Here is a 57,671-nt window from a genome sequence, read left to right as displayed (position 1 = left end):
TTATCACCTTCCAGGAAGTACTTCAAAATGCATCGGGATTCGCTCACGATCTGAAAACACACTGCGATATGGATATTTCTGACGTCAACGGAAAATCCAAAATTGAAGTGCCCTATGCGGCGCCTCCTGTAATGCCCTAGTTAGTCGGACGACCGGGCAAGCCCGCACGGCGACGTGCGGGCTTTTTTTGTTTTCACGAAAACACATTCAGCCAACTCAAACATGCCTGTCATCACCTCACGTTTGGCTGTGATGGTTGATCAAAACTTCCTAAGCGAGAACCGGTCAATGATATTGCCCTCACCATCAATCGCCCGGTACTTGAGCGACCCCGATAGCGGGTCGACGTCGATCACCTGATAAGTGCGGGTATTTACCGCGCCAAAGGCGGCAAATTCGGGCAACGCCTGCTCGTACATTTTGGTACCGGAAACCGCTACCAGGTATACAGTCCCTTGCTCCCCTTCCACTGCGGGCTCATTGCCTCGCATAGGCACCGTGCGCATATATGCATGGTCGTGACCCTGGAAAGCGATATCCACGTTGTGCTTGTCAAAAATCGGTCCCCAGGCATCCCGAATCGACTTGTTGTCCCGTCCTTCACGGGAGGCGTAGAACGGGTGGTGATAGATCACTACTTTCCAGCGCGCGGTACTTTCACCCAGCACACGATCCAGCCAGTCCACCTGTAACTCGGGCTCAACCAAGTGGTAATTGGAATCCATCACTACCACCAGCAGATCCTGGTAAGTAACGTGATAGGTGCGGCCGGGATCCAGCTTGCTGCTGCCATTTTCCGGCAACGCAAATTGCTTCAGGTATAAGGCGGGATACCCACCGTGGCTGTCGTGATTTCCCAGCGCCGGTACCACCATGGAACGGTCGAATACCGAGCTGCCCTCGTGGAAGAACTGGTCCCAGTTGTCCTGCTCCTGACCATGATCGATCAGGTCTCCGGCAATCATGTAAAAGCGCGCATTGGGAAATTCAAAGTCGGCCTGTCGAATCAGCTGGCCCCAGCGGTCCAGGCCATTTTGCGGGTCTCCCAGATACACGAAGGAAAACGGCTCGGAGGGCGAACTCGCGGCGGTGCGAAACTCGCGCGGAGCCGACCAGCTCTCGCCGTTGTCCGCGCTGACCGCGTACAGGTAGTCCGTTGCCGGCGACAGATTCTCAAGAGACACCCGGTGCAGGCGCACAACGGGATCGTTGACTACCTGCAGGCTGCGCAATTCGGTATAGGTAGCTTTCTTCCGCTGCACGGCTTTGCGGCCCGCAGTGAAAAACTGGTCCCTGGGGGCAAACCACAGAAGCCCGTTGTCGACACTGTCATCTGTGCGCCACTGCACGGTGGCAGAAGTCGCGGGATTACCCTGCCAGGTCAGCTGTAAGTGGTCGGGCTGTGCCGAAGAGGGGTAGCGGGTTTCACGAAAATACCCGACAAAGCGCGACACCAGCTCCCAGCTCTCGAAGCTGCGCAACACCGGCAGGCCGACAAGCGCCTGCGGCAGGGTATTGAAGTAATCGTTGTCGTCGATAAACGGCAGGCCGCCTACTTTCGCGACCGCCACATCCACACCGGAAACCAGCGGTGTTATCTCGATTGCCCGCCCACCGTCTACAGGCGCCGCAAATACCAGATAGGGCTTCAACTCGCCGGAAAGGCTGGGCACACCCAGGTCGACCTCCCCTGCGCCCACGCGCTTTGACCAGACATGGTAAGAATCTTCTTCATCCACAATAAAATCGAGGGCGCTGGACCGGGTAAAACCCTGGTCGCCTAGCCAGAATGGCGTCTCACCGTATGAGGAATCAAATGCGACATGAATGACCGAGGGCCGGTCTACACGGAAGCGGGAAAACGCGGTACCGAGATATTCGCGCTCGTCCTGTGACAGGAATGCGGCAGCCGACTGCGGTGTGAGGGCAACACGCTCCTCCGGGGACAACTCCCGTGACATGCGCTGAATAATCTCGGTCACACGCTTTTCCAGCGCCCCATGCACACCTTCTGAAGTGTCCGCGGTGGCGAAAGGAATGGTACATACCAGCAGAGCGGCCAGTATCAGATTGGAAAATAGTCGCATAGAAACCCCCATATTTTGCGGGAGATTTTAACGACATAAATTTGTAGATGGCGTCAGGGAAATGAATTTTTGGTGACAGTTTGATGACGGCCGCTAATCTTTTCTGCCGTGCCAAAACCAGGGAATACAAAAAAGCCGGGCCAAAGCCCGGCGCAACATCCTGTGGTTTGCCGAATAATTCTGCTAATTCAACACACGGTAACCCCGACCTCGCAGACAGTTACGGGCGATGTAACTCTCTTCAGCGTGTGCACTGCCGACGCCACTCACGCCGCCGATCAATGCCCCGGCGCCGGCGGCTGCCGCTGCTGCACTACTGGTATCGCCGATGATCGCGCCCAGCGCACCACCCAGCAGCGCACCACCCGCAGCGCGGGTCACCCCGCGGCGCCCGGCATCGTTGCGCGCCGCCATGGACATGGTTTTGCAGTCCGCAAGATCCAGCTGGTATTGCCGCATGTTCACGCCGTAGGTATCAATCACGATATTGCCTGCGCCGTATACCTGTTCCTGCTGGTAGGCACATCCAAACAGGGTTGCTGCGCTTAGGCCCACAGCGGCCAGGATCTTGGATCTCATTGGCGCTCCTCACCACATTTGTCGCCTGTATCTACTTAGGTTTAGACGATTGTGGAGAAGCGCGCCAACCCATGTAGAAATATAACGGGATCGGCTAGGAACAGATTGTTTGGATGTACGCCTAGAGGTTCGCCCCGGACTCAACGATAGAAGTAGTCCAGCTGCAGGCGCTGTGGCTCGCCGGCCTTATCCAGCAGGTTGGTAACGCCGACAAAGCGCGTCAACCTCGCGGAACCGGGTTTGCCGTCTGTCCCGGCACTGTATTCAAGGTCGATTCCCCCTCCGGCAATCCAGCGCAAGAATGCCTGCGCCAGCTCAACACGCAGACAGAGATCCGACGCCTCTCGCGCACAGGGGATCGCCCTGGCTCTCAGCTTGATCGAGCGGCCGTGCACCGGGGAGGCAAACTGGAACTGCACAGTCTCCCCCGCCTCTAACCGATGCCAGTGCTGGCGGACGTACGGGTCGAAACCGGCATCGATCACATCCAGCTTATCCATGGGCAGGGTGTTTTCGGTAAACCCGGACTCCCGGTCTGCCCGGTAGCGCATGCGCCACCCGGTTTCGGATCGAGAAACCTCCCGGACTTCGCCGAGACGGAAATCTTCCTGGGCAATCTGTGGGCGGGTGGACAGTAGAACCCCGGTCTCATCGATAACACCAGTGATCCGCTTCTCAGCAACCTTGCTGCCTTCGCGTCCCTCCGGCGCGTAGTACACCACGCGAATATTACTGGCTTCCCCGCTGGTCTGAGGCCCACCCTGAGGCACCAGAAAGTACTCGCAATAGCGCACCTGTGCCGCGCTGCCTGCGGGCTCTACCAGCTGCGCCCGCCCTATCACGGCTGCCTGTGCGGTCACTGATTCAGGTGCGTTGCAACCGGACACCACTAGAGAAGCCGCCGCCAACCAGGTACCCATGACCACCTCCGGGGAAATTACTCAACGGGAAAATTCTTGAAAACACACAAAGGTTCGAGGTTTTATCGCCGAAACACCGGTGCCTTGGCGCACTGCATCACTACTGGCAGATAGACAGTCCAGAGTCCTGCAAGTATCGCCAGCGATAGCCCAAGCGGCTCAGCGAGGCTAACAGAGGCATTGATCTTCGCCCCGACCAGGTAACTTGCAGGTCCCCCGATTGCGCCAAACAAGGCCGCCACCCAGAACTTACGCTGTAGAAAGTGAAACGCAAACCTCAGTGCCAGGGCGAAATTCACCCACAGAAGTGACAGCCAGACAGGCAATAGCACGATCTGGCTCGATGTCTCGAAGAGCCCGAAGCGGAAGAGTAGCGAGTCCATCACACAGCCGGAGACGGTCACAACCGCTACCCATACCAAGGTACGCAGAGCCCCCCTGATACCACCAGCGCCAGGGCCAGTGAGATCAAAAAACCACAGGTGAAACAAGAGATTGCACAGCGTGACGATAGTCAACAGTGCAGTCCCTGGCGAGACCACACACAGAAACCACACCAGTTCAAACAGCAAGCCGCTGAGCAGTAGTTTACCGAAATTGCGCGATCGGGATTGCACGCTGGCTACAGAATCCATCAGCTTAATTCAGCGATGGCAATGTATTGCATCGGGGCTTGGCAAAGGTGAACTGCGCAGTGCTGATCACCCGCTCGAGGAAACCACCTTCGCAGTAGCAGAAATAGAAATCCCACATATTGATAAAGCGCTCGTCAAAACCCTGCTGACGCACTTCATCAATCCGTTCAAAGAAGGCTTTCCTCCACGATCGCAGCGTCATCGCATAGTCGAAAGTAATATCGTCCAGGCCGACAATCTGCATGTCCGTGTGATTGGCAATATTGTCGGCAACTACCTGGTTGGACGGCAGGCAGCCACCCGGGAAAATATACCGCTGGATAAAGTCGACACTGTTTTTGTACTGCTCGAAGCGCTGGTCCTGAATGGTGATGGCCTGCATGACCATCAATCCATGGGGCTTCAGCAGCGCACTGCAGCGAGAGAAAAAGTCGCGATAGTACTGATGCCCCACGGCCTCGACCATCTCGATGGAAACGAGTTTGTCGAACTGCCCCTCCAGTTCCCGATAATCCTTGAGCAACAGTGTTACCCGGTCCTCAAGCCCCTCGCGGGCGACCCAGGCTTTTGCATACTCGTACTGTTCTCTTGAAATGGTGGTGGTGGTTACCCGGCATCCATACTTCCTGGCCGCGTATACCGCCATTCCGCCCCACCCGGTGCCGATCTCCAGCAGATGATCCGTTTCCTTGAGCTGCAGCTTGCGACAGATACGAGCGAGCTTGAACTCCGACGCCTCGGCGAGACTCGCATCTTTGGACGGGAACACCGCCGATGAATAGAGCATGGTCGGGTCAAGAAACAAACCGAAGAAATCGTTGCCCAGGTCATAATGGGCAGAGATATTGCGACGAGAGCCATGCAATGAATTGCCATTCAGCGCATGTAGCGCCTTGAGGGCAATTTTATTCAGAAAATTCCATTTCGAATCGAGGCTTTCCAGCAACGCCATATTGGCAGTCATCAAGCGGATCACCTGGACGAGATCCGGTGAGCGCCAGGCGCCGTCCATGTACGCTTCGCCGGACCCGATCGATCCATTGAGCACCACCTGCGCATACAGGGTCGGATCTGTCACAACGATATGCGCCTCGATATCGGACGTGCCGGCGGGTTCGCCAAACACCAGTGCCCCCCTGCCCGCGGAATTATTCCCCTGACTCGCTGAAGTCAACGCATATTGCTCGTGCACGAACAATGTTCCCACGCGTACACTCTTCAGCTTCTCCAACAGCAACCAGCGGCAAAGACGCTCGAACCGGGATATCGGCGCTGCACGACGAGCACTGGGCAGGTTGTCCTGCTCGTTCGCCGCATCAAGCACAGCACCTGCCTTCATCCCCGCTTGCCCCGCGACGTTTTCTGAAAGTTTCCTGTTCGCTTCGGCGAGGAAATCTGCCCCGGTGGCAGGGGCGGACTTGTATCCAGACTTCATATCGATTGCTCTCCGGCTCTAACTTGATATTCGATTACGTCGCAGCTAGCGGGCACACTTGCAGCCCAACAATAGCAACTACAAAGGGCGCTTCTTTCCCGGATGGGTAAACAGGGGAATACGCTTCACCAGAAGCTTTAGCGCCTGCCAGTATATTGAGATGATGATTTTTACGGTGTGCAGCGGAAACTGGATCAGTTTCTTGCGCAGCGCCGCCCCACTGATTTCCTCGCGCTTCAGGGTCATACAAGCGTCAAACACCCGCTCCTGCCCCTGCACGGACTGGATGCGGATGGAAAGCCTGTCACCGGGCATCGTGCTTCGCCACAGATAGCGCTGGTCCAGTGGCATAAACGGGGATACATGCAGTTCCTTGCGGAATTCAGTCTTGTGCACCCGATCCTGGGACCGCACATCCAGAACGTAGCCATGCCGCTCGTTCCAGGGCGTGTTGTGCACATCTACCAGCAAGTATTCCACTGCCTCACCGGCCCGATCGAAGCAGTAATACACACTGATGGGATTCATGTTGTAGCCGAAATACCGCCAGTTCGCGAGTAGCGCAATGGGTCCTTCCGGGCGAGAGCCAAGCTCCTCATATACCCGCGCTCGGACTGCCTCCTCCAGCGGAATAGCCGGATCCCCAAAGAAATCTTCCCGGCAGAAACGCGCCGGCGCACCGGGTTTGTCGGACCACAATCGCGTCTGGGCAAATAGCGTTGGCAGCTCGTGCAGAAACGCATACACCATAAAACCCCGATAACGGAATCCGTGCTCCCGAGGCTGCATACGTCTGTGCTGAATCCAGCCAGTGTAAAGACCGCTGCGCACTAGAAATCGACTCCCAAACCCCTCGCCACACGAATCGCGCTGACGACCCCGTCTTCATGGAAACCATTGGCCCAATATGCGCCGCAGAACCAGGTGCGCTTGACGCCATTAACTTCCGACCAGCGAGACTGCGCATGCGTGCCATCCACCGAAAACTGGGGATGGGAATACTCGTAACGGCCAATGACTTTGGCGGGATCAATGGCATGATCCGCATTCAGGGTGACACAATAGGTTTTTTGCGTATCCAGCCGCTGCAGGATATTCATGTTATAGGTGAGCGCCGGAAGGCTGTCATGCGCGCCCTGCAGCCGATAATTCCAGCTGGCCCAGGCGCTGCGGCGACGGGGCAACAGACCTATATCCGTGTGCAACACAACAGAATTTTTCTCATAGGGGATCTGCCCAAGGATATCCTGCTCGCTCGCGTCGGCGTCACCCAGCATTGCCAGCGCCTGGTCCGAGTGACAGGCGAATATCACCTGATCAAACTCTTCGTGCCGGGATTCGCCATGCTGACCCCGGTATTCCAGGGTCACTCCCTGCTCCCCACGAACGACTCGCTGTACCGGCGAAGACAGCCGGATACGGTCTGAAAATCCGCGCACCAACGGCTCGATATAGCTCCGGGATCCGCCCTGAATCACACGCCACTGGGGTCTATTGAAAATATTCAACAGGCCGTGGTTGTAGAAAAAACGGATAAAGAAGTCCACGGAGAAATCCAGCATGCGGGACATGCTGGCAGACCAGATGGCCGACCCCATGGGCACGAGATAGCGGGACGAAAATTCCGCGGAATAGCCATTGCTATCCAGATAGTGACCCAGGGTCATCGACGGGCTCAACTCTCCATCGCGCCAGTCACTTACCGCGTCCCGGTTGAAACGTACAATATCCTTGAGCATCCGCCAGTGCCCACCATCCAGCAGGTTGCGACGCTGGGCAAACAGGGAGTTGAGGTTATTTCCCGCATACTCAAACTCGCGCCCGCCCTGCCCCTGGCCCACCTCAGACAGTTGCGGCGTCGACACGCTGAACCCCATATCCGTAGGCTGTGATTCCACCCCAAGCTTGCTCATAAGCTTGATGAAATTGGGATAGGTCCAGTCATTAAAAACAATGAATCCGGTATCAATCGCGAGTGTCCGGTCGCCTTCACGCACATCAATGGTGGCAGTGTGCCCGCCCAGGCGGTCGTCCGCTTCGAACAGAGTGATGTCATATTTCTCATGCAACAAATGCGCCGCGGTCAATCCTGAAATACCGCTGCCAACAATGGCGATTTTCATCAGCCTCTCCTCAATTTTTTAATTCTGGTCATGCGAGGTGCACATATGCCAAACCACACCGGCCGCAGCACACCCAGTAACCGCAAAGGCCAACTCATTCGACGGGGAAAATCGATCACGCTCTTGCCACTCCTGATTCCAGCGAGAATCCGGTGGGCAGCCTCCTCTGGAGGCATCAGGAACGGCATCTCAAAGTCATTTTCACGGGTCAAGGGCGTATCGATAAAGCCGGGGCGGACCAATACGGACCGCAGGGCAACATTTGAGGTATCTGCGCGCAGCGCATCCATAAAATATTGAAGCGCCGCCTTTGAAGCGCCATAGGCCTCTGCGCGCGGAAACCCCACGACGGATGACAGACTCCCTAGCGCAACAAACACGGGGGCTCGCGCATTGGTAAGTAGCGGCAAAGCCACTCGCAGCGTATTCACTACACCGAAGAAATTACTGTCGAACACCCTGCGATAGCTCACAATATCCAGGGACAGATCGTCGTCATACTCGCAGGTACCCGCACAGGCAATTACCAGATCGAGCTGATCCGTAATGTCTTTCAGTAATGCACCCGCTTCTGCCATGGAAGCGTCATCGCCGACATCACAGGGTAAAACCTTGACCAATTTGGGAGCTGGTTTCTGTAGTTCCAGCAATGTATCTCGATTGCGACCGCTGATGATCACGAAATGCCCCTCGCCGGTCAGTATCCGCACCAGCTCAGCGCCAATCCCTGAACTCGCACCGGTAATCCAGATGGTCTGTTTTTCAGCAGGACTAACATTTTTAGACATTTGTGCTGCACCTCCACCGACTACCCATCAGCAGGTTATCGGGCTGATATCTTTTCATTGACCCTGTGCTCCACTACCGCTGGCAATGCCCCGCTTAACGTAGCGTAATACCGACCCCAGCAGTGGTACCTGTTCATACACCATGGCACCGAGGTCGTAGATATCTTCGTGGGCCAAAACGCGATCCCGCTCCAAATCCAGCTGCAACAGAGACGCCCCTCTCAGGCTCAGAAGCTTGCCACCGCCGAGACGGGGATGGCGATAATGCATGGTCCACCAGAGGTTGAGAGTGTTGCCGTCGATCAACGTTTGGTCGAACTCAAACCGGCATTCCTGGAGGTTCTTGGCGACGCCGGCAAAGTAAGCCTGCATATCACGGAGACCGCGTATTACATGTACCGGGTCGGAGAATTCCACATCCTCCGCATAAACTTCGGCGATTGAGCCTGGATCTGCCGCCAAAAAATCGGAGTAGAGCCGCTTAATACGATTTACCAGCGATGCCATATTGCCCCTCCCGGGCGTCGCGTCTGAACGGTTACCTTTGATTACGCCGCCAAACGCCAATCAGATTACCACCCGGTCACAATATCTGTGCACCGGGTATCGCCCCCACGAATCGAGATAGATAAAGAGTGTGACCCGCAATTGATCCAAACCGGAAAATCCCGCGTAGAACCCGGTGAACAGTAGGTAAGCCAAGCAGCTGAAGACCATTGCCAGTACAATGGTCGAAATGGAACACAGAAACAGTGAGTCAAACAATAGTGCAGGCTTCTGACCAGGCCAGAAATGACGAATGGAGCAGACTGCTGATCCGAGTGGGGCGACATCGCGATCGCGCCGCCTTCGAGCAGCTGTATTTCCACTTCTCCCCATTAATCAAGGGGTTCCAGTTCAGTCGCGGAGGGCAGAGCTCGGCACCGGAAGCTGCAGACGAACTTGTACAGGAGGTTCTGTTCAAGGTTTGGCGAAAAGCACCGAGCTTCAACCCGGACAAGGCCGCTGCGAGCACATGGATATATACCATCATGCGTAACTGCCGCATCGATGCCTTGCGCCGCCATGGCCGGCAACCAGATACCGATGAAAGCCTGAACGTAGAGGATATTTGGGACGACAGCCAGGACGACCAGCCGCTAATTTACCTACAGCAGTCACGCAGTGAAAGCGCAGTCGCTGACGGCTTGCAGAGCCTCCCACCGGAGCAAAGTCACGTGATTGAAAAAGCCTATATGGAAGGCAAATCACACAGTGAAATCTCCGAGGAACTCGGTCTGCCCCTGGGCACCGTCAAGTCGCGTGTACGACTGGCCCTCAAGAAACTACAAAGCACCATTGTCAGGTAGGTAACCATGATTCATCACCATCCAGACAACAACATGCTCCTGGAATACGCCAGCGGAAGCCTGAACTGGGCCCACAGTATCGTGGTAGCGGCCCACCTGCAGCTGTGCCCCAAATGCGCAGCCGATCTCAAGCTTCTCAACGGCATCGGCGGCAATTTGCTGGCAACCAGCGCGCCTGCACTTGCTAGCGCCCCGGAGCAGGAAAAACAATCCTTCGAGCAGCTGATGCAGCGGATAGACTCAGGCAACCAGTCATTCGATGCCCCAGAAGCACCCGAACAAAAGGCACCGAGAACGGCCCTGCCCCGTAAACTGGCTAAAGATCCGGTGTTCGCATCTGTTCCCCCGGTGGTCGAAAAGCTGCTCGGGCAAAACTCGGCATTGCGCTGGCGTCGCCTCTCCAAGGGGTTGAAGGAAGCGCGCTTGAAAACCGGACAATGCCAGCACGAAGTCGCTTTCCACCGTATCGCACCGGGCAACAAGGTGGCCGAGCACGATCACCGCGGCACGGAGATCACTATGGTGCTTTACGGCAGTTTTTCTGATGCCGATGGCATTTACTCTCGCGGTGATTTCCTGGTGCGCGAGCCGGGCGAAACCCATCGCCCCACCGCCACCCAGAATCACGAATGCCTGTGCCTGTCGGTAGTGGAAGCGCCGGTGGCACTGACAGGGATAATGGGAAAACTGGTGAACCCATTCCTCTCGTTCCGGCCGCAGTAACTGCAAGGCGAGGCAAGCCAATTCATCAGGCAAAAAAAATCCCGGGATCTACCCGGGATTTTTTTAATTCCTTTCGCGTTAGTTCCACTCTGCCAGTTCGACACCACTACCGCTACCGCCATCGCGTTTGAAGCGACTGCGCAGGGCATTCCAGCGTTCGCGCACCGCGTCCAGCTTGGCCGCGCGCACATGGCCGTAGCCCCGCACCTGTTGCGGTAATGCCAGCAGCTCCGCAGCGAACTCCCTGTTGCCTGCCCCCAGGCCTGCAGCCACATCCAACACGGACTGACGCACTTCCCGCGCCCAGCTGCGCTCCTGGCGACGCTCCTGTGTGTAACCAAAGATATCTAGCGGAGTACCGCGCAACACCTTGCCTTTGGCGAGGATAGGCAGTGTTTTTGCCAGCCATGGGCCCAGAGTGATCTTGCGAATGCGCCCGCTGGAATCCGGACGTGCAAGCAACGGCGGTGCCATCAGGAATTTCAGTTTGTATTCGCCACTGAAGGTTTCACGCAACTGGCGCTGGAATTCCTCACCGCTGTACAACCGCGCCACCTCGTACTCATCCTTGTAAGCCATGGCTTTGAACAGGCTCAGCGCAGCGGCGCGAGTCAGAGAGTCTCCGGCGACCGCACCACCAGCCGCCATCAAATTGCGTTCAGCAGTGCGCAGCTTTTCAACCGCCTGATTGAAATGGCGTGCGTAAGCGGCACTCTGGTATTCAGTCAGCTCGCGGGACAGGCGCGCCACCAGCTGGTCGACGCCCTCCTCGGGCTCTACCAGCTTCACCACCTGTGCAGGGCTGAGGAGCTGCTCGATTGCCCGCGGGTTTTCCACCAGCAACCGACCGGCGCGGAACGCGCGCAGGTTGTTTTCAACCGCCACTCCGTTCAGCTCCACCGCGCGCTCGATGGCGCTTTGCGATACCGGCAACAGCCCCTGCTGACACGCATAGCCCATCATCATCAGGTTGGCCGCCACCGTATCGCCAAACAGTGCTTCGGCATAACGGTTGGCATCCAGCGCATGATATTCCCCGGCCACAGACTCAATGCTCTGCGCCGTTTCGTCCGCGGGAAATGCCAGTTCGTTGTTGCGCACAAATGCCGCTACCGGAACTTCCGCGGTATTTACCAGCGCCTTCATTCTGCCGCTGGCAAACTTCGGACGCTGCCCCGCCGCGGTCACCATATCGCAGCCCAGCAGCAGATCGACCGCGCCGTCACGGATACGCGCAGTGGTGATATCTTGCGGCCGGTTACCCACTTTCACATGGGCAACGACTGCGCCATTTTTCTGCGAAAGCCCGGTGAAATACAGCGTGGTGCTGCCTTTTTCCTCGAGGTGGGCAGCCATCCCCAGCAACGCGGCCACGGTGAGTACACCGCTTCCACCGATACCCGCCACCAGGATGCTCAGCGGCTGGTCCAGTTGTGGTTTCGGGGCGTCGGTCAGACCTTGACTAGCCTCGTCGATCGATTCCGCCAGAGATTTCAGCGCCGGCTTTTTCAGCTCGCCACCTTCCACACTGACAAAGCTGGGACAGAAACCATCGGCGCAGCGCATATCCTTGTTACAGCTGGATTGGTTCACCTGTCGCTTGCGCCCAAATTCGGTTTCCAGAGGCTCTACCGCGATGCAACTGGACTGAACACTACAATCCCCACAACCCTCACACACCCGGTGATTGATCAACAGGCGCTTGGCGGGATCCACCATCTGGCCTTTCTTGCGACGGCGACGTTTTTCCGCTGCGCAAACCTGTTCGTAAATGATCGCCGTTACGCCTGCGGTATCGCGCAGCTTACGCTGCACCTCATCGAGGTCGTCGCGGTGGAAAATCTGAACCTCTGCCGGCACCAGGTTGCGATTGGCATTCCAGTAATCGGGGTTCTCGCTCACCAGGCAAACCTGCCCCACGCCCTCTGCCAGCAACTGACGGGACAGCGTGGGCACAGTTACCTCCCCGTCCGCGGGCTGGCCACCGGTCATGGCGACTGCGTCGTTGAGCAGGATCTTGTAGGTAATATTGATCTTGCTTGCCACCGCCTGACGGATGGCGAGCAGGCCGGAGTGGTTGTAGGTACCGTCCCCCATATTCTGGAAGATGTGCTTGTCGCTGGAAAAACGGTGCAGGCCTACCCAGTGTGCCCCTTCCCCTCCCATATGGGAGTAGGTATCGGTGCGCAGACCCTTGCCCAGCGCCATGATGTGACAGCCAATGCCGGCACTGCCGGTACTGCCCTCAGGTAACTTGGTGGAACTGTTGTGCGGGCATCCGGCGCAGAAAATCGGCTCCCTTGCCAGCAGGCCGTTGGCTTTTTGCAAAACACCACTGCCCAGTTTTTCCGCCAGCGGAATCAGTCTCTCCGCCAGTTCGGTGTCCGCCAGCCAGCGGGTGATGGCCTTGGCGACCTGGTCCGGACCGAAGCCCCAGATTGCCGGCAGTAAATCATTGCCGTCGAGGTCTTTCTTGCCGGCCACTTTCGGGCGCTCGCTATCCGGCCAGCTGTAGAACAGGTTCTTCATCTGGTCTTCCACCAGCGGACGCTTCTCCTCGACTACGAGTACACGCTCCATACCGCGGGCAAATTCACTCATCCCCCGCGGCTCCAGCGGCCAGCTCATGGCCACCTTGTGGATCGAGATACCCGCGTCGAGCAGATCCTGTTCACTGAGCTCCAGCAACTTCAACGCTTCCAGCAAATCGCCGTGGGCCTTGCCCACTGTGACGATACCGAAACGTTTCTGTGGTGCGGCCACGATGGTTTTGTCCAATCCGTTGGCATAGGCGAAAGCCTTGGCCGCGGGCAGCCGCTCCTCGAGCATGCGGCGCTCGTACTCCATGCGCTCGGCGGGCCAGTTCAGGTGAGGATCGTAGTTAAGACCGTGTGCGGGGATCGGGAAGGATTTCGGCAAGACAAAGTTCGGCAGCGGTGGCACGACAATGGAAGCGCCGGATTCCACCGTTTCGGTAATCGTCTTGAACCCCACCCACAAACCTGAGAATCGCGACAGTGCGATACCGGCAAGGCCGAGGGTCAGGTATTCATCGATGGTCGCGGGAAACAGCAACGGCATCATGACCGACTCAAAAATCTGGTCGGTGTTGTGGGAGAACATGGAGGATTCCGCAGTGTGATCGTCACCGCAGAGAGCGAGCACGCCACCGAGCTTGGAGGTACCCTGGATATTTGCCTGGCGGAATACGTCGGCACTGCGATCCACACCGTGGCCCTTGCCGTACCAGATGGAGAAGACCCCATCCCGTGTCGCCTGCTGGCGATAGTGATCCAGCAGCTGGGTACCCCAGATATTGGTGGCACCGAGGTCCTCATTGATACCCGGCTCAAAATGGATATCCCGCTCTGCCAGCAGCTTTTTATGGCGCCACAGCGTCTGGTCATAGCCACCGAGGGGGGAACCGCGGTAACCGGAAATAAAGCCCGCGGTATTCAAACCGGCCTGCTCATCCAGCCGCTTCTGCATCAAGGGCAGGCGTACCAGGGCATCAATGCCGGTTAGAAAAACGCGTCCGGAGTCTCGGGTAAACGCAGCTTTGAGGGAGTACTCCCGGTCAAAGCCCAGTTCCTGATCAGTTTCGACCATCGCCATTGGTTAGGACCTTCTCGCATTATCTGGCAAGTACCTGACGCCCGCGGGCAAAGCCCTGCAGCGTCAGTTCCAGCGTTATTGTTTTGATGCCAGTAAACTATCACTGGCAAGTCAGGCAGGTCATACCAAAATCACCACAAAAACTGGACGAGACGGAAAGAATCCACCACACAGAGATCATTTTCTGCAATAATTCATAACTGAAAGCGATTAGGTGAGAATATTTATCAAACTCTGGCTGGGCAGCCGCGTTTCGGGTTGTGGCCGGTCAAAAATTGTGAACCGCTGCTAAGAGTCGGTCACATCAGGTATTCTTCTCTGGTGCCGCAAGCAGCGGTAAATCGCTCACTTTACTGAATTTGGCACTCTCAACTTTAGAGAATCAGGAACACCGGGAAATTATATGGCCTATCTACTGGACGCCATCGACAAGCACATTCTGGAAATCCTTCAGCAGGACGCGACCATCCCCAATATTGAGCTGGCGGAGAAAGTCCATCTGTCACCCTCCCCCTGCTCCCGCCGGGTCAAGAACCTGCACGAGCAGGGCTTTATCAAGCGCGCAGTCACACTGCTGGAACCCGATATGGTCGGCTTACCGGTCAGCGTGTTTATCCAGGTGACCCTCAACCACCAGGTCAAAAAAGAGCTGCAACACTTCGAATCCACCATCGGCCAATGGCCAGAAGTGATGGAGTGCTACCTGATGACGGGGGACTTCGATTACCTGTTGCGGGTAGTGGTACCCAATCTGCACGCGTACCAGGAATTCCTCGACAAGAAGCTAACCGAACTCCCTGGGATCGACCACATCAAGAGCAGCTTTTCCCTGAAACAGGTGAGGTATCGCACGGAGCTTCCGCTGGACCAACTGCTGGAAAAGTAACGCGACTAGCGTCGGAACAACGACAACACGATACTCAGCACCACGCTGACGACGATCATCGTGGTAATTGGGAAATAAAAGCGACTGCGCCCGGACTCGATACGGATATCGCCGGGCAGACGCCCAAACCAACTCAGTAGCCACGGCGCATAATGCAAGATCAAGCCAATCCCGGTCAGCATAATCCCCACGACAATTAACCACCGCGCCATTACTCCACCCTCCTCTGTTCCCTGCCGGATTTCACCGCATCGGACAATTTGCCCTCAGCAAATACAGCTAAACCTTTCCTGTAGCACTCACACCTGGTACTCACACCTAGCACTCACACCCCACTTTCACTTGTCGCCATACGGCGATATCAGAAGATTTCGGCTAGGGTAAAGAATAGCTATCAAGTGCTGTTCACACTGCACACATCAGGTCCAGCCGACAGCAAAGAAAGATGTATTTTCATGCGGAAAAGGATTTTCACGGTCAAATTGATTGCCGCAGTTGCACTCCTGCTCTCCTCTCCGGCCACACTGGCACAAAAGTGCAATTCCGACGGTACCCTCACCTTTATTGGCGCCACTTTTGATCTGACACGCTCGGTCTGGCTGTCCGACACAACCGCTGGCAGTTTTGGCTTAGAGGTGGTCAATACCAAAGACATTGTTGATGAGTGGAGCCTTGCGGCGCCTGGGGCACATATCTCGGTTTCCCCCAACCTCGTGCTGAGCAATGGAGGCACACATGCTTTGCTCGATTTGAGCGGTAACAACCCCTGCACCATTGATATCGATAATCAAAAATCCGACCCCATCATTTTGCCGCAGCTCCCCACGACACGCCCAGTCCCCCCTATCGGCATTATTCCGCCAGGCAATATCACCGACATCATGCCGGAGCTGCCCGTAGTGCGTCCGCCGGTGGACGTAATCACTCCGGAAGTGCCGATAGTGAGACCGCCAGGTGTTGGTATCACCCCCGAAATTCCGACACTAAGGCCACCCGGAACCGGTATCACCCCCGAGGTGCGCCCGCCAGGTACAGGCATCACCCCCGAGATGCGCCCGCCCGGAACTGGTATTACCCCCGAGGTGCGCCCACCCGGGACTGGAATCACCCCGGAGGTGCGCCCGCCAGGTACGGGAATCACGCCGGAAATACGGCCTCCCGGTACCGGCATTACACCGGAGTTACCGGTGCAAAGGCCACCGGAAACAATCACACCGGAGCGCCCCGTCACTGAAACACGCGACGAAATTAGAGACGCGAACCTGTACCAGCGCGGCCAGGATGGCGCTGTTTTCAGATGGGTAGTATGCATAGATCCCGAAACCGGGCATCGGATGACCGCGAACTATTCGGGCGCCGATGTGACCTGCCCGGAAAATTACGATGGCCACTGGTTTGAGGCGGAGGAATTCGACAAATCCGGGCTACCGTTGAGCGCACGCTATCTGGGTGCCCTGTTGACGGGCTATTCGCAACAGCAAGCAAAGTGGCGTGTATGGAGTGAGGCAGACCAGACAGAACTCAGGGACCGGAGAGGAAATAGGAACTTCGATTCCAGCGAGTCGCGCTTGACGCTGGGTTTACATCGCCCGGTGGGCGCGCGCGGGATAGCCGGGATCTCGGTAGCGGCCTCCCATTTCGACAGTAAGGGATTACGGGGATTCCTGCGGACAGATGCCGACCGGATTTCGATCGGGCCTTACGCCGGATACCAGTTTGACTCCGGGCTGTCTCTGACGTCGTCTCTCAATTACTCCCGAACAGATACCGATATTTCCCTCGCCAATTTTCGCGGCAGCAATGACGTAAACGAATGGCTGTTCAACATCGGTCTGGAGGGCTTCCAGCGCTGGGGCAACTGGGGATTCCTGCCGCGGATGCACTTCAACTATTCGTGGTTCGAAACCACCAACTCAAATCTGAGCGGTGAACTGCTGGGCAGGCCACTCACACTGAACTTCCGCAATACCGACGGACACATCAGCTACGTGGAAAGCAGCATCACCATCATGCGGGGATTTAGCATGGGAGACCACGGCATGCTCACCCCCTATCTAGAGCTTGGCGCAACCATCGCATTCGACCTTCAGGATGACTTGCAGGTTGCTCGCGGTGTTACCAGTGGCGGCTATCAGTCCTTAGAACCGCTCAGCGGACTCGCCCGCACGGGAACGCGCTGGGTCGTGTCCGAGCGCAACTACCTGGACCTGGAGGTCTCCCAGACAAGCATTGATGCCAAAGGCCTGGAAATATGGCAAGCCAGACTCTACTTTCTACACGCGTTTTAAGACGGGCATCGACGCGTGTAGAAAGTAGACAAATTGGCAGTCGCTGATACCATCGAAGTGATCCTCTGACAGACGCTTCAACAAGGCTAATAACTATGCGCCTCTCTCATACCCTCGTTGGCGTGTGCGCCATCCTCGCATCCTGGAACCTCCAGGCCACGACGATCGTGCATAACTTCTCCGGTTATCAAACAACCGAACGCGACCTTGAACAGTTCAACACATTGGTGTTTGACCAGGGCAAGGTACTGGCCACCGGTGATTTCGCCCCACTCAGTCAGAAATACCCGGAGGCAACAAAAATTGATGCCGGCGGTAAGGTGCTGTTACCGGGATTAATCGATGCCCACGGCCACGTCCTGGGACAGGGAAGACTGCAGCAGCAACTGGATCTGCGTGACCTGGACCTCCAGAAGACACTCAATGCGATCAAACAATTTTCACGCGATCAACAAACCGGCGATTGGCTGATCGGCCGCGGATGGAACCAGGTACTGTGGCGCGGCAAGCAATTTCCGACACGCCAACAACTCGACGCACTGGATATCGACCAACCGATCTGGCTGCGTCGCATTGACGGACATGCGGGGTGGGCCAACAGCGCGGCAATGGCGCGCGCGGGAATCACCCGCCAGTCAAAGGCTCCCGCAGGCGGCGAGATCATTCGCGATGAAAACGGCGAGCCGACCGGTGTACTCGTGGACAATGCAATGGCCATGCTGGAGAGCGTAATCCCGCAGCCAGACCTCCAGGAAGAAAAAGCCGCTCTCGGTACCGCGTTTGACCTCGCCCTCTCCCTTGGACTGACCGGCATCCACGACGCTGGTGTTGAAAAACAGACACTGGAGGCATACCGCCAACTGGCCGCGGACAAAGCGATCCCGCTACGCATGTATCCGATGATCTCCGGCGATGACAAACACCTGCCCGAGCTCCTTGGTGCCGGTTATGTCGGCGCGCCCGACGAAAAGCTCTATGTACGCAGCATCAAGGTCTATGCCGACGGAGCGCTGGGCAGTCGTGGCGCCGCCCTGCTCCGGCCCTACCATGATCGCCCGGGCGAAAAAGGCCTGCTGATCCACCAGAAGGATGAGCTGTTAAAGCAAATCAAAATGGCCGCGGACAACAAGTTCCAGGTGAACGTGCATGCCATTGGCGATCGCGCAAACCACATTGTGCTGGATATATTCCACACGCTGAATAAAGAAAATGACCAGAAGCCATTCCGCCACCGCATCGAACATGCTCAGGTTCTGACATTGGAGGACATTGAGCAGTTTCCCACTTTGAACTTGATCGCTTCCATGCAACCCGTGCACGCAACCAGCGACAAGAATATGGCTGGCGACCGCCTCGGGGAAAAGCGTCTTGAGGGCGCCTACGCATGGCGGAAATTCCTCAACCAGGGCACCAAAATTGCTTCTGGCTCGGATTTTCCGGTGGAGCCGGTAAATCCACTATTCGGGCTACACGCTGCAGTCACGCGTCGCGACCGACAAGGTCAGCCCGAAAAAGGCTGGCACACGGAAGAAGCAATGACAATGGAAGAAGCTCTACGCTCCTTCACTCTGGACGCCGCCTACGCCAGCCACCAGGAGCAGTTCATCGGCAATCTGGAGCCTGGCAAGTTCGCAGACTTTGTTTTGCTTGATCGCGATATTTTCAAGCTTGACCCGCAAGATATCTGGAAGGCACAGGTACTGGAAACCTGGGTGGAAGGTGAAAAGGTTTACGAGCGACCCGAGTAACCTTCAAAAAATCATCCGTATCTCCCCCCTGCATCTGAAACCACGGGAATAAAAAAAGCCGCACTCCGAATGGAGCGCGGCTTTTTAGTTTAAACCTCAGCGACTGGTTTTTTTAAACCCCACCTGCCGAGATATCTTTTACTCACCCGTCACTGCGGCGGTACCTTCCTCACCTGGCACCGGGAAACCTCGGTCGCGCATCAGCGGCTCGATGCCCGCATCGCGGCCGCGGAATTTGCGGTAAGCTTCCGCCGGATCCATTGCGTTACGCGGCGCGAACAGGTACTTCACCAGCTTGCCGGCTACTTCCTTGTCGTAGAAACCACCTTCGGCTTCGGCGAATGCTTCAGAAGCATCGGAAGTCAGCACGTCTGCCCACATGTAGCCGTAGTAACCCGCAGAGTAGCCTTCACCGGAGAAGATGTGGCCGAAGTGCGGGGTGCGATGACGCATCACCAGTTCGGACGGCATGCCCAGCGCATCCAGGGTCTCGCGCTCGAACTTGTCCGGGTCGATACCTGTGGGATCGGAAGTGTGCAGTTTCATGTCCACCAGAGCGGACGCCAGATATTCGGTGGTAGCGAAGCCCTGGTTGAAATTGGCGGCCTTCTTGATTTTGGCCACCAGCTCCGCCGGGATCGGCTCGCCGGTTTTGGCGTGTACCAGATAGTTGTCGATGATCGGGTCGGTGCTCAACCAGCGCTCCAGCAACTGGGACTGGAACTCGGTGTAATCACGCACGCCGCCGTTCAAAGTCGGGTAGCTCACGTTGGACGCCAGGAAGTGCAGCGCGTGGCCGAACTCGTGGAAGAAAGTTTCCGCATCGTCCCAACCAACCAGTACCGGCTCGCCGGGCGCACCCTTGATAAAGTTGGAGTTGTTGGAGGCCAGTACGGTTTCCTTGCCATCAAAGGTAGTGTGATCCCGGTACATGCTGGCCCAGGCACCGGAGCGCTTACCGGTACGGGCGAACGGATCCAGATACCACAGGCCAATGTGTTCGCCAGAGTCCTTGTCTTTCACTTCCCAGACTTTAACGTCTTCATGGAACACCGGCACACTGCCCTCTTCTACCGGTGTGAAAGTGAAATTGAACAGCTCGCCGGCAACGTAGAACATGCCCTCGCGCAGCTTGTCCAGCTGCAGGTACTGCTTCACTTCATCGGAATTCAGGTCGTACTTCGCCTTGCGGACTTTTTCCGCATAAAAGCGGTAGTCCCATGGCTTGATCTTGATACCGGCTTTTTCCGCATCGGCGACCGCCTGCATATCTGCAACTTCTTCATGCACACGGGCAACCGCCGCCGGCCAAACCGCTTCCATCAGCTCGATGGCATTTTCCGGGTTCTTCGCCATGCGATTCTGCAAGCGCCACTGGGCGTAGTTGTCGAAACCCAGCAATGCTACACGCTCATCGCGCAGCTGCAGGATCTCGGCGATGATCGCGTTGTTATCGTGCTCACCGCCGTTGTCGCCACGGCTGTAGTAGTTGGTCCACACCTTCTCGCGCAGCGCGCGGTCTTCAGAGTAAGTCAGGAACGGATCCATGGAAGAACGGGTGTTCTTGATCGCGTACTTGCCCTTCTGTCCTTTTTCTTCAGCCATTGAGGCAGCCGCTTTGACAAAGGACTCAGGGAGGCCCGCCAGCTGATCTTCGGTCAGGAAGATATCGTAGCCTTCCTCATCTGCCAGTACGTTGTTGGCAAACTTGGTGTGCAGTTCGGCCAGGCGGTTATTGATTTCCGCATAGCGCTTCTTGTCTTCGCCCGACAGGGTCGCACCGTTGGTCGCAAACTCGTCATACACCAGCTCGACAACGCGCTTCTGCTCGGCGCTCAAATCGGAATCATTGCGAGACTCGAAAACGGCTTTCACACGCTGGAACAGCTTGTCGTTCTGAATAATCTTGGAGCTGAAGGCGGCCAGTTTCGGGGCCATTTCCGCCTGCACCGCACGGAATTCCGGAGAAGACATGTTGCCGCTCCAGATACCCCAGTAGGTGAACACCTGGTTCAGCGCCTTGCCGCTGCGCTCCATCTCTTCGATGGTATTGGCGAAGGTCGGCGCTTCCGGATTGTTGGCGATCTTGTCGATTTCGGCCAAATTCTGAGCCATGCCGTATTCCAGGGCTGGCTTCAGGGCTTCCACATCCATCTTGTCGAATGCCGGAACACCGCCATACGGGCCTACCCATTCCGCCAGCAAGGGATTGCTTTTGGCAACGTCCGCAACGATTTCTGCAGAAGCGGATACCTGCTCGGCCGGCTTCGCAGCCTGGACTTGTTCGGGCTCTTTACTGCAACCGGCAACCGTTGCCAGGGCAGCAGCGATGGACATCGCGATCAGTGTTTGACGCATCGACTCGATCCTCTAGTAGTTTGCTTAATTAGAATTATGAGTGCCCGGAGTGTACCGCGGGGTCGAAGATCCCGCTATGCGCTGCGCACCAGCCCAAAACTTCCTGTCGCGAAGTGCATTGCTCGCAGGACTATCCCCCATCACTGATTAACCTTTCGGAGGATTTGACGAGCTGACATTTTTTGCGCCATTTGATAACGACTTATTACGTGGGTAGTTTTAACTGTAGCTTTAGAACCCGTAGCGGCCTGCGCGCTGCGGAAAGCCGACAAATGAGGGGATGCTTATCAGGGAGTTGTGGAATCTGGGATAGGAAGGGGCAGGCGCGTTCGCCGTGTAATAGATACAACCGGGCCATCAGGCCCGGCGCCGGTCCTCTACGACACTGCCGACCGCGAGTAGCTCTTCTTCGTGCTCTGTCTCCCGCCAAGGCTCATCCAGAGCCGCATCAATCCACGACTGTACACCGGGAAGCGCGAGGATACGCTGGCAATAATCCATTGCCTCGCGCCCCAAAGAGAGCTGGTAACCGGTAATGCGGATTACCACCGGTGCAAAGAATGCGTCCACAGCGGTGAACCCGTGCCCGGCCAGAAACGGACCACCAAAACGCGACATTCCCTGTTTCCAGAGTTCCTCGATGCGATCCAGATCCTTCTGCAGTGCCTGATCCACCTGCTTCAGGGATACGGTGACGCCGCAACTCATACTGCACTGATTGCGCAGCGCAAAGAATCCGGCGTGCATCTCAGCAGTCGCACAGCGCGCCCAGGCCCTCGCCTGCTTGTTTTCAGGCCAAACCCCCGGGTGGGACTCGTAGAGATATTCGGTGATGGCGAGGGAATCCCATACGGTGGTATCGCCGTCAACCAGACAGGGCACCAGACCGGTGGGAGAAAACTTGCGGAATTTATTCCAGCTACTGCCCTCGTCGAAGGGCACCAGCTGTTCTTCAAAGGGAATGTCCAGCTCGGTCGCCAGCAGCCAGGGGCGCAGAGACCAGGATGAATAGTTTTTGTTGCCGATAAATAATTGATACATCCCGATCTCCCTATCCGGTGAATTAAACTGAGTGCGGTTCGATTAGTTACCGCCGTTGCGGCCGTCGCGCAGCATTTCGGAAATACAGAAAGCAAGCTCCAGAACCTGATCTGCATTCAGCCGTGGGTCGCACTGGGTGCGGTAACAACTGGCCAGATCCGCATCGGAGATTTTCCAGGCGCCGCCAGTACACTCGGTCACATGCTGTCCGGTCATCTCCAGGTGGATCCCGCCCGGGTGCGTCCCTTCCGCGCGGTGCACAGCGAAGAAGTCACGAATTTCCCGCAGGATGTTATCGAAATTGCGGGTTTTGAAACCGCTGGAAGCTTTCTCGGTATTACCGTGCATGGGGTCGGTACTCCATACAACGGAGCGCCCTTCCCTTTCCACCGCACGCACCAGTGCGGGCAATTTATCACCCAGGGTGTCCGCACCCATGCGGGTAATCAGGGTCAATCGTCCGGGCTCGTTGTTCGGGTTCAGGCGATCAATCAGGCGGATCAGCTCATCGGTATCCATGCCGGGGCCGACCTTGACACCGATGGGATTCCACACGCCGGCAAGAAATTCGATATGCGCGGCATCCAGCTGGCGCGTGCGCTCGCCGATCCACAGCATATGCGCGGAGCAGTCATACCACTTGCCGGTGAGGCTGTCGGTGCGCGTAAGAGCCTGTTCGTAATTCAGCAGCAACGCCTCATGGGAGGTGTACAGTGTTGTCTCGCGAATAGCCGGAGTATTTGCCGAATTCACACCGCAAACGGCCATAAATTCCAGCGCGTCCTGCAGACGCTCCGCCAGTTGCGCGTAGCGATCCCGCTGCGGATTGTTTTCAAGGAAGCTCAGGTTCCAGGCATGCACCTGGTGCAGATCCGCAAGCCCGCCCTGAGCAAAGGCGCGCAGCAGGTTAAGGGTTGCCGCGGACTGATTGTAGGCAGTCAGCATCCGCTGGGGATCCGGCACCCGGGCCTCTGCGGTGAAGTCGATGCCGTTGATGATGTCGCCACGATAACTCGGCAGCTCAACACCATCCACGCTTTCCATGTCTGCAGAGCGCGGTTTGGCGTACTGGCCGGCCATGCGCGCCACTTTCACCACCGGCAGGTTGCCGGCAAAGGTGAGCACCACCGCCATCTGCAGCAGCACCTTGAAAGTGTCGCGAATCCGGTTTGCATTGAAATCCGCAAAAGATTCCGCGCAATCCCCACCCTGTAGTAAAAATGCTTTGCCCTGAGCCACTTCAGCCAGGTGGCTGCGCAAGTCTCTGGCCTCTTGGGCAAACACCAGCGGCGGATAACTGGCCAGCTGCTGCTCAACTGACTCCACTGCTGCCGCCTGCGGATATTTAGGCTGCTGGTGTGCCTGCAATTTGCGCCAGCTGGCGGGATCCCAGGGTTTGACTAGGGGCTCTGACACGGGCTTGTCTACCTCAACTTCCATTTTCGGCTCTACATCAAAAATATTTACTTCAGCGCGCTGCCGCTCAGCAGCGCACTTAACCGGCAAGTCGCGACAGTTGCCGCGACTGCCATCAGGACTCCAGCACCTCTGCAACGGATTGACAGAAATACGCCATATTGCCCTGGCTCAGGCCAGCAATGCTGATACGGCTGGAATCTACCATATAAATGGAATAATCCTGCTGCAGCTTTTGCACCTGCTCCGGAGTAATTCCCAGGAATGAGAACATACCCTTCTGTCGCTGGATAAAGCTGAAATCTCCAGCCGCACCGGCGGACTGCAGGCTTTCAACTACTCCGCTACGCAGGCTATTGATGCGCTCACGCATTTCGGTCAGTTCGGCTTCCCAGTTGGCGCGTAGGCTGGCGTCGGTAAGGATGGATTCAACGATGGCACCGCCGTGGTTCGGCGGCATGGAATAGTTGCCGCGCACGACGTTCAGCAACTGGCTCTGGCCGCGGTCTGCTGCCGCCGCGTCGCTGTAAATCACCATCGCCAGTCCAACGCGCTCGCGATAAAGGCCAAAATTCTTGGAGCAGGAAGCCGCAACCAGCATTTCGGGCACAGATTCTGCCATCAGGCGCAGGCCGTAAGCGTCCGCATCGAGACTGTCACCAAAGCCCTGGTAAGCCATATCGATAAACGGTGTGAAGCCCTGCTTCTGCGCCATTTCAGCCAGCACTTTCCACTGCGCGCGGCTCAGGTCCGCACCACAGGGGTTGTGGCAGCATGCGTGGAACAGAACGAGATCGCCCTCACCCACTTGTTTCAGTGTCTCCACCATGGCATCGAACTGCAGGCTGCTGGTGGCGCGGTCGTAATAGGGATAGCTCTTGATCTGCAGACCAGCATTGCCCAGCAGCGGAACGTGATTGGCCCAGGTCGGGTCGCTCACCCAGATGGTCGCACCTTCTTTGGCGCGATTGGAAAACTCCGCCAGTACACGCAAGGCACCGCAGCCACCGGGGGTCTGTGCAGAGCGCACACGATTACCCACCAGTGCCGCGTGCCCGGCACCAAGCACCAGTTCCTGCATGGCGGTATTGAAGCCAGGTGTACCCGCCGGTCCGACATAGGCCTTGGTATCTTCGCTCTGCAGCAGACGCGTTTCCGCTTCTTTTACCGCTTGCAGAACCGGGGTATGGCCGGCTTCGTCTTTATAAACACCCACCCCCAGGTCAATCTTGTTGGGGTTTTCATCGGCGCGGTAAGTGGCCAGCAGGCCGAGGATGGGATCTGCAGGAAGGCTGCTCAGGTGGTCAAACATGGTAACTCCTGGTAATTCGTGCCAGTGCACGCCCTGGGGTGCACCGGTCGGTAAAATCCAATTCAGTGATTATGGGATGAAGCGTGGCAGAAGATTTGGGGATCAGTCGATCAGGCCGCGATTGGCCCAATCCTGGGCGCGCGCCATCAACTTCTCGATGATGCTATCGAGCTGATTGCGCTCCTCCGTAGACAGCGACCCCATCAGGTCATTCTCGTACTGCTGCGCCAGCGGCACGATGCGCTCGTAGACATCACGACCGAGCTCCGACAGGTTCAGCACCTGGCGGCGACGGTCAGCCAGGTCTTCACTGCGGGTGATGTAATCATTCTTGATCAGAATGGACACGGCACGACTGATGGCAACCTTGTCCATTGCCGTCTGCTCTACCAGCTCTGCGGCTGAGAGGTTCGGGAAGCGCCCGAGAATCGCCATTACCCGCCACGCGGGAATGGTCAGATCGAATCGCGCACTGTAGGCGTCAGCGATCGCATTGCTGACCCGGTTGGACAGCACAGACAGACGATATGGCAGGAATTTCTCCAGGCGCAGATCGTCCGGACGCACTGCATCGATTGGATCAGAAAACTCAGTGGTATCGCTCTTGGTATTATCTATTGTCATCGCGGTCCATTCACCTGCTGCTGGACGGGTTGTACCAGGTTTCAAATGTAACTAAGATTGGTTTCAATTGTAACCACTATTGCAGGAAATTTTTGGCAGCTTCGGGGATTGGGCAGCCGCCGTCGGTGAAACTTCACCCATTGGGTACGCCTGTACAGCTACAGACGAGATTGGCCGCGCATTATACGGCGTTTGACGCCATTTTTGGCACCCTCTGAGGCCTTCTGCGCAAACTATTTGCGCGCGATTGCCCCTTCTACGGGGACCACCGGCTGAAAGTACCCACCCCCAATCAGATTATTGCGCTTATCCCGCGCCTCTCCCAGTCTCGGCATATGGGACCGAACGGGAACAACTCCAACCAGGGAATCATTTATGGAACTACACGGTTACTTCCGATCATCAGCCAGCTACCGGGTACGGATCGCGCTGAATCTCAAAGGGCTCAGCTACGAATACCACCCGGTAAACCTGCTAAAAGGTGAACAGGTAGAGGCGCGTTACCGCAGCCTGAACCCCCAGGGATTGGTTCCCGCATTGATCGAGAGCGGCCATGTATTTACCCAATCCCTCGCCATCCTGGAGTGGCTGGACGAACAGCACCCGGAGCCCGCCCTCCTGCCCCACGACGCACTCGACAGGGCCCGTGTCCGCGCCCTCGCCTACAACGTCGCCTGCGATATCCAGCCGGTGCAGAACCTGCGGGTGCTCAAGTATATCCAAGCGGAGCTGGGCGCCAGTGATACGCAAAAAGTGGAGTGGATCCGACACTGGATAACCGGTGGCTTCCAGGCGCTGGAAACCCAGCTGGATGGACAGGGCGGTGTGTTCGCCGGTGGCGATACGCCGGGACTGTTTGAATGCTGCCTGATTCCACAGATATACAACGCGGAGCGCTTCGGCGTCGCACTTGACGCCTATCCCCGCATCGAGGCGATCGCAAAAGCCTGCGCAGAGCTGCCCGCATTTGAAAAAGCACGCCCGGAGAATCAGCCGGACAGCACCATCTGACTCCGAGAGCGTTACTCTCCCGGCTGAGGAGCCTCTGTGGTATTGCCTGTGATCGGCAGAGGCTCTTTGAAGGTAAGCGTGCGATAGGGAAAGGGAATTTCTATACCCGCTTCATCCAGTGCCCGTTTCACGGCGGTGACCACTTCCCCCCTGGATTGACGCTCTTCAAACGGAGTCGATCCAGCCCACCAGGTAACTTCAATATTGATACTGCTGTCACCGAACGCCTGCGGGAACACCTGAATCGGCTCGTCATCCCGCACGGTTTCACATTCACCAAGCGCCTCCTTGATCACTTCCACCGCACTGGCAACATCCTCACCGTAGGCAACACCGGCAATGATAGTGATACGGCGCTTGTTGCGATCAGTGAGGATTTCGCAGGGATTTTTGAACAGGAACAGATTGGGCACGATCACCAGCTCACCAGTGGTGCGGCGAATCGTGGTATTGCGCACTTCTACAGCCTCTACCCTGCCCTCAACGTTCTCACACTTGATAACGTCGCCCGCCTCGAACGGAAACCGCCACAGGATCAGGATACCGGCAAAGAAATTCTCGAAAATATCCTTGAATGCGAACCCTACCGCCACCGATAGCAATCCCAACCCTCCCAGTGCTTTGGCGGGGGTCAAACCGGGAAATAACACCATGGCGGTAAACAGTAGCCCGATCAGCCAGATAAAGATTCTGGTCAGGCGAACCATCAGATCTTGCAGGGACGGACGCGGGGTAGTCTTTCTTGCAAATCGGCGGGCAAATTTTCCCGCTACGGTAGCGATTCCCCAGGTCACCACCAGCATCAAAACACTGGCAATAAAGAATGGAATATGCGCGAGAAACCCCTCCCAGATTTTATCCAGGGAAGTCATCACGGTTTCCACGACGCCTGACAGCGATGATGGGGCAGCCTTGGCGAGTTCCAGCGTTTCCGCCAACTCCTTCGCCTTATCGGTGTCTACTGGCAGAGTGGGATTGGACTGAATCGACCCGCCAGCGGAGAGCAGATCGGAAGCAGACAAAGAAAGGCGAGTCACAAACATGGCCGATTACAGTCGCGCTCAGATTCAGTCGAACTTGTACCAGCCTAGCAAATTGCCAGCCGGGGGCATTCAGGTCGGGGCGGGTAATTCACGCCTCGTCACACACATAGTCTTCCAGCCTCAACCACTTGGTGGCGATCCACTTCTCACCGGCAATGACGGGGCTACCGCCATGTAGCGTTCGCTGGTCCAGCTCCCCGCGCTCATTGGCGTAGGAAAAAAACAGACCGCAGCCTTTTTTGGGCAAGACATCCAGCGACACCCGCGGAAACACGGTCGATCCGCCCGCCTCCACATCATTCAGATACATGATCATGGTACCAACACGCTGCCCTCCCCTGGACAACACCCGCTGGTTACCCGCTCTCTCGGGATTGAAGAAATCGAAATGCGGACGGTATTCGGCACCCGGCTCATAGTGCAGGATCTGCATCGACTCACCGCGGCTTGCGGGTATCCCCAGCAGCCGTTCAATACGGGATTCGATACCTGCGATCAGTGGATTGGCGCCAGGTCGGTAATAGGTCCCCGAGCTGGTGCGCGCAGCCTCTACGTCGTAGGTGCCGCGATCTGCGTTCACAACACGGGAGGGGGTGAGTTTTTCCCGCGACATTTCTATCAGCGCATCACATTCGGTGTCCGACAACAGGTTGCCGAACATGACGATATTGGGCTGTTTGATCGAAAGCAGGACCTCTACCTGGCGATCACCCAGATCGTAGAGGTTTCTGGTGGGTTCAAACAGACGGAAGCGCGCGCCATCATCCGGCTTGCCGGACGTCCCGGGAGCACTCGCTGTTTCTGCCCTCCCACCAGCTTCAGAAGGTTGCAGGGTAACGGGCTGCGCCGCCCCGCAAGCAGCAAAACACTGCTCCACTGCTCCCGCAATGGAAGTTTGATATCCCGCCTTCAGCAGCGCATCGATCATCGTGGACTGGCTCTGGCCCTGCCTGACCGCATCGCGCATCCACTGCTGAAGGTCCGATTGAAGCTCAGCAAACTCCACAAGACACTCCTTTGTCTTCGTTTAGGTTATACCTCACCCTGACGATAGAGGCCGATTTTCGACCTGAGTATAGTTCGCCCCCAATTGACCCGTATCCCTGGCCAGTGCGGACATTTACCTGACTAAACCGGACAGGTTCCAGGGTTGAACCCGCTAAGGCCAAAGCTGTCTATCGGTGGGCGCGATCTCCGGAAAAAGTTCGTGAGCCATGTAATATGGGGCAACAAAAATTCCGTGAGGAACGCATCGATTCAGAATAACCTTTGCTCGAGAAAAATTGTACCGGCGCCAAATACACCGCCGAACCGCCGATCTACCGGCCACGCTACCTGAGGGGAACCCGCTTGATTTACTCGCTCCAACGCTCACTTCACATCCTGTCTGCCAAACTACTTGGCAGCCGCCATCCATCTGGGCATGTCGCTACAACACGCAAGCGGCTGCGGGCGATGGTACCGCTACTGCTCTCGCTCGCTCTGTTCTCGGGGTGCGCCGTACTCTCGCCGGATTTTGAAAAGCCGGAGGTACAGGTAACGGCGCTGGAACCTCTGCCCAACAACCACAGTGGCGATCTGCGCTTTCGGATCCACTTGCGGGTCTTCAACCCCAATAACAGCGAACTCGCCCTATCCGGCCTCTACTACACCCTGAAACTTGCGGGGCACAAAGTCGTAACCGGTACCTCCAGTAACCTGCCGGTGATTCCCGCCTACGGTCAGCAGGCGATCAGTGTGGACGCATCGGCAAATCTGATGGGCTCATTTATGGCTGCCGCGGAGCTGATTCGACTGCAGGGGAATACGGTGCCCTACGAACTGGAAGCGAAGCTGGGCCTGCAGCGCTCGATCCTGCCGGCAATCCGGGTCAGTAAACAGGGGAACATCCAGCTGGGGCAGTATCAGCGCTGACGCTTGGGAATTGAGTCAAGAAGGGATCTGCGGACCGGTGGAGTCACCGGCCCGCAGGGGCAAGGAAGAGCAATCTGGCGCTAGCCGCGGCGCGCCGCCAGAATACCCCCGGTCATGGCGACCATGGAGCTGAGAATACCGATTCCCACCAGGCTGTAGAGACTGATGCTCTGCTCTGCCATCACGGTGAGGACTTCTTCCAGGGGAAATTGCCAGCAGACAATCGCCGAGGCCGCGACTACCGCCGCATACTGGTAACGGGTCGCCCTGCGCTCGGCCCGCTTGGCAGGCACTGGCGGCAACTGCGCCATCACCCGTTCACAGAAGCCGTCATTGTCCAGGTGCGGTTCATTGAACTGCAATTGCTGAGACAACCAGGTGTCAAAGTCCGGTTCATCGCGCCCAAATGGTTCGGGAGCGGGCCTTACAACACCATCTGTAATTACCATACCTGTAATACCTGCAGTATCACTGTTCGAATTTCGGGAATCAGCCACTGGCTACCTCCTCTCGCCAGGCCTGCAGCAGAGTCTGCAATTTGGCCCTTGCGCGATTTACATGGGATTTTACCGTGCCCAGCGGCAACTTCATAATCGTGGCCGCTTCCTCGTGGGAAAAGCCGCGCTGCATACACAGATGCACCGCCTGTCTCTGGGCATCACTCAATTCCCCCATTGCCGAATTCAGGTCCCTGGCCATACCCAGCTGCTGTGCTTCTTCGACACTTTCCTGGGCCTGCGCGCGGTCCACTGCCTCCTGATCCACGTCTGGTGCATTCTTGCGCTTGTGACTCATGACCAGATTGTAGGCGATGCGGTACAGCCAGGTGCTGAAACGCGCATCCCCACGAAACGCAGGCAGCGCCTTATAGGCCTTGATAAAAGCCTCTTGCGCCATGTCGTCGGCGAGTCCCTGGTCGCCATTGCACAGCTGGCGGAGCGAGAAACGCAGCTGTGACTGATAGCGACGAACCAGCTGGGCGTAGGCCCGCTGGTCCCCGTCGTCGACGACGCGCTTTATCAGATCCTCATCATTGAGGTCCATGGATGGCTGTCCTTAACCCGCTTGCTGTTGATCGTGCTTCCAGTTGATATAGCGGGCGATCCCGATAAACAGGGGAATCAACCCGAGGCTACCGACACCGATACCGGAGGAGGCAGACAGCCAGATAAAGATCGCGGCGCCAATGGCAATCAGCGTGATTCCCCGATCCTTGGTGTTCGCGGAACTCTCGCCTTCCAGGGCATCCAGCAGTTCCGGCGGAATATCGCGTCCCTCAGAAACCATACGGTTGATGTTCTCCATCACCAGCTGTTTCTTGCGATAGCTATTACGCGTCACCAGCCACACGATCAGAATCGGGGTACCGAAGACCGCAAGAATCGCGACAATACCGATCAGCCAGTCCATATCCGGCCCTCTGGAGCGGCCACCGCGCTCTTGCGACACGTGGATTTCATGGGTGCGCTCGTGCATTCGCTCAGCGTGCTCGCGAGCACGTTCGGCCCGCTCCATATCGGCATTGATTCCGATGCTGATATTGCGCGGCACCGACTCCAGCGCCTCTTCTACGACCACTCCCGTGTCGTCAAGGACCCCTTTCTCTACCAGCTGCTCATAGATGCGACGGGTAACCGCACCGCCAAACTCTTCGCCGAGGTCGATCTCTACATTGGCACTCTCGCCGTGTTCATCGCGCGTATGAATCCGCAGGCGGCCATCTTCCTGGCGCAGAATTCGTACCTGCTTGGTCACCTTGTCCTTCGCAGGGGGCTCCGGCGCAACCGCGGGGGCCGGGGGCTCGGGGGGCTGTGGCGCTACGGCATCTTCCTGTGCCAGCAGAGTGCCGGAGACGCCCATCGCCAGGGTTGCTGCGATCGCGAGTGCCCAGCCGGGCAGTCGGTTACGCACAATTGAATCTTTCGCTCTCATTGGTGTTATCTCGCTCTTACTAGTCTGACCCGCGGTAAACTGGCCCCATCCGGGGACCCGGGACCTTTCTCGCGTCAGAGTGTACCTTTTTTGAGCACCCTGTATCAGGGGCACATTCCGGGTTACCTTACTGACTGTTGCTTGGCCGGGCTTTACCCTTCTCCTGATGGACGCCGGAGATGCGCCCTTTGGATGCAAAGACGGGTCAAATATTTCAGGGGGCCCGGTAGAAGAACCACAGATCCAGGCTAATTGGCGGGCCTGGGGCCGATAATGCGCCGCAATATAACCATAAAACGGGGTTTTCATGACTTCAGACGAGCTGACCGTCACCACAATTGCCCACCCTGCCGAGATTCTCACTTACTGGTTCGGCAGCAATGCGCTGGACGGAGATACCCCGGCGCAACAGCGTGCCCGCTGGTTCCAACGCAATGACGAATTTGACCTGGAGATCCGCAATCGTTTTGAAAACACCATCGGCGCGGCACTGTCTGGGGAGCTGACGAGCTGGGGTGATAGCGCCGAAGGCCAGTTGGCACTGATACTTCTCTGCGACCAGTTCACCCGTAACATCTACCGCGGTTCCGCCAAAGCCTTTGCCGGAGACCCGGTTGCGCTGGAAGTCACCCAGGCCATGATCCGCAACAACCACCAGTGCAAGCTGGGACTGCACCAGCGCGCGTTTGCCGGCATGCCTCTGGAACACTCGGAGCTGCCGGAGGTGCAAGCCCAGTCAGTCGCCTACTTCGACCAGCTGCGCACGGACTTTAACGTGGACAGCGCCGGCCCACAGGCCGCCAAGCTTGCCGAGGACTACTATCGCTTCGCCGTGGCCCACCAGAACGTCATCGAGCAATTTGGGCGCTACCCACACCGCAACGCCGCGCTCGGTCGTGAGAATACCCCGCAAGAGCAGGAATGGCTGGACAACGGGGGCGGCTTTTAATGGACTGGTTAGCCTGGTTTTCTCTCGCTGGCGTCTGCGCCCTGGGTGCCATGTCCCCGGGGCCGAGCCTGTTGATTGTCGTGCGCAATGCCAGTACCGGGTTTGCCCACGGGGCCGCCTGTGCCATCGCCCACGGTGCAGGTATTGGCGGCTACGCGCTGCTGACCGCCCTGGGGCTCAGCCTGGTGCTGACAAACTCCCCTCATTTGTTTACCGGCCTGCAATGGGGCGGCGCCCTGTTTCTAGTGTATCTGGGCTGGAAATCCATCCGCGCGCCCGCGCCACAGGCATCAGACGCAACGACCCCGAATCCCGACGCACCCCGGCAGTCCATTGCGGCGGCCGCGGCACAGGGATTTGGGATCGCCCTGTTCAACCCCAAGGTGGCGCTGTTTTTCGCCGCCCTGTTCAGCCAGTTTGTCGGTGCCGAGCAGGCCACGGCCACCAAGTTCGCCATGGCCGGCCTGGCGGCCGGCATCGATACACTCTGGTATCTGCTGGTCAGTGCAGCCCTCTACTTTGGCCGCCGCAAGGGTATTCGCCCCGGTCGCTGGAGCCACCGCCTGCAACAACTGTTCGGCATTCTGCTGATTGCCCTCGCCGGTCGTCTGCTGTGGCAGATTTGAAGGTTGACACTGGACAGGCATACAGATACTGTACATTCATCCAATTCAATAACAATTTACGGTTATTGTCCGGATTCAGCCCGGAATCACTGTATTAAGACAACAGGAGGCCATTATGGCGGTAGTAGCGGTTTGGAAATGCGATAGAGACGGAGCCATGTTCGACAACAAAAAAGATGCCGAAGAACACGACAAGATGCTGGAACTGGCTGCCAATATTACTGCGCTGATCGAGCGTAATATTGAAGGCGTTTCTGAAGAAGCCAGCGAAGAAATCGGCCTGATGCTCGCCAAGCGTCGCGAAGTACTGGCCAAGGCCTGTAAAGGCAAGCCGGAGGAGCTGCTCGCGGCAGAAGAAACCAGCGAGCAGTCAGGCAGTGAATCAGACAACAGCGGTGAAAACGTCACCCCCCTGGCTGCTAACCAGTAATTCTGGCAGCTCGCGCAGCCGGCGCCCCCACCGGTTACGCATATTCCCCAGAAATTCCATCCCTGTACTCTGCCCGGCTTGCCGGGCTTTTTTTATAGCGTGCCAGGCATTCCCTGCCTGGCACCTTCAGCCTGATTAGCCGATTCAGAAAACTGCGCGAATATTGATCACCGCGAGGATAATAATCACCAACCAGGTCAACGAGGTGCCGGTAAATCGGCCGGGGTGATACCCGCCACTACCAGCATACAGCCCAATCGCATGCAGCAGACGGGCAAGCAATAGTGCGGCGCCAAGGCAATGCAGCCACAGATGAGACAGGCCGTTGATTTCGGCAATGAGCATCAGGATCAGTGCCAGCGGAACATATTCGATCGCGTTGGCGTGGGCGCGTACCGCTATCTCTCCTCCCTTGTCTCCGCCAGTACCCAGTCCCACTTTTTTACCGCGACGGAACGCAACCACCTTGAATGCGAGGGCTATGACCAGCAGTGCACACAAGCCTGCATAAAGTGCCGTTACTTCAATACTCACCATTTCGCTTGAAACTCCTGTTACAGATTTTTCGGGTTAATCGTTATTTTTTATAACCGTGTCCGGTCCCAGCCTGCGGGTGCAGGTAGCGGTCGCGAAGGCGGGTCGAGCGGTTAACCAGGGACTGCGGCTTACCATCAATCACCACCAGTTCTGCGAAGCTGGTAACCTCGAGAGGATCACCACTCCACAACACCAGGTCGGCGACAGCGCCCGGTGCCAGCACGCCTCCCTCCAGGCCAAACACCGAGGCCGCGTTGGCAGTGATGGCGCGCACCCCCTCTTCAAACGGCAGGCCATAGGCCACCGCATTGCCCGCCCCCTGCCGCGACAGATAGCTGTTGTGGGATCCCGCATAGCCGGGGCCGCTGATCATTACCGTCACACCGGCTTTTTGCAGCAGCGCTGCGTTATCCATACGTGCGCCCAACTTTTCAAAGGCATCCGGGGAGTTACCCATGGCATCCACGATCACAGGCACCCGCGCCGATGCCAGCTGCTCGGCTACCATCCAGCCCTCGGCGGCGCCCTCTACGATCAGTTTCAGCTTGTACTGCTCGGCAAGCACCAGTAATTGCAGAATATCGCTGGCTCTATTCGCAGTGATCAGCACTGGCTGCTCACCCGTTAGCAGCGGCTGCAGGGATTCCAGATCATCGATGGAAAAGTCCAGCTCCCGCCACTCTCCTCGACGGATTGCATCGCGGTTATCCGCGTATTCTTTTGCCTGCGCCAGGGCGCCCTCAATCTGCTCGTAGGCCCGGGCACGGCTGCCACCGGCAAGCTCCGCACCGTACTCGCCGAAATAGACTCTTTGCAATAACGCACCGTTGGTAACGCTGTCGAATTCGCCGGTGAGCTTGATGGCAAACCCCTGCCCCGCAAATATTTTCTCCTGACTGCTCGGCACCACAACCGCGCGGGTCACGCCACCGGCCCGGTTGAAGGGAATCAGGGTGGAGTGCGGATTAAAAGCCACCGATGGATTGAACCCGGCACCGATAGACGCATCCTCAATCGCGCTGTCGTTGGTGGAAGCCGCCGCGCCAATTTCAGTAAGCCCCAGTTCACTGCTCGGGGCAATGATGCCCGGGGTAACCACCTTGCCACGACCATCGATAACCAGATCTGCATTCAGGTTGCCGAGATCTTCGGCTACCTGCTCGATACGACCGTCTTTTACCAACAGGTCCCCCATCTGCAGGGTTCCCTGATCGCCCAGAGTGATGACCTTGGCATCCTTAATGAGTAGTGTCTGCGCGGTTGCCAGTGGTGCGGCAACCGCCGCAGAAACCAGAGAGGCGATGGCGCCGATCTTGAATACCTGCTTAATACCCATTAGCGCTGCCCTCCTTCCGGCAGGCGTTCGCCTTCCGCGTTGAGAATACCCAGTTCGAAATCACTGTGTGGCTGTCGCTCGGGGTTATCCCGGTCGTACATCAGCACACCGTCGATAAATACTTTTTCTGCTTTGCTGTACACACTGAACGGATTGCCGGACCAGACCACCACATCGGCCATTTTGCCTTTCTCCAGGCTGCCGGTAACTTCATCGACACCCAGTGCGCGTGCGGGGTTCAGGGTCATCCAGGACACCGCATGACGCGGCTCAATATGGAAACCGGCACGCTGTCCGGCAAGCATGGCTTTGGCGGTTTCTTCATTAAGATGTTGGATCCCGATGGCGGAATCCGAGTGAATCATGGCACAGGCCTTGGCCTGGTCGACGATAGCGATATTGGCTTCGGTCATATCGAAAGCTTCGTGTTTGAAGCCCCACCAGTCAGCCCACATTGCCGCACACACGTTATTTTCGGCGAGCAGATCGGCGACCTTGTACGCCTCGACGGCGTGGTGGAAGGTGGAAATCTGGAAGTCGAACTCTTTGGCAATGTCCATCATGATGGCCATTTCCTCACCGCGATAGCAGTGGTTGTGTACCAGGATATCGCCGTTCAATACGCCCGCCAGGGTTTCCATTTGCAGGTCACGATCCGGCTCCTCGCCACCGTTCTCGTGGTAATTGTCCCACTTGTCGCGGTAAGCGGCCGCAGATATCCAGGCCTGGCGGTAACCCGCTACATTCCCCATGCGCGTGGAGGGCAAAGTGCCCTTGCCGCCGTATACCCGTTTCGGGTTCTCGCCGCAGGCCATTTTCAAGCCGTAGGGTGCACCGGGGAATTTCATATCCTGCACACTGCGCCCGGGTACATTTTTAAGGGTTACCCCGCGACCACCAAACAGGTTGGCGGAGCCGGGCAGGATCTGCAGTGTGGTAACGCCACCCGCCAGCGCCAGGGCAAACTGCGGGTCCTGGGTCCACACCGAGTGCTCCGCCCATACCTGCGCGGTGTTGGGGGCGGTCATCTCGTTACCGTCCTGGGAGGACTCGATTGCCGGCGCCGGATAGTCACCCAGATGGGAATGAACATCGATGATGCCCGGGGTTACCCACTTGCCGCTCCCCTCAACCACCATCCCTTTTTTGGGCACTTTGAGCTCTTCACCAACGGCTGCAATTTTTCCGTCTTTCAACAGCACATCGGTATTGTTCAACTGCTCCCCGGTTCCCGTCAGCAGAGTAGCGCCACGAATCAAAACCGGACCGGCTTCGTCCGCTTTATAAGTCGAAGGAAAGGCATCCTGCCGGGAAAAATCGGCACCTTTTGACCTGGCTTCCTCATCTCCCCCACAGGCCGTTAACGTCAGTGCCATAGCCGTACTGCAGGCCGTTGCCAACAGACGTCGCACCACCTTTGTCGATTCCAGAGCTGGCCGCATTGCCCCTCCTACTTGTTTTACCGTTATTAGGAAATTTTTATAAACAGATCCCATGCTATCAGCAATTCAGGAATCCGCCAGTCTGCCAACTGGTACTGCCCAATGAATTCTGTTTGCGCCGCAGGTCACAGAATGCGCGAGAAGCCGCCCTAGACAATGGCAAACCGCCGTGTTGGAATTTGGCATCTCTCCCTGAATCCAGGATGGACGGATGGAAAAACCAATGAATGCAGGCGCAACACAGCCTGTCGTAGATACCGGTCAACCTGATTCGTCACGAGATTCTCGGGAGGTATATGAGGCACTACGCAAAAGCGAAGAACGCTACCGGGAACTGGTGGAGCACGCCAACTCCATCATCCTGCGCTGGGATAAAAGCGGTGTCATCACCTTCTTCAACGAGTATGCCCAGAATTTTTTCGGGTTCAGTGAAGCAGAGATCATCGGCAGACACGTGGTTGGGACTATCGTCCCCGAGAATGAAAGCACAGGCCGCGATCTGCGCCCACTGATGGACCACATCTGCAACTACCCGGAAGAACACCGCTACAACGTCAACGAAAACATTACCAAAAACGGCTCTAGCGTCTGGGTAGCCTGGACCAACAAAATTCTTACCGATGACAACGGCGAAACCATCGGCGTGCTCAGTATTGGCACCGACATCACCAAACAGCGGCAGCTGGAAGAAGAACTGCGTCAGGCCCAGAAAATGCAAGCCATCGGCGAACTCGCCGGGGGTATCGCCCACGACTTCAACAATATGGTGCACGGTATTGCGGGCTTTGCCGAAGTCATTCACCAGATGACCGTCGACAAGAAAATTGCGCAGTACGCCGGCCAGATCCTTACCACCGCGCACCACGCCGCGGAACTTACCAAGCAACTGCTCACCTTTGCCCGCAAAGGCTCTTACCGGCTTAACGACTGCAACACCCACGACATCGTGCGCGACGTGTGCACCATGCTCAAGCGGACCATCGACCGCAGAATCGTTATTCGACAACAGCTGTCAGCAGGACGGCCCCACGTCAAAGGGGATTCCGCACAACTGAAAAGCGCGCTGCTCAACCTGGGAATTAACGCGAAAGATGCCATGCCCTCCGGAGGCGTGCTGGAATTCAGTACCCGGAATATTACCGTGGACGAACCCTTGGCGATCTCCGATTTCCAGCTGGAGCCGGGACAGTATCTGCAGATCCATGTGAGTGATAACGGAATGGGTATGCCGGAAGAGATCCGCCAGAGAATTTTCGAACCATTTTTCACCACCAAATCCAGCGGGCGCGGTGCCGGACTGGGATTGGCAGCCGTATACGGTACAACCCATATGCACCAGGGCGCCATCCAGTGCCGTTCGGAAATCGGTAAAGGCAGTAGTTTTGATCTCTACCTGCCCATCATCAAGGATTGCAACAAGCTCCTGAAAAACAAAAATGAACGGGAAATACCCGAGCGCCCCATCCGAATGATGGTGGTCGACGACGAAGCGATTGTACGCAGTTATTCAAAAACCCTGTTTGAAATGCACGGCCACCACGTAGACACCTTCGCCACCGCCAGTGAAGCCATTGCATTCTATCGACATAACTTCGCGGACATTGATCTGGTGCTACTGGATATGATCATGCCCCATATGGATGGGCAGCAGTTATTTGCCGAGTTAAAGCAGATCAATCCGGAAATAAAAGCCATGCTGGCCACCGGGTACAGTGTGGAAAGTAAGGTACAGGAAATTGTGGAAGACGGTATTCTCGATTGCCTGAAGAAACCCTTCACCTACGACCAGCTTCAGCGAAAAATCACTGACATGTTGACTCAGGGGCATTTACAGGCGGAACCAGCTTAGCGCCAGGCTAAATGGATTAGAAAAGTAGCTACCGGTATAGCAATCGGGTGCTAATAATGCATGATTTTGATGATTTTTTCGCCGTTATCGCACTCCCCCACGACCTCAGGTCCCGAGATCTTCGAGCCGAGCTGAATGACCTTGTTGGATGGATAGGACACAAAGCACGCGTAGTTAAAGTTGACGGCCCAATTGCACCGTATCAATCCGTCATCCTCTTCATAGAATCGCTCCTGGCAAAAGCTCAGGTACGGACTCTGCCCGCCACCCAGCTGAGTCTGGCTTTGGTCCCCTGTACCATCTGCAATTGCGGTTCCGGCCGATACGAGTACCCCAGTAAGCAGCGCTCCGACAGTTAAAGCCATGGGAATTCGAATACAGCGACTCATCTCAATACCTGAAAAGTGCCCACTACTTCCTAGAGACTAGCAGCTGTGGCACCTGCTTCCTTTTAATGTTTGACCGGTCAGTTCTTCTTTCCGCTGTTATCATATGCCCCAGCCACCCCAAGCCCATGATGTAGGGAACCTTTCAACCACCATGTCAGCCCTCTGTTATTGCTGCTCCGGCAAGCCCTTTAGCCAGTGTTGCGAGATTTATCTCTCCGGCAAAGCCTATCCCAATACCGCCGAGGCACTAATGCGCAGCCGCTACAGCGCGTATGTGACCGGCAACCTCCCCTACCTGCGAAAGACATGGCACCCCGACACCTGCCCCGAACTGGACGGCAATGACCTGCACACGCGCTGGACAAGGCTGGACGTCATCAAGAGCAAACAGGGACTGAAAAAGTCCATTGTCGAATTCAAAGCGTGGTTCAGTGATGGGGGCGAGGAAGAAGGAGAAAGTGAAGAGCGTGCTCTGTATGAAATCTCCCTGTTCAAACTGCACAAGAAGCGCTGGGTATATGTGTCACCGCTGAGTGCATGGCCGTGATTCGCCCACTGCCCCTTGCCAGGTGCGCATGGACATGACCAGTCACCTCGAGCCCACCATCCTGTTCGAGGATGAACACCTGCTTGCCGCCTACAAGCCGGAGGGCTGGCTGGTGCACCGCTCAGGGATAGATCCCCACGAACACCGAATCCTGCTGCAATACCTGCGGGATCTCGCCGGCGCTCACCTGTACCCGGTCCATCGCCTCGACAAGCCTACTTCCGGCGTTATCGTTTTCGGTAAAACCAGCGAGGCCGCGGCGGGCCTGCAGGCACAACTGGACAGCGACAGCTCGATCAAACAGTACCTCGCTGTCTGCCGTGGCTACTGCCCGGAACAGGGGGTGATCGACCATCCCCTGCCGCCGGTTGCGGACTTCAAACACCAGCGCAAGCGCCCCAAAAGTGAGCTGCCCCGCCAGGATGCGATTACGCTGTTCCGCCGCCTCGGTACCGTCGAATTGCCCTACCTCGTGGATCGATATCCCACAAGTCGCTACTCTCTGGTGGAAGTGCAACTCAAGACCGGGCGACGCCACCAGATCCGACGGCACTTCAAGCATATTTCGCACCCGCTGATCGGATGTCCGAAATACGGGAAGTCCACCCACAACCGGTTCTTTGCCGATCAGTTTGGCTGCGCAAGATTGCTCCTGCATGCGCACAGGCTACAACTGGAACACCCGGTAACCGGCGAGGCTATGCTATTTCAAGCCGAGCCCCAGGGCTGTTTTCAGCAGTTGATCCAGCAATTTGGCTGGATACTTACGCCGGAAATTTCGCCTGACGCCCCTTAGTCCGGCTCGACTGGCGACTGGTACTGTTCGTCAGAGACTTTCTCCAACCAATCCACCGGCGAGCCATCCTGCGCTTCCCGTATTGCGATATGGCTCATCGCGGTGGTATCTGTCGCGCCGTGCCAGTGTTTCTTGCCACAATTGCAAAACACCACTTCCCCGGCCCGGATCGCTCAGCGGAGCCGCTCTAAAATGACTCAGGCAACATTATTGAACTGATTGCGCAGCCTCTCGATATCGCGCTTTGGCGGTGCGCCGAACAGGCGGCTGTATTCACGGCTGAACTGAGAGGGGCTCTCGTAGCCGACCTGGAATGCGGCACTGGCTGCATCGAGATGCTCATTCAGCATTAAGCTCTTTGCCTCGTTGAGGCGCAGCCACTTCTGGTATTGCAGCGGGCTCATGGAAGTAAGCTGACGGAAGTGGTGATGAAACGTCGGCGCGCTCATCTGTACACGGGCAGCCAATTCTTCCACTCTCAGCGAGGAAGCAAAGTTCAGCTTTAACCAATCGATGGCTTTTGCTACCCGATAGCCGTGGCTATCCACGGACGCAATCTGCCGCACCAAGGCTGCCTGATCGCTCATCAGCAGACGAAAATGAATCTCTCGCTCAATGAGCGGCGCAAGTACACTGATCGATTCAGGTTCATCCATCAGTTTCAACAGGCGATTGAACGGCTCAAGAATATCTACTGACACCGAACCCAATCCGATGCTGCCGCCTGTTCGTTCCCTGGGCGGAGGCACGTTCCCCTGCGCAACGAGCTCGGCCAGGATGCGCAAATCAAGTTTGAGCGCGAACCCGAGGCAGGGCTTATCAGCGCTCGCAGAAATCACCTGAGAAGTAGCGGGAAGATCCAGAGAGGTCACCAGAAAGTGAGAGCTATCGTAAGGGTACTCCTCACCGCCAATCGCGATCTTTTTCTCTCCCTGGACCACCAGAACCACGCTTGGCTCAATCAGACAGAAGTCCGGCTGCGAAGGCGCCTCTCGCCGGAAAAAGTTGAGATTGGGAATCGGCGTGGAATAGTCCGACTCCTTGGTTACCCAGCGGGAGATCACACCTGCCAGGGACTTATGGAGCGTACCAATCTCTTTGCCAGACTCTTTTTTCGTGGGCTTTTGATTTGCCATGTATGCATCCCTCCTGTTGATAGCAACTTTACTCTGCCACCCCAGCCACGACCACCATTTCACGAATACCCCATAGGATCAGGCAAGAAAACCAGATCAATGTTCTACTGATCCACCGTCTCACTCATGAAAATACGCAAACCGCAGAGCTGAGTAGCAACGACCCTGCAGGGAAGGACATCGCCAAATCGCGGGCTCTAGAGAGAATGACAAGAAGCTAACCGGCTGTTCGCCTGTGTGCGTAGTACCACATTAAGGTTACGAGAATGCCCGAGGCCTACAGGATAGGCCGAGCTTTCATCCCTACCACTATCGGCGTATCAATGGTCCCCGACAACTGATCACACGCCCTCCCACCCTGGGCCTACTATCGCTCCGGAACATTCCGGCCACCCCCTCGCCTATTTCTCTTTTGGGATGATCTGTTCCAGAAGGCCTATGACTCAACCAGATTAAACCGTATCGCGCTTCACGCCGCTACATGAAACCTAAAGGAATAGGCAAGAGGTTAGCAGTAATGTTCTACAACTCACGTGAAGGGACTATCTATAGTAGTTGTCAGTCTTGATAGAGCCCCGGGGCCTTCGTGTTCAGCACGAAAGAGCACAGGTCAACTCGACGATAAACGCAACGCACAAGGAGATTGACGCATGCAAAAGAAAGGATGGTTTTTCAGGTCCGTACTGTTTGCAGTGACAGGGTGCCTGGCCAACTTCGCTATCGCGGCCGCACCATCGGCCACCTCCCAGACCCTGTACGCCGCTGGTAAGCAAAAGTCCTTTAAAGGACCGGACACCTATTTCACCGGCGACGTAAAAGTGGACATGCTGTTTCCCGGCAATGACACCGCCCACTACTCAGGGGCTTACGTCACCTTCCAGCCCGGCGCCAGAACCGCCTGGCACAGCCACCCCGCCGGTCAGCATATGGTCGTGACCTCAGGTACCGGCGTCACCGGAACCCGCGATGGGAAAATTATCGAGATCACGGAAGGTGATTCCCTGTGGTGCCCACCCAACATTGACCACTGGCACGGCGCGACGCCCAGCAGCTCCATGACACATCTGGTCGTCACCGGCAGCAAGGATGGTGAGAACGTCGTCTGGAAGAAAAAGGTTACGGATTCAGAATATCTGGCAAACGACCAAGGAAAGGTGAACATGAAAAGCGACAAAAGCACGGATGCATTGACGTCAAAACAGCAGCATATAGTGCCGGTAGCAGCCTTTACCGCAAATGGTGATCTGCAGCGCCTTGATGCGGCAATCGTTACAGCACTGGACGCAGGAATGAGCATCAATGAAGTCAAGGAAATCATGATCCACCTGTATGCCTACGCCGGCTTCCCCCGCGCTCTGAATGGCCTCGCCACCCTGATGAACACCGTAGAAAAGCGCAAGGCAGCGGGTATCAAGGACGTGACAGGCGAACAGGCCACTGCCCTGCCCGCCAACAAGACCAGCCAGGAGTATGGCGAGGAAGTACAGACCGAACTGGTTGGAAGACCGGTAACCGGTCCGTTGTTCGACTTCGCACCGGCAATCAATGTGCTTCTGCAAAGCCACCTGTTTGGCGACCTCTTCGGCCGGGGAATTCTTGACTACAAAGGAAGGGAAATCGCCACCGTGTCCGCCCTGGCAAGCATGGATGGCGTGGACTCCCAGCTGAATTCCCACATAGGTATCGCCAGCAATGTTGGGCTGACAGAGCAACAGCTAACCGCGCTGGCCAGTGTGTTGACCGATCAGGTCGGCAACCAGGAAGGTGCGAGAACCCAGCAAGCGATTCAGGCGGTTTTAACCAACAACGACTAAGGCCTGAAAAGTTTCTTGAATCATTTAAACCTCAACAGAGCACACTTTTTTAGAGCGGATATTGTTTATGGCTGAAAAGAAAGATCTCAACCGACGTCAATTCATGTACCGGAGCGCACTCGCCGGTGGCGGCGCGCTACTGGCCAACCCTTCTCGCCTGTTCGCTGCGGACAACCCGCAAAACAACAACATCAAGGCAAAGGGTTACGCGGCCATCGATACCTCCGGCAAGCTGGTTCCCTGGGAATTCGAGCGTCGCCCGGTCGGTGACAACGATGTACTGATCGACATCAAGTACGCCAGCATCTGTCACTCAGACATTCACCAGATGAAGGGGCACTGGGGCAAGCAGCAATACCCGCAGGTGCCGGGCCATGAAATTGTTGGCGTGGTTGCCGCCGTAGGCAAGAATGTCACAAAGTTCAAAATCGGCGACCGCGCCGGCGTCGGCTGTATGGTAGACAGCTGTATGGATTGCAAAGACATGAAGGAGAATGAAGAGCAGTATCACAGCGAAACCCTCTTCACCTACGGCTACCCGGACAAGCGTTCCCCAACCGGGATTACCCAGGGCGGTTACTCCACCAACATTGTGGTAAAAGACCATTTCGCGGTACATATCCCGGAGAACATCAGCTTCGAGGAAGCCGCTCCGCTGCTGTGTGCCGGCATCACCACTTACACCCCCATCCTCAAGGCCGATCTAAAGAAAGGCGAGAAAGTCGGCGTTGCCGGTATTGGCGGTCTGGGGCATATGGCAGTCAAACTGGCGGTATCCAAGGGTGCAGAAGTCTACGCCTTTACCACCTCCCCGGATAAAGTCGAAGACATCAAATCCTTTGGTGCAAAAGAAGTCATCGTAGTAGACGATCCCAAAATGCTCGCCGCCTACAAAGGCAAGCTGGATTACATGATTTCCACCATTCCCTACCAGTATGATGTGGCCAGCTACGCCTCGACGGTAAAACCCTACGGGGATTTCACATACGTAGGCATGCCGGATAAATTTGAGATCAATCTGAACAACCTCGCACTGGCGGCTTCCAGGGTTAATTTTAATGCGTCATTAATAGGCGGTATGAAAGATACACAGGATGTGGTCAATTACTGCGCGGACAATAAAGTCCTGCCTAAAATCGAGCTGATCAAGGCGGATCAAATCAACGAATCCTGGGCCAACGTAGTCAACAAGAAAGCGCGTTTCCGCTATGTGATAGACGCAGCCACATTCTGAGGTTATTTTTTAGGCGCCGGAGTGCCACTCCGGTGCCGCTATTTCTCAGCCAAACAGCGCCCAACGGCGGGATTACGAATATTGGCGCTCAAATCATCCAATCCAACGCCCAAAATCCCGCCAGTGGCGTAATGTAAAAGCAAGCGCAATCAAATAAATTGGTATAACGGCTGTACAGCACTGATTGCCCCGTAGAAGCTTACAGCGCCGCTTGAGGCTTGCATGTCTACAGATCTCGTTGATGCACAGGTATCCCCCACCGGACAGTTCGACATTCTGTCCAAATACGAAATTCATAAACTGACCCGCCACAGCCACGGCCCCCACTATCAGGTTTTCCGCAACTGTTCCCTCGCCGTTCTGAACTGTGGAAACTACATGGATGACGGCAAGGAACTGCTGGAGAAATACGCCGATTTTGATATCGCCGTGGTGCCCACAGAGCGCAGTGTCAAACTGGAAGTAAAAAACGCCCCGGCGTCCGCGTTCGTCGATGGCAAGATGATTCAGGGGATTGCCGAGCACCTGTTCGCAGTACTGCGCGACATCATTTATGTGAACAGCGAAATTACCGGCGACCCGCGCTACGACCTGGTATCCGCGCAGGGTGTTACCGATGCGGTTTTTCATATCCTGCGCAATGCGGGCACCTTCGATGGGGACCGCACCCCCAGGCTGGTGGTTTGCTGGGGCGGTCATTCCATCTCTCAGGAAGAGTACGACTACACCAAGCGCGTGGGTTACCAGCTGGCGTTACGCCATCTGGATATCTGCACCGGCTGCGGGCCCGGGGCAATGAAAGGGCCAATGAAAGGTGCCACCATCGGTCACGCCAAGCAACGCTACCGCCACGGACAATATCTTGGTATCAGTGAGCCCGGCATCATCGCGGCGGAAGCACCCAACCCGATCGTCAATGAGCTGGTGATCATGCCCGACATTGAAAAGCGTCTGGAAGCATTTGTACGTACCGGCCACGGCATTATCGTATTTCCCGGTGGCGCGGGTACCGCCGAAGAAATCCTTTACCTGCTCGGGATCCTCCTGCACGAGGACAACCGGAACCAGCCCTTCCCGGTTATTTTTACCGGCCCGGCCAGCGCCGCTGACTATTTCATCCGCATCGACCAGTTTATTGCCTCCACCCTGGGGGAAGCGGCCCGCTCCAAGTACCAGATCATCATCGACGACTCGGAGGAAGTGGCCCGGCAAATGGCCAAAGGTATCCAGGCTGTGCGCCAATACCGCAAGGAAGGTGGCGATGCGTATTACTTCAACTGGCAGCTGAAGGTTTCCACGGAGTTCCAGAGGCCTTTTGCCCCCACGCACGAAAACATGCGCAACCTGGCCCTGCACACCAATCAGGAGCCCTACCTGCTGGCTGCGAATTTACGCAGGGCTTTTTCCGGCATTGTATCCGGCAATGTGAAAGACGAAGGTATCCGCAACGTTGAGAAGAACGGCCCCTATGAGCTGTATGGGGACCCGGAGTTGATGCGCAGTATGGATACCCTGCTGGAATCCTTTGCCAAACAGCACCGTATGAAACTGCCAGGCAAAGAGTACATTCCCTGCTATCGGATTACCCGCGACTAATCACTCGCGTGAAAAACGAAAGCAAAAAAAGCGCAGCCCGAGGGCTGCGCTTTTTTTTCAGTCTTCCATATAGTCCGTCATCGGCGGGCAGGAACACACCAGGTTTTTATCCCCGTAAACATTGTCCACCCGTCCCACCGGCGGCCAGTATTTTCGCTGGCGCAGGCTTTCCAGGGGGAACACCGCCTCGGCACGACTATAGGCGTTGTCCCAGGGCTCCGCAGCCAGTACTTCCGCAGTGTGCGGTGCATTGACCAGCGGATTGCTGTGCAACGACCACTCGCCCCGCTCCACCCTGGCAATCTCCGCGCGAATCTGAATCATCGCATCGCAAAAGCGATCCAGCTCTTCCAGCGACTCGCTTTCCGTGGGCTCGATCATCAGGGTACCGGCTACTGGAAAAGACATGGTAGGCGCGTGGAAACCATAGTCGATCAGGCGCTTGGCCACGTCGTCGACGGAAATTCCGCTGGTTTCCTTCAGTGGTCGCAGGTCCACGATGCACTCGTGGGCCACGCGGCCATTGGCACCGCGATACAGAATCGGATAGCTGTCCTGCAGGCGCGCGGCGATATAGTTCGCGTTCACGATCGCCAGCTCAGTAGCCTTGCGCAATCCATCGCGCCCCATCATGCGGATATACATCCAGGTAATCGGCAGGATACTCGCACTACCTGCGGTGGCCGCAGAAACCGGCGCACCGTTGCGGCCAGCCAGGGCCATGCCCTTGCTACTGGCAGATACCGCGCCCGGCAGGAATTCCGCCAGATGCGCGCCAACCGCCACCGGCCCCACACCCGGACCACCACCGCCATGGGGAATACAGAAGGTTTTGTGCAGGTTCAGGTGGGAAACATCCCCCCCAAACTTGCCAGGCTGGCACAGGCCCACCATGGCATTGAGATTGGCGCCGTCGATATACACCTGTCCGCCATGGCCGTGGACTATCTCAGCGATCTCACGGATTCCTTCCTCAAATACACCGTGGGTCGAGGGATAGGTCACCATGATCGCCGCCAGTCGCTCGGCGTGTTCACTCGCCTTCGCGCGCAGGTCATCGAGGCTGACATTACCGCTGTCATCGCATTTGACTACGACCACACGCATACCACACATCTGCGCGGAGGCAGGATTGGTGCCGTGGGCTGAGCTCGGAATCAGGCAGATATCGCGGTCTGCTTCTCCTCGGCTGGCGTGATAGGCACGGATCGCGAGCAGCCCCGCGTACTCACCTTGGGAACCGGCATTCGGTTGCAGGGAAATCGCGTCGTAGCCGGTGATCTCACACAGCATGGACTCCAGGCTATCGATCATCGCGCTGTAACCTTTCACCTGCTCTGCGGGCGCCAGCGGATGCACATTGGCAAATTCAGGCCAGGTCACCGGCAGCATTTCTGCGGTGGCATTCAGCTTCATGGTGCAGGAGCCCAGCGGAATCATCGAGCGATCCAGCGCAATATCCCGATCCGCCAGGGTGCGCAGGTAGCGCAGCATTTCAGTTTCGGAATGGTAGCGGTTAAACACCTCGTGACTGAGCAGCGCGCCGTTGCGCAGCAGGTTGCCCGGCAACACCGGTGCTTCGCGGGTCTCAATGGCGTCGAAGCTTAAACGGTTATCCGCATCAAACAGCGACCACAGCATTTCCACGTCTTCGCGGGTCGCAGTTTCGTCGAGGGAAACCCCCACGCGCTCGCCGTCGATAATCCGCAGGTTGAGACCCCGGCGCTTCGCCGCATCGTGTACCTTTGCGCTGCCGCCCTCAACACGTACAGTAAGCGTGTCGAACCAGCTATCGTTCTCCAGCTCGAATCCGATTTCCTGCAATCCCAGCGCGAGTACACTGGTCAGGTAATGTACTCGGGCGGCAATGATGCGCAGCCCCTGGGGACCGTGATACACCGCATACATGGAGGCCATTACCGCCAGCAGAACCTGTGCGGTACAGATATTGGAGGTAGCCTTCTCACGACGGATATGCTGTTCCCGGGTCTGCAGCGCGAGACGATAGGCAGGCTTGCCATTGGCATCGATGGACTGCCCGACGAGGCGACCGGGCAAGGAACGCTTGTAGGATGCGCGGGTCGCCATGTATGCCGCGTGCGGACCACCAAAGCCCATGGGAACACCGAAACGCTGGGTGCAACCAACAGCGACATCGGCCCCCAGTTCACCCGGCGAAGTCAGCAGTACCAGACTCAGAATATCCGCAGCCATAACCGCCAGGCCGCGCTGCTCGTGCACCGCCTTGATTACCGCGCGGTAATCGCACACCGCACCACTGGCGCCCGGGTACTGCAGTAGTACGCCGAACACCTGGCTCGCGTCGAGTTCCATTTCTGGGTCGCCGACGATCACCTCGATACCCAGCGGCTCCGCGCGAGTCCGCAGAACGTCGATGGTCTGCGGCAAGCAATCGCGATCCACAAAAAATGCCTGCGCCTTGGACTTCGACATGCGCTGACACAGGGTCATGGCCTCCGCCGCCGCCGTGGCTTCATCCAACATTGAGGCATTGGCCAGGTCCATACCGGTGAGGTCGCTGACCATAGTCTGGAAGTTGAACAGAGCCTCGAGGCGGCCCTGGGAAATCTCCGGCTGGTACGGGGTATAGGCGGTGTACCACGCTGGATTTTCCAGAATATTGCGCAATACCACATTGGGTGTGCGAGTGCCGTAATACCCCTGGCCGATAAAGGAGCGGAACGACTTGTTGTCGCTCGCCATGGTGCGCAGTTCTGCAAGTGCTTCATGCTCGGGCAATCCTTCGGGCAATGCCAGTGCCTCAGGCATGCGGATTCCGCCCGGAACGACCTCGTCGATAAACGCTTCAATACTGGTATGCCCCAGGGCTTCCAGCATAAGCGCAAGATCGTCACTCGACGGACCAATATGGCGATGGGTAAATTCGTCGCGACGTTCGAGGTCGCGCAGGGTGTGCTTCGCTTGCAGCATCTGGGTCTCCTCCCGTGAGAATTACTCGCCGTCTACCAGCGCGGTGTAGGCATCCGCACTCAGCAGCTGGTCAAGGTCGGCGGGGTTTTCCGGGCGCACACGCATAAACCAGCCCTCGCCCATGGGATCGCTATTTACCAGTTCCGGATCGTCCGGCAATGCGCCGTTGATGGCGACCACGGTTGCCGCAAATGGCAGGGATATATCGCCTGCGGCTTTCACTGATTCGATGACCGCAACCTCGTCACCAGCCGCCAGCTCGGCACCCTCTTCCGGCAACTCCACATAAACCACATCACCCAGCTGCGATTGGGCAAAATCGGTAATGCCCACGGTGACTTCATCGCCATCGATGGAGAACCACTCGTGGCTTTCGGTGTATTTCACATTGCTCATGTTGTTTTCCCTGAAATTCGATTTTTGATTGTGGCGTTACTCAGCCGCGGTAATAGCGCTGGGGTACAAACGGTGTCTTGGACACGGCGATGGGAACCGTTTTCCCGCGCACCAGCGCCTGCAAATGCGTTCCGGTTTTTTCGTAGCCGCGATCCACATACGCCATACCAACAGCGGCACCCAGGGTGGGGCCATATCCGCCACTGGTGACCTTGCCCACCACGTTGCCGGCCTCGTCGATGATGTCGGCACCGGCACGCACCGGGATCTTGCCCTCCACGGAGAAGCCCACGCGCTTGCGCGCAACGCCATCGGCAATCTGACCAAGCACTACGTCGGCTCCGAGGAAGCCGCCCGCCTTGGCGCCATCGGCGCGGCGGGACTTGGCGATGCTCCACAGCAGGCTCGCTTCGACTGGTGTGGTATCGCTATCCATATCATTGCCGTATAGACACAGCCCGGCTTCCAGGCGCAGGGTGTCGCGGGCGCCGAGACCGATCATCTGCACGCGACCGTCCTCCAGCAGTTTGCGGGCAACCTTCTCCACCGCACTGGCAGCAACAGAAATTTCGAACCCGTCTTCACCCGTATAACCGGAGCGCGTCACGTAACAGTCTTCGCCAAACAGCTCGACGCGAGCGCCGTGCATAAACGTCAGCGCGCGGGTTGCGGGTGCGAGCTCCCCGATCAGCTCACCGGCCATGGGCCCCTGAACCGCCAGTAGCGCCTGCTGGCCGAGTACACGGATATCGCAACCGCGCAGGTGTTGCTGCAGATGAGCGATATCCGCCGCTGCAGTGGCCGCATTCACCACCAGGAAAAACTCATCCTCGCCCCAGCGGGTAATGATCAGGTCATCGAGAATACCGCCGGCTTCCGAGGTCATCACTGCGTAGCACTGCTGGTTGATTGCCAGCGCCTGTACGTCGATCGGCAGCAGTTTTTCCAGCACACTCGCCGCACCACTACCGCTAACCACCAGCTGCCCCATATGGGAAACATCGAATACACCCACCGCTTCTCGCGTGTGCAGGTGCTCCTGCACGATACCCGCGCGGTACTGGACCGGCATGGCATAGCCCGCAAAAGGCACCATCTTGCCGCCAAGTTCCTTGTGCAGGTCGTACAACGGCGTCTTGCGTTCTTCGTTACTCATGATTTTGATTCCTTAACATTCGATAACGCTGACGGGCAGATCGATGGCATTCACTGCCAGGCCACCACGCGCAGTTTCTTTGTATTTGTCCTGCATATCGCGACCGGTGTCGCGCATGGTACGAATGACTTTGTCGAGGGAGATAAAATGCTCACCGTCTCCGCGCAGCGCCATACGCGCGGCGCTGATCGCCTTCACCGAAGCCATGGCATTGCGCTCGATACAGGGCACCTGTACCAGGCCGCCCACCGGATCACAGGTCAGGCCGAGATTGTGTTCCATGGCGATTTCCGCAGCGTTTTCCACCTGTTGCGGCGTGCCGTCCAGCACCTCTGCAAGACCGGCCGCGGCCATGGAGCAGGCAGAGCCCACTTCTCCCTGACACCCCACTTCGGCGCCACTGATGGAGGCATTTTTCTTAAACAGAATGCCCACCGCGGCCGCGGTGAGCAGGAAGCGGATAACATCTTCTTCGGTGGGACTTCTGGAGAAGCGCATAAAATAATGCAGCACCGCAGGAATAATGCCGGCGGCACCATTGGTGGGTGCAGTGACAATACGACCGCCCGCAGCATTTTCCTCGTTCACCGCCAGCGCATACAGGGTCACCCAGTCCAGTGCAGACAACGGATCGGACAGACAGGCTTCCGGGCGGCTGCGCAGTTGCTGGTAGAGGTTAGCCGCGCGGCGTTTTACCTTGAGGCCACCGGGCAGAATGCCCTCGTTGTGCATACCGTTGGTGACGCAGCCCTGCATCACCTGCCAGATTTTCATCAGGCCCGCACGGGTTTCCTCTTCGCTGCGCCAGGCTGCCTCATTGGCCAGCATCACGTCGCTGATCTTGAGGTTTTCGCGCGCACAGATCGCCAACAACGCTTCCGCGGTATCAAACTCGTAAGGTACCGCCAGCGCCTGCTCCAGCGCATTTTCCGATTGCGCCTCAGCTTCCGTCACCACGAAGCCACCGCCGATGGAGTAATAGACCTCCTCCACCAGAACCCGCTCGTGCACATCCAGCGCGGTAAAGCGCATGCCATTGGCGTGCAGTGGCAGCTCTTCCTCGCCGATCAGCAACAGATCCTGCTGTGGGTCAAAGGCGATTACCCGCTCGCCGTCCAGATTCAGGCTGCAGCACTGCTCGATCGCGGCGACACGTTCATCGACGGTATTGGTATCCACCAGCTCCGGCTGCTCGCCCTCTAGCCCCAGCATCACCGCCTTGGTAGTACCGTGACCAACGCCGGTAGCACCGAGGGAGCCGAACATATGCGCGGTGACCCGCGTTACATCCGCGAAGCTGCCCCTGTCTCGCAGCAATTGCAGAAACAGGCCCGCAGCCTTCATCGGTCCCACCGTATGGGAACTGGATGGACCGATACCGATCTTGAACAGATCAAAAACACTCAGCGACATAATCAGCGCGCTCCGTGCGCCGGATAGACCGGAAAGCGCGCACACAGTGCGGAAACGTCAGCGCGCACCTGCGCCTGAACTTCCGCCAGAGCTTCCGGCTGTTCCAGTTTCTCGAGGATGTCGCACATCCAGCTGGCCAGCTGTTCCGCCTCTGCGGCACCCATGCCACGCGCGGTAATCGCCGGGGTGCCAATACGCACACCGCTGGTCACAAACGGGGACTGCGGATCATTGGGCACGGTGTTCTTGTTCACGGTGATATGCGCCGCACCCAGCGCCGCATCCGCGGCCTTGCCGGTGACGCCGCGCTTGCTCAAATCGATCAGCAACAGATGGTTTTCGGTACCACCGGACACGATGTCGAAATCGCGCCCCATAAACACCGCCGCCATGGCTTTGGCGTTATCAATCACGCGCTGCTGGTACGCCACGAACTCTGGTGCCAGTGCCTCCTTGAATGCCACCGCCTTGGCGGCGATCACATGCATCAGTGGGCCGCCCTGAATTCCGGGGAAGATCAACGAATTGAATTTCTTGCCCAGCCCCTCGGGGTCGCGAGCCAGAATCAGGCCGCCGCGAGGGCCGCGCAGGGTTTTGTGGGTGGTGGTGGTCACCACGTCGGCAAACGGTACCGGGTTCGGATACAGACCCGCCGCCACCAGACCGGCCACATGCGCCATATCCACGAACAGATAGGCACCGACCTTGTCGGCGATGGTGCGGAAGCGGCCCCAGTCCATCACCTGGGAATAGGCCGAGAAACCGGCCACGATCATTTTCGGCTTGTGCTCCAGCGCCAGCCGCTCCACCTCGTCGTAATCCACTTCGCCGGTCTCTGGGTTGAGGCCGTACTGCACCGCGTTGTACAGGCGGCCGGAGAAGTTCGGCTTGGCGCCGTGAGTCAGGTGCCCACCGTGATCCAGGGAAAGGCCAAGGAAGGTATCACCCGGCTGTAGCAGCGCCATATATACCGCGGCATTGGCCTGGGAACCGGAGTGTGGCTGCACGTTGGCATACTCGGCGCCGAACAGTTCGCAGGCCCGATCGATCGCCAGCTGCTCTACCACATCGACATGCTCGCAGCCGCCGTAGTAACGCTTGGCGGGATAGCCCTCGGCGTACTTGTTGGTGAGTACCGAGCCCTGTGCGGCCATCACCGCCTGGCTGGTGTAATTCTCGGATGCGATCAGCTCGATATGCGCTTCCTGACGCGCGCGCTCGGCTTCAATTGCGGCAAATACTTCGCCGTCGACGGCTTTGAGGTGGGTCTCTACGGGGTCCATGGCTCTCTCCTGATTCCAGGCTCTGACTCTTATTTATTGAGCGATGCTAGCCCCGCCGATAGAATCTGTTAAATTTATACTTCTGATCCATCTATAAGATTTTCTTATGCAGCTATCCCACAAGAATCTCCCCACCGAATGGCTGCGCACCCTGGTCACTGTGGTGGACTGCGGCGGTTTCAGTCAGGCAGGGGAACTGCTCGCACGCACACAGCCTGCGATCAGTCGGCAGATCAAGGAGTTGGAAGAACGCCTGGGCAGGCAGTTGCTGCTGCGCTCCGGACGCACCCTGAACCTGACCGAAAGCGGCCTGCGGGTCTACGACCAGGCCAAGAAGATCCTCGCCCTCAATGACGAGCTGGTGTTCGAGTTCAGTGGCGCATCCGTGACCGGTAAGCTGCACCTGGGAATCCCCAGCGAGTTTGCCTCGGTGCTACTGCCGCGCATCATCGGCCAGTTTTCACAGAGCTACCCCGAGGTTTCCCTGGAAGTTACCAGTGACCTCAGCCGCAACCTGCTGGCGAAGGGGCAGAAAGACAGGTTTGATCTGATTCTGGCACTGCAGGAAAAGCCGGACACGGCCGAAGGGCAGCTGGTGATTCGCGATGACTTGGTATGGGTTGCCAGCCACAAGCACTCGGCGCACCTGCTAAAGCCGCTGCCGCTGGTGCTGGCTCCGGAGGGGTGCATGTACCGCAAGCGCGCGGAGTCGGTGCTGCAGGCTGCCGGCATCGCCTCGCGCAATGTGTTCACCATTCCCGATCTCAACGGTATCCAGTCTGCCCTGGAAGCGGGGCTCGGGATTACCGCCCTCACCCGCAGCACCGTTCCCGAATCCCTGCGAATACTCCGCCCATCCCGCACGCTGCCGAAGCTGGGGGAAATTTCCATCGGGCTCCACTTCAAGAACCGCCGCCCCAGTGAGGCCGCAATGCGTCTCGCCGAGCACCTGCAGAGTGGGCTTAGCCTGAGCTAGACAAGAATCGACAATTACCCTCTACAATACTCCCATGCCAAAGCCTACACCCAAGCACCACTATCGCTGGTCTTCTTTCGACCAGCTGACATCTACCGAACTCTACGAAATCCTGCGCGCGCGCCAGGAGGTCTTCGTCGTCGAGCAGGAATGTGCCTACCAGGACACCGATGGCAAAGATCAGCATGCGTGGCATTTCGCATGTTGGGATACCGATTCAGAAGCCCCCGCCCTGCTCGCTTACCTGCGTGTTGTATCACCGGGGAAAAAATATGCCGAGCCTTCCATCGGCCGGGTGCTAACGCGGAGTAGCGTGCGCGGCACAGGCATTGGGAGAGAACTGATGCGACTGGGGATTGAACATACGCTGCAAGAATATCCGAAAGCGCGCATCCGTATTTCGGCGCAACTGTATTTAAAGCGGTTTTATGAAGCGCTTGGTTTTGAGCAATGTTCAGAAACCTACGACGAAGATGGCATCCCACATATCGAGATGCTGCGCCCCGCGCCCAAATGAGTTAACACGGACGTACTAGCTGCAAGTAGTTCTTCACGCCAAACGCCACCAGTACAGGCGTACAAACTGACTATTTCAGGCGGGATAGTCAGCTCGTTTGTGCGACCAATTCCTCAATACAGTTTAAAAAACTGCAAGATCTTAGCCTCACTATCACCACTAGATTGTAAATGTGAGTACGAGGGGTACTATCCAGACAGTCCGGTAACCCCGGGCATCTTCGGTTTGAGAAAGTTGAGTGCCCCCCAGTAAGCAGTCAGTCCCCTCTGCCTGCTTCTACTTCGCGTACCCCGTACTCAAGTTCGTCTTCTGCAGTCTTACCTTCCATTTTTTTGAAATCGAATGGCAGTGCGCGCGTACTTGCCGCGCATTCGTATTGCGCGCGCTGCAGAGGCGACCCCTCAGGAATTCGAATTTCGAAAAGCAATCCGAACAATAAGGAATAATTTGCAATGACGCGTTTTCTAGGAATCAGTTGCACACTTGCACTTGCGATCAGCGCCCATGCGGCGGACCGCGTTCCGGCCACCCCGGACATGCTCTCCCCTCAAGCACTCGCAGCGACTAGTGGCACCGACATCGCACTAGAGGAAATCCGTTCCCGCACCCTGCCGAACGGAAAGGTTGTTAAACGATACCGCCAGACACACCAGGGAATTCCCGTATGGGGGCAAACGGTTACCAGTGCCGGCCAGGGGGTATCTGCACAGGTGAGCGGTGATGTCTTGATGGGCCTGACCCTGGACGTGCCGTCTACCAAACCATCCATCCAGGCTTCCAACGCTATCCAACGCGCCATGGGCCATATGGTTAACCAGCGTGCACAACAGGGAGAGATCAACGGCGCACTGTCGATGCCGGAACTGAAACTCGCTGCCAAAAACCAGAAGCAGCAGTTGTATATTCACGTGGATAGCCAAAACCATGCACGCCTTGCGTACCTGGTAAGCTGGGTGGAATACGGGGATGAACCGTCACGCCCCTTCTACTTCATCGACGCCTTGACCGGTGAAGTCATAGAGCACTGGGATGGGCTTGCCCATCAGGATGCCACCGGCCCTGGCGGCAACCAGAAGACCGGGCGCTACGAATACGGCACTGACTTTCCCGCCATGCAGGTAGACAGCAGCTGCCGCATGGATACACCCGACGTTGAAACTGTCGACATGGACAACCGAACCAGCGGTGGCAGTGTTTTCTCATTTACCTGTCCGTACAACGATTACAAAACCATTAATGGCGCTTACTCACCGCTCAACGATGCGCATTTCTTTGGCGGCGTGGTTTTTGGGCTGTACAGCGACTGGTATAACACCGCACCGCTAACCCAGAAACTGCGGATGCGCGTGCACTACAGCAACAATTACGAAAACGCATTCTGGGACGGCAGCCAGATGACCTTCGGGGATGGCGGCAGTACATTCCACCCACTGGTCAGCCTGGATGTATCTGCCCACGAAGTGAGCCACGGCTTTACCGAGCAGAACTCCGGTCTGCAGTACTCCGCCCAGTCCGGCGGCATCAACGAAGCTTTTTCCGATATGGCCGGTGAGGCCGCGGAGTTTTACATGCGCGGCAGCAACGACTGGCTGGTAGGTGCCGACATCTACAAGGCCAACGGCGCGCTGCGGTATATGGAAGACCCCACTCTGGATGGAAGCTCTATCGGGCACGCCTCCGACTACTACTCCGGTATGGACGTGCATCATAGCTCTGGGGTCTTCAATCGCGCCTTCTATCTGATCGCCAACACCAGTGGCTGGGACACACGCAAGGCATTCGACATCTTCGTACTGGCGAACCAGATGTACTGGAGTTCCACCTCTAACTACGTCGATGCGGCTTGCGGGGTCATGTCGGCGACAGCCGACCTCGCTTACGATGCTGCCGCGGTTTCATCTGCATTTGATACCGTCGGCGTATCCACTGCCAGCTGTGGCGGCGGTGGCGGCAACCCCGGTGGCGGCGAACTGGAAAACGGGGTTACCGAGAGCAGCCTTTCCGGCAGCACCGGCGAGGAACTCCACTACACCCTGGAGGTACCAGCGGGCGCGAGCAACCTGAGCTTCCAGATCTCTGGCGGCAGTGGAGATGCGGATCTTTACGTGCGCTACGGCTCTGCACCCACCACCGCCAGCTACGATTGCCGCCCCTATATCGGCGGCAACAGTGAGACCTGCAATATTTCCAATGTGCAGGCCGGCACCTACTACGTCATGGTTCGGGCCTACAGCAGCTTCTCTGGTGTCAGCCTGGTAGGCAGCTTTAACGAGGACACCGGTGGCGGTAACGACGGCGATGGTTGGGTAGAGAACAACCTCTCCGGCAACCGGAGTTCCTGGCAGCACTTCACCCTGAATGTGGCATCGGGAATGTCCTCGCTTGATGTACAGATGTCTGGCGGGGCTGGAGATGCAGACCTTTACGTCCGTTTCGGCTCGCAACCGACCACCAGCAGCTACGACTGCCG

50 protein-coding genes (1 of these 50 running past the window's edge) are annotated in these 57,671 nt (G+C 57.1%); 20 read left to right on the top strand and 30 right to left on the bottom strand.

Translation table 11 applies throughout. From position 1 onward, the window contains the following. Positions 1 to 140: the final stretch of a cytochrome c peroxidase gene (locus B4U49_RS17050; RefSeq protein ID WP_204903074.1), read on the top strand. It extends 2,668 nt beyond the left edge of the window; the window shows 140 of its 2,808 coding nt (coding positions 2,669-2,808); its start codon lies beyond the left edge, outside the window; its stop codon occupies positions 138 to 140. A gap of 120 nt (positions 141 to 260) precedes the next feature. On the opposite strand, the gene B4U49_RS17045 is transcribed toward B4U49_RS17050, so the two are convergent. The 9 genes from B4U49_RS17045 to B4U49_RS17005 form a co-directional block, all read right to left on the bottom strand. Further along, on the bottom strand, positions 261 to 2,087 hold the full coding sequence (locus tag B4U49_RS17045; protein ID WP_158078649.1) for a purple acid phosphatase family protein: 1,827 nt from the start codon (positions 2,085 to 2,087) through the stop codon (positions 261 to 263). A 183-nt stretch (positions 2,088 to 2,270) separates the two neighbouring features. Next, a complete protein-coding gene (locus B4U49_RS17040; RefSeq protein WP_078085808.1) occupies positions 2,271 to 2,666 on the bottom strand; it encodes a glycine zipper family protein in 396 nt (131 codons plus the stop codon). Between the two features lie 140 nt (positions 2,667 to 2,806). Next, positions 2,807 to 3,586, bottom strand: a complete 780-nt coding sequence (locus B4U49_RS17035; protein WP_078085807.1) for a hypothetical protein — start codon at positions 3,584 to 3,586, stop codon at positions 2,807 to 2,809. Between the two features lie 62 nt (positions 3,587 to 3,648). Further along, positions 3,649 to 4,221: a DUF2878 domain-containing protein gene (locus tag B4U49_RS17030; RefSeq protein ID WP_078085806.1), complete on the bottom strand. Its 573-nt coding sequence runs from the start codon at positions 4,219 to 4,221 to the stop codon at positions 3,649 to 3,651. 4 nt (positions 4,222 to 4,225) lie between these two features. After that, on the bottom strand, positions 4,226 to 5,656 hold the full coding sequence (locus B4U49_RS17025; RefSeq protein WP_239692687.1) for an SAM-dependent methyltransferase: 1,431 nt from the start codon (positions 5,654 to 5,656) through the stop codon (positions 4,226 to 4,228). A 78-nt stretch (positions 5,657 to 5,734) separates the two neighbouring features. Next, on the bottom strand, positions 5,735 to 6,487 hold the full coding sequence (locus B4U49_RS17020; protein WP_078085804.1) for a DUF1365 domain-containing protein: 753 nt from the start codon (positions 6,485 to 6,487) through the stop codon (positions 5,735 to 5,737). Beyond that, a complete protein-coding gene (locus B4U49_RS17015; protein WP_078085803.1) occupies positions 6,487 to 7,779 on the bottom strand; it encodes an NAD(P)/FAD-dependent oxidoreductase in 1,293 nt (430 codons plus the stop codon). Before B4U49_RS17015 ends, B4U49_RS17020 begins: the two co-directional genes overlap by 1 nt. Continuing rightward, positions 7,779 to 8,567 carry an SDR family NAD(P)-dependent oxidoreductase gene (locus tag B4U49_RS17010; RefSeq protein WP_078085802.1) on the bottom strand — a complete coding sequence of 263 codons (789 nt, stop codon included), beginning with the start codon at positions 8,565 to 8,567 and terminating at the stop codon, positions 7,779 to 7,781. Before B4U49_RS17010 ends, B4U49_RS17015 begins: the two co-directional genes overlap by 1 nt. Before the next feature lie 54 nt (positions 8,568 to 8,621). After that, entirely contained in the window at positions 8,622 to 9,074 is a 453-nt protein-coding gene (locus B4U49_RS17005; protein WP_078085801.1) for a nuclear transport factor 2 family protein, read from the bottom strand. A 245-nt stretch (positions 9,075 to 9,319) separates the two neighbouring features. On the opposite strand from B4U49_RS17005, the gene B4U49_RS17000 reads away from it, so the two are divergent. Continuing rightward, a complete protein-coding gene (locus B4U49_RS17000; RefSeq protein ID WP_193432858.1) occupies positions 9,320 to 9,916 on the top strand; it encodes a sigma-70 family RNA polymerase sigma factor in 597 nt (198 codons plus the stop codon). Between the two features lie 6 nt (positions 9,917 to 9,922). Then, positions 9,923 to 10,639 (top strand): ChrR family anti-sigma-E factor, encoded by a 717-nt coding sequence (locus tag B4U49_RS16995; RefSeq protein WP_078085799.1) that lies wholly within the window; start codon positions 9,923 to 9,925, stop codon positions 10,637 to 10,639. Positions 10,640 to 10,717: 78 nt separating this feature from the next. Here B4U49_RS16995 and B4U49_RS16990 read toward each other — a convergent pair whose 3' ends face one another. After that, positions 10,718 to 14,254: an indolepyruvate ferredoxin oxidoreductase family protein gene (locus B4U49_RS16990; RefSeq protein ID WP_078085798.1), complete on the bottom strand. Its 3,537-nt coding sequence runs from the start codon at positions 14,252 to 14,254 to the stop codon at positions 10,718 to 10,720. A 403-nt stretch (positions 14,255 to 14,657) separates the two neighbouring features. On the opposite strand from B4U49_RS16990, the gene B4U49_RS16985 reads away from it, so the two are divergent. Further along, positions 14,658 to 15,140, top strand: a complete 483-nt coding sequence (locus tag B4U49_RS16985; protein ID WP_078085797.1) for an Lrp/AsnC family transcriptional regulator — start codon at positions 14,658 to 14,660, stop codon at positions 15,138 to 15,140. A gap of 5 nt (positions 15,141 to 15,145) precedes the next feature. Here the strand turns inward: B4U49_RS16985 and B4U49_RS16980 are convergent, their stop codons facing one another. Beyond that, on the bottom strand, positions 15,146 to 15,352 hold the full coding sequence (locus B4U49_RS16980) for a DUF2905 domain-containing protein (protein WP_078085796.1): 207 nt from the start codon (positions 15,350 to 15,352) through the stop codon (positions 15,146 to 15,148). Between the two features lie 186 nt (positions 15,353 to 15,538). Here B4U49_RS16980 and B4U49_RS16975 point away from each other — a divergent pair, with 186 nt between their 5' ends. Next, positions 15,539 to 17,428: an autotransporter domain-containing protein gene (locus B4U49_RS16975; RefSeq protein WP_143735718.1), complete on the top strand. Its 1,890-nt coding sequence runs from the start codon at positions 15,539 to 15,541 to the stop codon at positions 17,426 to 17,428. 95 nt (positions 17,429 to 17,523) lie between these two features. Next, positions 17,524 to 19,176: an amidohydrolase gene (locus tag B4U49_RS16970; protein ID WP_078085794.1), complete on the top strand. Its 1,653-nt coding sequence runs from the start codon at positions 17,524 to 17,526 to the stop codon at positions 19,174 to 19,176. A 138-nt stretch (positions 19,177 to 19,314) separates the two neighbouring features. Here B4U49_RS16970 and B4U49_RS16965 read toward each other — a convergent pair whose 3' ends face one another. The 5 genes from B4U49_RS16965 to B4U49_RS16945 form a co-directional block, all read right to left on the bottom strand. Then, entirely contained in the window at positions 19,315 to 21,534 is a 2,220-nt protein-coding gene (locus B4U49_RS16965; protein WP_078085793.1) for a M3 family metallopeptidase, read from the bottom strand. Positions 21,535 to 21,891: 357 nt separating this feature from the next. Continuing rightward, complete coding sequence (locus B4U49_RS16960) at positions 21,892 to 22,575, bottom strand: glutathione S-transferase family protein (RefSeq protein ID WP_078085792.1); 684 nt, start codon at positions 22,573 to 22,575, stop codon at positions 21,892 to 21,894. A gap of 42 nt (positions 22,576 to 22,617) precedes the next feature. Further along, positions 22,618 to 24,015: a class II 3-deoxy-7-phosphoheptulonate synthase gene (locus tag B4U49_RS16955; protein WP_078085845.1), complete on the bottom strand. Its 1,398-nt coding sequence runs from the start codon at positions 24,013 to 24,015 to the stop codon at positions 22,618 to 22,620. A 91-nt stretch (positions 24,016 to 24,106) separates the two neighbouring features. Further along, positions 24,107 to 25,303 carry an amino acid aminotransferase gene (locus B4U49_RS16950; RefSeq protein ID WP_078085791.1) on the bottom strand — a complete coding sequence of 399 codons (1,197 nt, stop codon included), beginning with the start codon at positions 25,301 to 25,303 and terminating at the stop codon, positions 24,107 to 24,109. A gap of 102 nt (positions 25,304 to 25,405) precedes the next feature. Then, the gene (locus B4U49_RS16945; RefSeq protein WP_078085790.1) at positions 25,406 to 25,927 is read right to left on the bottom strand and encodes a MarR family winged helix-turn-helix transcriptional regulator; all 522 of its coding nucleotides are present in this window, start codon (positions 25,925 to 25,927) and stop codon (positions 25,406 to 25,408) included. A gap of 375 nt (positions 25,928 to 26,302) precedes the next feature. Here B4U49_RS16945 and maiA point away from each other — a divergent pair, with 375 nt between their 5' ends. Beyond that, positions 26,303 to 26,938 (top strand): maleylacetoacetate isomerase, encoded by a 636-nt coding sequence (maiA, locus tag B4U49_RS16940; RefSeq protein WP_078085789.1) that lies wholly within the window; start codon positions 26,303 to 26,305, stop codon positions 26,936 to 26,938. Positions 26,939 to 26,949: 11 nt separating this feature from the next. On the opposite strand, the gene B4U49_RS16935 is transcribed toward maiA, so the two are convergent. Both B4U49_RS16935 and B4U49_RS16930 read right to left on the bottom strand, forming a co-directional pair. Further along, the gene (locus B4U49_RS16935) at positions 26,950 to 27,975 is read right to left on the bottom strand and encodes a mechanosensitive ion channel family protein (RefSeq protein ID WP_204903073.1); all 1,026 of its coding nucleotides are present in this window, start codon (positions 27,973 to 27,975) and stop codon (positions 26,950 to 26,952) included. Positions 27,976 to 28,069: 94 nt separating this feature from the next. Beyond that, positions 28,070 to 28,987, bottom strand: a complete 918-nt coding sequence (locus B4U49_RS16930) for a 2OG-Fe(II) oxygenase (protein ID WP_204903072.1) — start codon at positions 28,985 to 28,987, stop codon at positions 28,070 to 28,072. Positions 28,988 to 29,436: 449 nt separating this feature from the next. Here B4U49_RS16930 and B4U49_RS16925 point away from each other — a divergent pair, with 449 nt between their 5' ends. Further along, positions 29,437 to 29,895 carry an LEA/WHy family protein gene (locus B4U49_RS16925; RefSeq protein WP_078085787.1) on the top strand — a complete coding sequence of 153 codons (459 nt, stop codon included), beginning with the start codon at positions 29,437 to 29,439 and terminating at the stop codon, positions 29,893 to 29,895. 80 nt (positions 29,896 to 29,975) lie between these two features. On the opposite strand, the gene B4U49_RS16920 is transcribed toward B4U49_RS16925, so the two are convergent. From B4U49_RS16920 to B4U49_RS16910, 3 genes are read right to left on the bottom strand one after another with little or no spacing between them, the layout of a single operon-like run. Further along, positions 29,976 to 30,344: a hypothetical protein gene (locus tag B4U49_RS16920; protein ID WP_143735717.1), complete on the bottom strand. Its 369-nt coding sequence runs from the start codon at positions 30,342 to 30,344 to the stop codon at positions 29,976 to 29,978. 40 nt (positions 30,345 to 30,384) lie between these two features. Beyond that, complete coding sequence (locus tag B4U49_RS16915) at positions 30,385 to 30,939, bottom strand: sigma-70 family RNA polymerase sigma factor (protein WP_078085785.1); 555 nt, start codon at positions 30,937 to 30,939, stop codon at positions 30,385 to 30,387. Between the two features lie 12 nt (positions 30,940 to 30,951). After that, positions 30,952 to 31,806, bottom strand: coding sequence for a DUF6249 domain-containing protein (locus B4U49_RS16910; protein WP_239692686.1), 855 nt, complete (start codon positions 31,804 to 31,806; stop codon positions 30,952 to 30,954). Between the two features lie 328 nt (positions 31,807 to 32,134). Between B4U49_RS16910 and B4U49_RS16905 the strand changes: the two genes are divergently transcribed. From B4U49_RS16905 to B4U49_RS16895, 3 genes are all read left to right on the top strand, one after another. Continuing rightward, entirely contained in the window at positions 32,135 to 32,776 is a 642-nt protein-coding gene (locus B4U49_RS16905) for a DUF924 family protein (RefSeq protein WP_078085783.1), read from the top strand. Beyond that, positions 32,776 to 33,402, top strand: a complete 627-nt coding sequence (locus B4U49_RS16900) for a LysE family translocator (protein ID WP_158078648.1) — start codon at positions 32,776 to 32,778, stop codon at positions 33,400 to 33,402. The genes B4U49_RS16905 and B4U49_RS16900 overlap by 1 nt, the downstream gene beginning before the upstream one ends. A 115-nt stretch (positions 33,403 to 33,517) precedes the next feature. Next, positions 33,518 to 33,832 carry a YebG family protein gene (locus tag B4U49_RS16895; RefSeq protein WP_078085781.1) on the top strand — a complete coding sequence of 105 codons (315 nt, stop codon included), beginning with the start codon at positions 33,518 to 33,520 and terminating at the stop codon, positions 33,830 to 33,832. A 144-nt stretch (positions 33,833 to 33,976) separates the two neighbouring features. Here B4U49_RS16895 and B4U49_RS16890 read toward each other — a convergent pair whose 3' ends face one another. From B4U49_RS16890 to B4U49_RS16880, 3 genes are read right to left on the bottom strand one after another with little or no spacing between them, the layout of a single operon-like run. Beyond that, the gene (locus B4U49_RS16890; protein WP_239692685.1) at positions 33,977 to 34,369 is read right to left on the bottom strand and encodes an MAPEG family protein; all 393 of its coding nucleotides are present in this window, start codon (positions 34,367 to 34,369) and stop codon (positions 33,977 to 33,979) included. 40 nt (positions 34,370 to 34,409) lie between these two features. After that, entirely contained in the window at positions 34,410 to 35,705 is a 1,296-nt protein-coding gene (locus tag B4U49_RS16885; RefSeq protein ID WP_143735716.1) for an amidohydrolase family protein, read from the bottom strand. After that, the gene (locus tag B4U49_RS16880) at positions 35,705 to 37,147 is read right to left on the bottom strand and encodes an amidohydrolase (RefSeq protein WP_078085780.1); all 1,443 of its coding nucleotides are present in this window, start codon (positions 37,145 to 37,147) and stop codon (positions 35,705 to 35,707) included. The genes B4U49_RS16885 and B4U49_RS16880 overlap by 1 nt, the downstream gene beginning before the upstream one ends. Before the next feature lie 211 nt (positions 37,148 to 37,358). On the opposite strand from B4U49_RS16880, the gene B4U49_RS16875 reads away from it, so the two are divergent. The 3 genes from B4U49_RS16875 (at position 37,359) to B4U49_RS16860 (ending at position 40,728) form a co-directional block, all read left to right on the top strand. Then, positions 37,359 to 38,996 (top strand): hybrid sensor histidine kinase/response regulator, encoded by a 1,638-nt coding sequence (locus B4U49_RS16875; RefSeq protein WP_239692684.1) that lies wholly within the window; start codon positions 37,359 to 37,361, stop codon positions 38,994 to 38,996. Positions 38,997 to 39,536: 540 nt separating this feature from the next. Next, positions 39,537 to 39,932: a YchJ family protein gene (locus B4U49_RS16865; RefSeq protein WP_078085778.1), complete on the top strand. Its 396-nt coding sequence runs from the start codon at positions 39,537 to 39,539 to the stop codon at positions 39,930 to 39,932. A gap of 34 nt (positions 39,933 to 39,966) precedes the next feature. Then, positions 39,967 to 40,728: a pseudouridine synthase gene (locus tag B4U49_RS16860; RefSeq protein WP_078085777.1), complete on the top strand. Its 762-nt coding sequence runs from the start codon at positions 39,967 to 39,969 to the stop codon at positions 40,726 to 40,728. Between the two features lie 197 nt (positions 40,729 to 40,925). Here B4U49_RS16860 and B4U49_RS16850 read toward each other — a convergent pair whose 3' ends face one another. Then, positions 40,926 to 41,864, bottom strand: coding sequence for an AraC family transcriptional regulator (locus B4U49_RS16850; protein WP_078085776.1), 939 nt, complete (start codon positions 41,862 to 41,864; stop codon positions 40,926 to 40,928). A gap of 650 nt (positions 41,865 to 42,514) precedes the next feature. On the opposite strand from B4U49_RS16850, the gene B4U49_RS16845 reads away from it, so the two are divergent. From B4U49_RS16845 to ppnN, 3 genes are all read left to right on the top strand, one after another. Then, positions 42,515 to 43,678: a (R)-mandelonitrile lyase gene (locus tag B4U49_RS16845; RefSeq protein WP_078085775.1), complete on the top strand. Its 1,164-nt coding sequence runs from the start codon at positions 42,515 to 42,517 to the stop codon at positions 43,676 to 43,678. Positions 43,679 to 43,745: 67 nt separating this feature from the next. After that, positions 43,746 to 44,912: an NAD(P)-dependent alcohol dehydrogenase gene (locus B4U49_RS16840; protein ID WP_078085774.1), complete on the top strand. Its 1,167-nt coding sequence runs from the start codon at positions 43,746 to 43,748 to the stop codon at positions 44,910 to 44,912. 222 nt (positions 44,913 to 45,134) lie between these two features. Next, positions 45,135 to 46,508, top strand: a complete 1,374-nt coding sequence (ppnN, locus tag B4U49_RS16835) for a nucleotide 5'-monophosphate nucleosidase PpnN (RefSeq protein WP_078085773.1) — start codon at positions 45,135 to 45,137, stop codon at positions 46,506 to 46,508. Between the two features lie 57 nt (positions 46,509 to 46,565). Here the strand turns inward: ppnN and gcvP are convergent, their stop codons facing one another. From gcvP to glyA, 5 genes are read right to left on the bottom strand one after another with little or no spacing between them, the layout of a single operon-like run. Further along, the gene (gene gcvP, locus B4U49_RS16830; protein WP_078085772.1) at positions 46,566 to 49,460 is read right to left on the bottom strand and encodes an aminomethyl-transferring glycine dehydrogenase; all 2,895 of its coding nucleotides are present in this window, start codon (positions 49,458 to 49,460) and stop codon (positions 46,566 to 46,568) included. A 21-nt stretch (positions 49,461 to 49,481) separates the two neighbouring features. After that, a complete protein-coding gene (gene gcvH, locus B4U49_RS16825) occupies positions 49,482 to 49,856 on the bottom strand; it encodes a glycine cleavage system protein GcvH (RefSeq protein ID WP_078085771.1) in 375 nt (124 codons plus the stop codon). Positions 49,857 to 49,896: 40 nt separating this feature from the next. Beyond that, positions 49,897 to 51,012, bottom strand: a complete 1,116-nt coding sequence (gene gcvT, locus B4U49_RS16820) for a glycine cleavage system aminomethyltransferase GcvT (RefSeq protein ID WP_078085770.1) — start codon at positions 51,010 to 51,012, stop codon at positions 49,897 to 49,899. Positions 51,013 to 51,024: 12 nt separating this feature from the next. Further along, entirely contained in the window at positions 51,025 to 52,425 is a 1,401-nt protein-coding gene (locus B4U49_RS16815) for an L-serine ammonia-lyase (protein ID WP_078085769.1), read from the bottom strand. Between the two features lie 2 nt (positions 52,426 to 52,427). Further along, entirely contained in the window at positions 52,428 to 53,708 is a 1,281-nt protein-coding gene (gene glyA, locus B4U49_RS16810; protein ID WP_078085768.1) for a serine hydroxymethyltransferase, read from the bottom strand. Between the two features lie 106 nt (positions 53,709 to 53,814). Between glyA and B4U49_RS16805 the strand changes: the two genes are divergently transcribed. The 3 genes from B4U49_RS16805 to B4U49_RS16790 form a co-directional block, all read left to right on the top strand. After that, positions 53,815 to 54,684: a LysR family transcriptional regulator gene (locus tag B4U49_RS16805; RefSeq protein ID WP_078085767.1), complete on the top strand. Its 870-nt coding sequence runs from the start codon at positions 53,815 to 53,817 to the stop codon at positions 54,682 to 54,684. A gap of 34 nt (positions 54,685 to 54,718) precedes the next feature. Further along, complete coding sequence (locus tag B4U49_RS16800) at positions 54,719 to 55,201, top strand: GNAT family N-acetyltransferase (protein WP_078085766.1); 483 nt, start codon at positions 54,719 to 54,721, stop codon at positions 55,199 to 55,201. 452 nt (positions 55,202 to 55,653) lie between these two features. Next, on the top strand, positions 55,654 to 57,671 hold a 2,018-nt coding region (locus B4U49_RS16790), incomplete at its 3' end, for a M4 family metallopeptidase (RefSeq protein ID WP_078085840.1).

This window comes from Microbulbifer mangrovi (genome assembly GCF_002009015.1).
Lineage (GTDB): Bacteria > Pseudomonadota > Gammaproteobacteria > Pseudomonadales > Cellvibrionaceae > Microbulbifer > Microbulbifer mangrovi.
The sequence above is the reverse complement of the archived record's forward strand: the minus strand, read 5'-3'. Positions and strand labels throughout refer to the sequence as shown.

What these genes read in the sequence shown, in the direction of transcription:
- B4U49_RS16865 (WP_078085778.1), top strand. Translation starts at nt 39,537, where the DNA reads ATGTCAGCCCTCTGTTATTGCTGCTCCGGCAAGCCCTTTAGCCAGTGT.
- B4U49_RS16980 (WP_078085796.1), bottom strand. Translation starts at nt 15,352, where the DNA reads ATGGCGCGGTGGTTAATTGTCGTGGGGATTATGCTGACCGGGATTGGC.
- gcvH (WP_078085771.1), bottom strand. Translation starts at nt 49,856, where the DNA reads ATGAGCAATGTGAAATACACCGAAAGCCACGAGTGGTTCTCCATCGAT.
- B4U49_RS16970 (WP_078085794.1), top strand. Translation starts at nt 17,524, where the DNA reads ATGCGCCTCTCTCATACCCTCGTTGGCGTGTGCGCCATCCTCGCATCC.
- B4U49_RS16950 (WP_078085791.1), bottom strand. Translation starts at nt 25,303, where the DNA reads ATGTTTGACCACCTGAGCAGCCTTCCTGCAGATCCCATCCTCGGCCTG.
- B4U49_RS17030 (WP_078085806.1), bottom strand. Translation starts at nt 4,221, where the DNA reads ATGGATTCTGTAGCCAGCGTGCAATCCCGATCGCGCAATTTCGGTAAA.
- B4U49_RS16840 (WP_078085774.1), top strand. Translation starts at nt 43,746, where the DNA reads ATGGCTGAAAAGAAAGATCTCAACCGACGTCAATTCATGTACCGGAGC.
- B4U49_RS16990 (WP_078085798.1), bottom strand. Translation starts at nt 14,254, where the DNA reads ATGGCGATGGTCGAAACTGATCAGGAACTGGGCTTTGACCGGGAGTAC.
- B4U49_RS16915 (WP_078085785.1), bottom strand. Translation starts at nt 30,939, where the DNA reads ATGGACCTCAATGATGAGGATCTGATAAAGCGCGTCGTCGACGACGGG.
- B4U49_RS17005 (WP_078085801.1), bottom strand. Translation starts at nt 9,074, where the DNA reads ATGGCATCGCTGGTAAATCGTATTAAGCGGCTCTACTCCGATTTTTTG.
- B4U49_RS16960 (WP_078085792.1), bottom strand. Translation starts at nt 22,575, where the DNA reads ATGTATCAATTATTTATCGGCAACAAAAACTATTCATCCTGGTCTCTG.
- B4U49_RS16890 (WP_239692685.1), bottom strand. Translation starts at nt 34,369, where the DNA reads ATGGTGAGTATTGAAGTAACGGCACTTTATGCAGGCTTGTGTGCACTG.
- B4U49_RS16905 (WP_078085783.1), top strand. Translation starts at nt 32,135, where the DNA reads ATGACTTCAGACGAGCTGACCGTCACCACAATTGCCCACCCTGCCGAG.
- gcvP (WP_078085772.1), bottom strand. Translation starts at nt 49,460, where the DNA reads ATGCTGCAAGCGAAGCACACCCTGCGCGACCTCGAACGTCGCGACGAA.
- B4U49_RS16920 (WP_143735717.1), bottom strand. Translation starts at nt 30,344, where the DNA reads ATGGTAATTACAGATGGTGTTGTAAGGCCCGCTCCCGAACCATTTGGG.
- B4U49_RS16815 (WP_078085769.1), bottom strand. Translation starts at nt 52,425, where the DNA reads ATGTCGCTGAGTGTTTTTGATCTGTTCAAGATCGGTATCGGTCCATCC.
- B4U49_RS16860 (WP_078085777.1), top strand. Translation starts at nt 39,967, where the DNA reads ATGACCAGTCACCTCGAGCCCACCATCCTGTTCGAGGATGAACACCTG.
- B4U49_RS17045 (WP_158078649.1), bottom strand. Translation starts at nt 2,087, where the DNA reads ATGCGACTATTTTCCAATCTGATACTGGCCGCTCTGCTGGTATGTACC.
- B4U49_RS16900 (WP_158078648.1), top strand. Translation starts at nt 32,776, where the DNA reads ATGGACTGGTTAGCCTGGTTTTCTCTCGCTGGCGTCTGCGCCCTGGGT.
- B4U49_RS17040 (WP_078085808.1), bottom strand. Translation starts at nt 2,666, where the DNA reads ATGAGATCCAAGATCCTGGCCGCTGTGGGCCTAAGCGCAGCAACCCTG.
- B4U49_RS16895 (WP_078085781.1), top strand. Translation starts at nt 33,518, where the DNA reads ATGGCGGTAGTAGCGGTTTGGAAATGCGATAGAGACGGAGCCATGTTC.
- B4U49_RS16875 (WP_239692684.1), top strand. Translation starts at nt 37,359, where the DNA reads ATGGAAAAACCAATGAATGCAGGCGCAACACAGCCTGTCGTAGATACC.
- B4U49_RS16955 (WP_078085845.1), bottom strand. Translation starts at nt 24,015, where the DNA reads ATGGAAGTTGAGGTAGACAAGCCCGTGTCAGAGCCCCTAGTCAAACCC.
- B4U49_RS16880 (WP_078085780.1), bottom strand. Translation starts at nt 37,147, where the DNA reads ATGCGGCCAGCTCTGGAATCGACAAAGGTGGTGCGACGTCTGTTGGCA.
- maiA (WP_078085789.1), top strand. Translation starts at nt 26,303, where the DNA reads ATGGAACTACACGGTTACTTCCGATCATCAGCCAGCTACCGGGTACGG.
- B4U49_RS17035 (WP_078085807.1), bottom strand. Translation starts at nt 3,586, where the DNA reads ATGGGTACCTGGTTGGCGGCGGCTTCTCTAGTGGTGTCCGGTTGCAAC.
- B4U49_RS16945 (WP_078085790.1), bottom strand. Translation starts at nt 25,927, where the DNA reads ATGACAATAGATAATACCAAGAGCGATACCACTGAGTTTTCTGATCCA.
- B4U49_RS16965 (WP_078085793.1), bottom strand. Translation starts at nt 21,534, where the DNA reads ATGCGTCAAACACTGATCGCGATGTCCATCGCTGCTGCCCTGGCAACG.
- B4U49_RS16800 (WP_078085766.1), top strand. Translation starts at nt 54,719, where the DNA reads ATGCCAAAGCCTACACCCAAGCACCACTATCGCTGGTCTTCTTTCGAC.
- B4U49_RS16805 (WP_078085767.1), top strand. Translation starts at nt 53,815, where the DNA reads ATGCAGCTATCCCACAAGAATCTCCCCACCGAATGGCTGCGCACCCTG.
- ppnN (WP_078085773.1), top strand. Translation starts at nt 45,135, where the DNA reads ATGTCTACAGATCTCGTTGATGCACAGGTATCCCCCACCGGACAGTTC.
- B4U49_RS17015 (WP_078085803.1), bottom strand. Translation starts at nt 7,779, where the DNA reads ATGAAAATCGCCATTGTTGGCAGCGGTATTTCAGGATTGACCGCGGCG.
- B4U49_RS17025 (WP_239692687.1), bottom strand. Translation starts at nt 5,656, where the DNA reads ATGAAGTCTGGATACAAGTCCGCCCCTGCCACCGGGGCAGATTTCCTC.
- B4U49_RS16885 (WP_143735716.1), bottom strand. Translation starts at nt 35,705, where the DNA reads ATGGGTATTAAGCAGGTATTCAAGATCGGCGCCATCGCCTCTCTGGTT.
- B4U49_RS16850 (WP_078085776.1), bottom strand. Translation starts at nt 41,864, where the DNA reads ATGGCAAATCAAAAGCCCACGAAAAAAGAGTCTGGCAAAGAGATTGGT.
- B4U49_RS17010 (WP_078085802.1), bottom strand. Translation starts at nt 8,567, where the DNA reads ATGTCTAAAAATGTTAGTCCTGCTGAAAAACAGACCATCTGGATTACC.
- B4U49_RS16845 (WP_078085775.1), top strand. Translation starts at nt 42,515, where the DNA reads ATGCAAAAGAAAGGATGGTTTTTCAGGTCCGTACTGTTTGCAGTGACA.
- gcvT (WP_078085770.1), bottom strand. Translation starts at nt 51,012, where the DNA reads ATGAGTAACGAAGAACGCAAGACGCCGTTGTACGACCTGCACAAGGAA.
- glyA (WP_078085768.1), bottom strand. Translation starts at nt 53,708, where the DNA reads ATGGACCCCGTAGAGACCCACCTCAAAGCCGTCGACGGCGAAGTATTT.
- B4U49_RS16995 (WP_078085799.1), top strand. Translation starts at nt 9,923, where the DNA reads ATGATTCATCACCATCCAGACAACAACATGCTCCTGGAATACGCCAGC.
- B4U49_RS16985 (WP_078085797.1), top strand. Translation starts at nt 14,658, where the DNA reads ATGGCCTATCTACTGGACGCCATCGACAAGCACATTCTGGAAATCCTT.
- B4U49_RS16925 (WP_078085787.1), top strand. Translation starts at nt 29,437, where the DNA reads ATGGTACCGCTACTGCTCTCGCTCGCTCTGTTCTCGGGGTGCGCCGTA.